The following is a 57,671-nucleotide window of genomic DNA, read 5'->3' as shown; positions in this document are numbered from 1 at the left end:
CTGGAAATCCAAACTCGGGCAAGACTACCATCTTCAACAATCTGACTGGCACTCGCCAGCACGTGGGCAACTGGCCCGGGGTGACGGTTGAAAAAAAGGAAGGCACCATACGCCATAAAGGCAGACAGCTGCGCATTGTGGACCTGCCAGGTACCTACAGCCTCACTGCCTACTCGGTGGAGGAAATTGTCGCCCGCAATTACCTGATAGATGCCAAGCCTGATGTGGTAGTTGATGTGGTGGATGCCTCCAATCTAGAGCGCAATCTCTATCTCGCCACTCAACTGATCGAGCTCGGCGTAAAACTGATACTGGTTCTTAATATGGCCGACGTGGCCAAGGCCCGCGGCTTTCACATCGACTCTGACAGACTGGGCACCCTGCTCGGTGTGCCTGTTGTCTTCACCGTGGGCAAAAGAAACCAGGGCACAACAGAGCTTCTCGACAAGATGGTGGAGGTGGCCGAAGATCTGGACACTGTAAGCCGCCACATTCACATCTCTTATGGTCAGGAACTGGAAAAAGAAATAAAGAACATCCAGGATGTAATCTGGCAGGATCCTTCCATAGGATCACGCTTCTCTACTCGTTGGTTGGCGGTGAAGCTGCTGGAAAACGACAGCGCCGTCCGGGAGGAGATAAAAACTCTTGGAGGCATAGGCAGTCAGATTCTCGCCCAGGCTGAAGCAAGCCGCAAGAGGTTGCTGGATTTCTACCATGACGACCCGGAAATGGTGCTGACCGACCAGCGCTACGGCTTCATAGGCGGTGCCCTCAAGGAGGTCCTGAAGGTCTCGGCCGTTAGCAGGTTCGATCTCTCCAGGCAGGTGGATCTCTTGCTCACCAATAGAGTCCTTGGCTTCCCCATATTTATCCTTCTCATCTGGGCCATGTTCCAGTTGACCTTTACTCTGGGCAGCTATCCTATGGAGTGGATTGAGGCGGCCATCGGTTGGCTCGGCGACTTTCTTGCCGCCCAGCTGCCAGCCGGCCTGCTTCGTGATCTGCTGGTAAATGGAGCCCTTGCTGGTGTGGGAAGTGTAATTATCTTTTTGCCCAACATCCTGCTGCTCTTTTTCTGCATCGCCCTTTTCGAAGACACCGGCTACCTGGCCAGAGCCGCCTTTATCATGGACAGAGTAATGCATCTCATAGGGCTCCACGGCAAGTCTTTCATCCCGCTGCTCATGGGCTTCGGCTGCAATGCTCCGGCAATCATGGCCACCAGAACCCTGGAAAGTGAGAGAGATCGAATCCTGACGATCCTTATCAACCCCCTTATGAGCTGTTCTGCCCGCCTGCCGGTTTATGTCCTGCTCGCAGGAACCTTCTTTGGCCTGCATGCAGGCAATGTCATCTTCAGCATCTATCTACTTGGCATCGTGCTGGCAATTATAATGGGCAAACTGTTCAGGGTAACTCTCTTTCGCGGAGAGGTGGCTCCTTTTGTCATGGAGCTGCCACCCTACCGGGTGCCCACCTTGAAAAGCCTGCTCATTCACATGTGGGACCGAGGCGTCATCTTTCTGCGCAAGATGGGTGGGGTAATACTGGTTGGCTCCGTACTCATCTGGTTCCTTGCTGCTTTCCCGAGAGGCGAGGCCACCTCTAACGCAGCTTCCCACGACTTTGCAGCCAGAAAATCCTCAGCAGCGGCAGTCACCCAGCAGCTTCCTGGTGGCATGGACAGTGCCCCGCAAGTCCTCTCAGAAGTGGAGCGTGAGAGAGCCAGGTTGGCAAATAGCTACCTTGGCAGACTGGGGCATGCTGTGGAGCCGATATTCGCTCCTCTCGGCTTCGACTGGCGCACGAGCGTGGCAGTTCTTACCGGCTTTGTGGCCAAAGAAATAGTTGTCAGCACCCTGGGAGTGCTCTATGCAGTAGGAGCTGACGCCGACCAGAAAAGTGAAGCCCTGCAGCGTTCTCTGCGTGCATCTGGCATGACTCCTTTAAAGGCGTATGCCCTTATGGCATTTGTGCTCATTTACGTGCCATGTCTGGCAACCGTAGCAGTAATACGCAGAGAAACCAATTCCTGGAAATGGACCGCTTTCAGCATAGGCTATTCTGTACTGCTCGCCTGGCTGGTGGCCTTGGCCATCTACCAGGGAGGGCGGCTTTTTGGTCTGCACTAGATCCCTGTGCACACGAGGCGATCTTCCTGTAGTGCGCTTCGGAACAAGACTGTTGAACAACGACGGTTCAGCTACTATGAAAGACTCCCAAGTGAAAAGAATGTTCGAGACGATAGCCTTCTCCTATGACTTCCAGAACAGTTTCCTCTCGCTGCGGCGCGACATCTACTGGCGGCGCGTCCTGGCAGAGTGCTTGCGAGTAGTTGACAGTGGTCTCATTCTTGATGTGGCCACTGGCACCGCAGAAGTTGCCATCGAGGTTTGCAAACGCCACAAGAATATTCGGGTCATTGGTGTCGATTTTTCGCCGCGCATGCTGGCCATCGGCAGAAAAAAAGTCCAAGCGCGCGGCATGGCTGCCCGCATTCATCTCAGCCTGGCAGATGCCCGCTGTCTGCCGCTGAAAAGCGGCAGCGTCGATGCAGTTACCATTGCCTTCGGCATTCGCAACATCCAGGAAAAAGGGCTGGTGCTCCAGGAATTCTGGCGGGTGCTGCGGCAGGGCGGCCAACTGTTGATCATGGAGTTCGATCTCCCTGACGATCCGTTCCTGGGAGGTATCTATCGCTTCTACTTCGACTATCTCATGCCTGTTGTGGGCAACTGGCTGTCTCGGACCAATTATGCCTACAGCTACCTGGCCGACTCTGTGCACAACTTTCCCACAGAAGAGCAGTTTATGAAAAATATAGCTGAGGCAGGTTTCACTCCTTCGGGTGTACGGAAACTCACTTATGGCATTGCCAAGATTTTCATGGCAAACAAAAAAGCATCATAGCAGGCACTTTCAGATACTATCCCTTGAGCAGTGGCCGGAAATTGGCTTAGAGGTGTGAAAAGTAAAGCAATATCTAACCTTACTCCTCTTTTGCTGCCTCAGTTGCCCAACAGGGCTAAGACAAGGTATCATACAATTGGAACTGAGGAAATCTAGACGAGCAGAGCAAACAACATGGTTGTCTCCACGATTGCAGCATGACGTGCTGCTTCAGGGGAAGTGCGATTCCGTGGGCGTGACATCGCAGCAACTGACTAGACAATAATACCTTGCGAGACGCTGATGAAAGTAAACTGGCCTGAGAGGCTCTGGGTCAACAGTCCCGTGCGTCTGCTAGTTCAGATGCGGGAGATTCGTTTCTTCAAAAGGCAGAGGGGTCTCCCTGCAGGGGCGGCGGTGTTGGAGATCGGCTGCGGCCGCGGTGCTGGCGCCAGATTGATTCTTGCCGCCTTCCAGCCGCGTCGACTGGACGCCCTCGACCTGGACCCCGCCATGATCAGTCTTGCCAGGCGCACCTGCGGAGATGGACGGAGTGCGGCGGTTTTTTTCTTTGTGGCGGACGCCCAGCACCTGCCCTACGCTTCTGGCTCTCTGGATGCGGTCTTCAATTTCGGCATCATCCATCACCTGGAAGACTGGCAGCAGGGCATAAGGGAGATTTCCAGGGTCCTCAAGCCAGGAGGGGCTTTTTATTTCGAAGAAATCTACCCTGCTCTCTACGCCAACCTGGTGCTGCGTCATCTCCTGGAGCATCCCACGGAGAATCGCTTCCACGGCCCACAGTACCGGGCCGCCCTAGCCCACTGCGGCCTCAACTTGCTGCCAGGATACCGGGAGAGCCGTTTTGGAATCCTGGGCATTGCCCAGAAGGAGAGCTGATATGCGTGCTGATCGTCTGAAAGACCTGATGCCAAAACGTCCTCGCTACCACCAGATGCTGCCGCTAGATCTCGAGGATCAGGTGGCCTCGTTGTACGAGAAACTCGAACAAGTGCCGTTCATCCGCAAGCGGGGTCTTGAATACCTGTTGGAACGCTTTTGTTATGCACCGGAGCCAGCGCGAGAACTAAAAATCTGGCACTGACTCGCCCGCGAGTAGGAAAGCCGTACTCAAGGGATGACTAATCAACGGCAAAAGAACATGATCTTCAAAGAACTCCTCACCAAGACTATTGATTACGAGCCGCTGGGAGTACGCAAGCTCCGCGAGTAACAGCTTGGACATTTTCTGAACGGGTGCGCTCCATGGCCGAGATTCGCATCGGCACCTCTGGCTGGTTTTACCGCCACTGGACAGGCCGCTTCTATCCCCCAGACCTCAAACCGTCGGCCTGGCTGTCATACTATGCCAGCCAATTTGATGTGGTTGAAAACAACAGTTCTTTCTATCATCTCCCCAAAGAGAGTACTGTGGCCGGCTGGTACCGGAAGGTGCCCGCCACATTCCGCTATGCAGTCAAGATGTCCAGATTCGTAAGCCACGTGCGCAAGCTGCGTGACGTTGCCGAGCCCTGCGCCACCTTTCTGCAAAGAACAGCTGGCCTTGCTGACAAACTGGCAGTTGTCCTGGTGCAACTTCCCCCTTCTTTTCATTGCGACGTGGAACTGCTCTCGAGCTTTCTCGAGCAGCTGCCAGAATCACCTCGTTTTGCCTTTGAATTCCGGCACGACTCCTGGTACTGTCAGGAAGCCCTCACCCTGCTCAGCCGTAGCAACTGCGCCCTCTGCCTGGGTCATTCGAGCAGATTCCCTGCTCAGCAGACGCAAACCGCCAACTTTGCTTACATTCGCTTCCACGGCCCGGGACGGCTTTATGCATCAAACTACCCTGACCAGGAGCTTTCTGCCTGGGCAAGAATCATCGAGGAGCTGGCCGCAGCAGGGCGAGATGTCTATGCTTTTTTTAACAATGATTTCAACGCCTATGCAGTGGAAAATGCCCGCACCCTGCGCACCATGATTTTCGGCACCGCTGATACAGACCGATAATTTTTCCACCTGGGGGGATTTTTTCTTGACAATGTGAAAATTTTACCATAAGTTGATCGCCAAACAAAAAGGGGATCTTTCCAAGACAGATTTTTGCTGCGCTTGTTGCTGAATTCTCAAAGCTGAAACCGTCTTGCTGCTCATATACATACGACTGGCTGACATTGCTGCTATTCGTCCACGTGCTGCCCTGCTGAACTGCGTCTCATCATCTGCTGCGAAATTCTACTTCTACTAATCTGCGAAAGATTCCCCTTTTTTTCTTTTCTCCCACCACCAAAGGGGTCAAGTCTGCGTTTGACGTTTCTTCCTCTTTCAACCCAATAATGGCAGCTGGTCAGAGCGTCAAGGATCGAATATCGAGGTGGTTGGCACAATGTGATGAACCGTGCTCGGCGTGGTGAGTACCTGGCTGAGAACTGTGGGGAATATGGATTAACGACAAAATGAAAGTTGCGGTGTCGCGGCAGGATGCCGCTCCTACAGGATTCGCACCGGTGAGCGAAACAGATTGGCTGGCAGCAAAATAACGCTGCCGCCGTTGGCGGGTACGGCCTGCGACGAGCTCAGTCTGCTGCAGCAACATTACCGCACATGCCTGCGGTAATTGCCGTTGCGGCGGGCTTTTTTTCTAGGAGGGAAATTCCTGGGATGATCATTGCCGTTTATCAGCACTGTGGACACCACTTTTTCACCGAAGTACTGGTTCACCTCGGCCACAAAGCTCTGATCCGGCTTCACTCTCAGGTTGTCGGCAAGGCGAATGACAGCTTCGCATTGAGGGCCGGTGCTCATGTGCAGGTAGGTGACGCAGTCGCCGCGGTGCCGCTCGAGGATGGCTTTGAGGTCCTGCAGATTCGCTTTATCCAGAGCCTCGGCATTCAATCTGAGACGAATCGCCCTTATCAGCTTCTCTCTCGCCTCAGACAGGCAAAAGAGACGCTGGCCGATCACCTTTGTTCCCTTTTCTTCTTGTTGCACTGTGCCCATGATGAGCAGGGGCTCATCTCGTTCGAGACATTCCCGGTTTTGCCGATAGACGTCTGAAAACAGCACTACCTCCACACTTCCCTGACGATCTTCCAGGGTGAGAAAGGCCATGCGGTCTCCTCTTTTGGTGGTGATCTCCTTGAGGACCCCTTTGATGCCGCAGAGGGTTACCTGTGAGCCATCCTTTTTCTCTGCAAGGATACTGGTGTCCGCCACATCGAAAGCCGCCAGCTCCTTCTGGTAGTCGTTCAGCGGATGGCCGCTGACATAGAAGCCTAGAGCCTCCTTCTCCATGGCAAGCTTTTCCCTGCTTGTCCAGGCCGGCACCTCGGGGAGAGGAGGCGTGCGTTCAGGCGACTGCCTGGCAAAGGTGCCAAACATGCTCATCTGTCCACTGAGCCGATCTTTCTGAATTGCCTGGGCCATGTCCATGGCCTCGTCCAGGGCGGCAAAAACCTGGCTTCTCCTGGGATGCAGGGAATCGAAACTGCCGCACTTGATGAGGCTCTCGAGCACACGTCGGTTTACCTTTTGCAGATCGACTCTTTCGCAGAAATCATAAAGGGAGAGAAAAGGGCCTTCCTGCCGAGCCTCCACTATGCTGTCTACCGCCCCAGCACCTACATTCTTGACGGCGCCCAGCCCGAAGCGAATCGAGTCGCCAACCACCGTAAATTCCCACTCACTCAGATTTACATCCGGGGGCAAAACCTGCAACCCTTTGTCCCGGCATTCGTTGAGCAGTTTTACCAGGTTGTCCGAATTGCCGAGGAAGCTGTTCAACAGGGCTGCCATAAACTCCAGTGGGTAGTGAGCTTTAAGATAAGCAGTCTGGTAGGCGATGAGTGCGTAGGCTGCACTGTGAGATTTGTTGAAGCCGTAGCCGGCGAATTTTTCCATGAGGTCGAAGATGTGAGCTGCCTTGTCCAGATCAATACCGTTTTCCCTGGCCCCGGAGAGAAAACGATCCCTCTGTGCTGCCATCACCTCGGGAATCTTTTTGCCCATGGCCCTCCTGAGAATGTCAGCTTCGCCCAGGGTGTAGTTGGCGAGCACACTGGCTATCTTCATGACCTGTTCCTGGTAGAGAATCACGCCGTAGGTGTCCTGCAGAATGTCGCGCAGGGCTTCAATTTCGTAGCTCACCTCCATCTCGCCGTGCTTTGCCCTGATAAAATCATTCACCATGCCGCTCTCAAGCGGTCCCGGCCGATAGAGAGCAATCAGGGCTATAATGTCATTAAAATTTTCTGGCCGCAGACGCGCTGCCAGGTCCCGCATACCAGAGCTTTCCAATTGAAATACCCCGGTTGTATCGCCCCGGCAGAGAAGCTCATAGGTGAGCCTGTCGTCCATCGGGATGTTGAGGATGTCGACAGAGATGCCATGATTCTTTTCGATGAGCTGGATGGCATTATCAATGACCGTGAGATTTCGCAGACCGAGAAAATCGAACTTTATCAGACCAGCCTTTTCCACGTATTTCATGGAATATTGCGTCACCACCTCACCCTTGGTCCCTTTGTAGAGGGGCATGTACTCCACTATTGGCTTGTCTGATATGACCACACCAGCGGCATGCGTAGATGCGTGTCTGGTCAGGCCCTCCAGGGAACGAGCAGCAGCGAAAAGTTCCTGCAGGCCAGCTTCCCTGGCTAACTCTTGCAAGCGGGGCTCCTCTTTGAACGCCCTCTCCAGCGTCATGTGCATACTTGCTGGAATGAGCTTTGCTATCCTGTCCACTTCGCCGTAGGACATGCCCAGAGCACGACCCACGTCGCGAATGACCGCCCTCGCCTGCATGGTGCCGAAGGTAATGATCTGGGCAACCCGCTCCTTGCCGTATCTCTCCGAAACATACTGCAGCACCCGATCTCTGCCTTTGATACAAAAATCAACGTCTATATCAGGCAGGCTCAGACGTTCTTCGTTGAGAAAACGTTCGAAAATGAGGCCGTGGGCAATGGGATCCAGATCGGTAATGCCCAGGCAGTAGGCCACCAGACTGCCGGCAGCGGACCCTCGGCCTGGACCCACGGGTATGCGGTTCTTTTTGGCAAAATTGACAAAATCGGCAACAATGAGGAAATAGGTGGAAAAACCCATTTTCTTGATCACAGCGATTTCATGGGCAAGCCGCTGGCGATACTCCTCCTCCTTTTCTCCGGTGAAACTCTCCTTGCCGCGCCTGAGCTTCTCGAGCCGCCTGGCAAAACCTTCATACACTGCCTGTTCAAAACAGGACTCTGGAGACTCTTCCTCTGCCAGGGGAAAGTGAGGAAAGTGATAGCGCCCCAGTTCCAGTTCCACTGTGCACCGCTCGGCAATGGCCACGGTGTTGGCCAGGGCCTCGGGCACCTCAACAAAATAGGCCGCCATTTCTGCAGGGGACTTGAAAAACAGCTCATTGGTGGAAAAGCGCATCCTTTTCTCATCCGAGACTGTCTTTCCTGTCTGAATGCAGAGAAGCACGTCATGCGCCCTGGCATCCTCCGGCTTGAGATAGTGGCAATCATTGGAGGCCACCAGTGGAATGCCTGTTCTTTTGTGCAAGTGTTGCAAGTCGCGGTTTACCAGCTCCTGCTCGCGAATGCCGTTTGCCTGCAGTTCCAGATAGAAGTTGTCCCGACCGAAAATATCGCGGTACTCTGCGGCAGCATTTTCTGCCCGGCTGTAACTCCCAGCCAGCAGGTGAGAGGCTATCTCCCCGTGCAGACAGGCGGAAAAGGCAATGAGGCCCTCGTGATGCCTGGCAAGCAGCTCCTTGTCGACCCGCGGCTTGTAGTAAAACCCCTCGAAGTTCGCCTTGGTGACCAGCTGCATGAGATTGCCATAGCCAGTGTTGTTTTCCGCCAGCAGAATGAGATGAAAGTTCCGTTCCTTGGCATTGCCGCTGCCCCGGTCCAACCTGCTCTTGGGAGCCACATACACCTCGCAGCCGAGAATTGGCTTCACTCCCTGCTTGTTGGCCTCCTCGTAAAACTCCAGGGCGCCGTACATGTTGCCGTGGTCTGTGAGGGCCACCGCAGTCATGCCGAATTGGCGGGCGGCCTTCATCATATCCTTGATGCGGATAGCCCCGTCCAGGAGGCTATACTCGCTGTGCACGTGCAGATGATTGAACTCAGTGGTTTTCATCTTTGAACCGATTGTCTTGAAGTTGGTCTGAGGGAGGGTCAACGAGATGGTATCGCCACCGGCGCCTGATGCTCTAACACAACCTCAATGCTGCTGTCAATATGATTGCCAACGGCAATTATCGGCAGAAACAACCTCTTGTTCTTGTTAGGCTGAACTGCCTTGCGGCCTGGAGCTGATCGGCAAGGTGGGCAATCTACAGGTCGAATTTTTTCTCGCACCAGGTCTCACCCCCTTGCCCCATACAAAGTGTTCTCCTATGGATAGAGACCACGCAGCAACATGGCCTCGCTGACCCGCTTCACAGCCAGGATGTATGCGGCCATCCTCATAGTCACCTTTTCCTGTTGAGCAATATCCCAGACATTGTCGAAGGCCAGGTTCATAATGCGCTTCAGCTTGGAGTTCACTTCTTCTTCGCTCCAGAAATAGCGTTCCAGCCCCTGCACCCACTCGAAATAGGACACGGTCACCCCACCGGCATTGGCAAGAATGTCGGGCAGGTGATACTTGCCCCGCTCATGAAGAATCTGATCTGCGGCTGGCGTAGTCGGCCCATTCGCGCCTTCAGCGATGATCTCGGCTTTGATGCGGTCTGCATTCTCTTCGGTAATCTGATTTTCCATTGCCGCGGGTATGAGAATCGAGCAGTCCAGTTCGAGTAGCTCTTCATTGGTTATGGCATCTCCGTCCGGGTAGCCATGCACCGAGCCGCTCTGCCGTTTGAACTCCCACAGCGCCTTGGGATCGAGACCTCTGGGGTTGTAGACGCCTCCTTTGCTGTCGCTGGCCGCCACAATTTTCGCGCCATCATCGTGGATGATGTCGGCGGCATTGTAGCCCACGTTGCCATATCCCTGCACTGCCACCGTCTCTTCTTCAATGTTCCGACTCAGCTTCTTGAGCAGGGAATGGATGGTGTACACGCAGCCACGACTGGTGGCCTCGTTTCTCCCCAGCGACCCTCCCACGGCCAGGGGCTTGCCTGTCACTACACCAGGTTCGGCGTAGCCCACAGAGACACTGTAGGTGTCCATGATCCAGGACATGATCTGGGGATTGGTGTAAACATCAGGCGCCGGGATGTCTGTTTGCGGACCGAAGACATTGATCAACTCGGAGGTGTATCTTCTGGTCAACCGCTGCAGTTCACCCCGAGACATCTCTTTGGGATTGCAAACAACCCCGCCTTTGCCGCCGCCGAACGGAATGTCAACCACGGCGCATTTCCAGGTCATCCACATCGCCAGGGCAATAACCTCATCCAGGTTGACATCCGGATGGTAGCGGATGCCTCCCTTGGCAGGACCCCTGGAGGTGTTGTGGTGCACCCTGTAGCCGGTAAACACTTCCACCGAGCCATCATCCAATCTGATGGGTATGGAGACGATGAAACACCTCACTGGTTTGCGGAAGCGCTTGTGAATGGCGGAGTCCAGATTCACGTGCCTTGCTACCAGATCAAGCTGACTGAGAGCAATCTCTCGCGGGTTTTGCTGACCACTCATGGCTTCTCTCCTTTCTGGGAGGAGGTAGCTGACAAAATTCTAACACTTCAATCTGCTCACACTATGAGCCGCTTACCCTGGCAGCGCCATTCCTCCGGAGCCAAACAGGCTCACTAGTTAGCGTTCCCCGCTCAACAGCGCTGCCCTTTTGTTGATCCAGGCCGTAACCTTCTGGTGGTGTGGATAACGGGCTTCCAGTTGTCTGAACAACCTGGAGTGGCTGTAGCGCCGGCCATTCTTTACCTCGACGCCCAGATGGTGATGCAGCATCTCGTGGTAGACCACGCCTTCGATCACGTAGGCAGGTACAAAACTCCTGTCGAGAGCCGCATTGACGCGGATGATCCCTGTTTTCTCCGAATAACTTCCAAGGCGAATGGTCTTTTTTTGCTTCAAACGGCGGCGCGCCCCCCAGGTGATTCTACAGCAAAGCTTGCCCTGAAAGTAATCTTGGTTGAGCCTGTTGAAAATCTCCTGCAGGTCAAAATATTGCCCAGTCGGCCGCAGGTGGACACGATGCCGCCTAGGCGGCTGGCGCCTGATCTTGTCTGAATTGGCTTCTACAAATTCTGCAAGAATGTCCGGCGCCTTCCTGGTGGAGCTCTTGATAAATTCTGCCAGCGCCTGCCAAATCCTTCTCTCCGCCGCCACAAACATGTGGTGCACTCTCACCCGGTAGCCAGAGGCGCCCTTGCGTATCGACACCATAGAGTGCCTGTTGTCCGTCACTGTTATCTGGACTGGCGCACCTACAAGTCTGGCAAGCGTTTCCTGCAGTTCATCTATTGACATGGCCGCTCTTTGTCACTTCAGCTCTCAGAGGCCTGGTACTTGATCTCGCCTCCCACAATGGTATAGAGCACCCTGCCGGGAATGGTCCAGCCGTCAAAGGGAGTATTCTTGCTCTTCGAGCGCAGACGGCTGGCTGTTACCGTCCATTCACTCTCGAGGTCAAAGACGGTGACGTCTGCATCTGAGCCCACTGCCAGCGTACCCTTGGCAAGATTCAGGATGCGGGCAGGATTGCAGCTCATCTTCTGCACCAGCTGGTCGAGAGTCAACACTTTGTCCAGCACCAGTCTGAGGCTCAGGGAGAAGGCGGTTTCCAGCCCCACCATGCCAAAGGCAGCATAGTCAAACTCCACCTCCTTTTCCAGTGGTGAATGAGGTGCATGGTCGCTGGCAATGACCTCGATTGTGCCGTCTTTGAGCCCCTGCTGGATCGCCTCCACGTCCTCCATGGCACGCAGAGGAGGATTCACCTTGGCATTGGTGTCGAACTCGGCCAGGGCCTCGTCAGTAAGGGTGAAGTGGTGCGGGGTGGCTTCGGCCGTTACCTGAACGCCTCTGTCCTTTGCATCTCTGATCAACTGCACCGCACCTCTAGTGCTGACGTGGGCTATGTGTACTGCAGTGTTGGTATACTCCGCGATGGCAATATCCCTGGCCACCATGACGTCTTCGGCAATGCTCGGCATGCCCCGCAAACCCAGCCTGGTGGCCACCAGTCCCTCGTGCATGACGCCATCTGCTGCCAGGCCTCTGTCTTCACAGTGGGAGATTACAGGCATACCCAGTGAATAGGCATATTCCAGGGCCCTTCTCATCACTGCCGACCGTATAACCGGATTGCCATCATCAGAAAAGGCCACCGCCCCAGCGTCCCGCAAATCCGCGAATTCCGTAAGGGTGCGCCCTTCAGATGCTTTGCTGAGAGCAGCTACAGGATAGACATTAGCCAGACCGCATTGCCTGGCCTGCTGCAGAATAAACTCCGTCACCGAACGATTGTCATTTACAGGATCCGTATTCGGCATACAGGCGACGGAGGTGAATCCCCCTGCTACAGCTGCTTCACTGCCAGTGCGGATTGTTTCCTTGTACTCGAATCCGGGCTCGCGCAGGTGAGTGTGCATATCAATCAGTCCAGGCACCACTGCTTTGCCCGTGACCTCTATTGTCTGCAGATCAGCAACACCCTCCGCTGCTCTTGCTGCCGCAGCTCCCAGCGCAGCTATCTTGCCGTCCAGCAGCAGCAGATCTCCCTGCTGGTGCATGTTCTGAGAGGGATCAATGATGGTGCCGTTCTTCAGAAGGAGTTTCATGCTTACCTCCTGCAAGCAGGTAAAGAAGAGCCATTCTCACCGCCACCCCATTGGTGACCTGATCAAGAATTATCGACCACGGTCCATCAGCAATATCACTGGCGATTTCTACGCCTCTGTTCATTGGCCCGGGGTGCATCACCAGCACATCATCCTTGGCCAGGCCAATATTGTCTCTGTTCAGACTGAAGTAGCTGGCGTATTCCCTTATGGACGGAAATATCTGCTCCTTTTCTCTCTCGAACTGCACTCGCAGCATCATGATGATATCGGCGCCGCTGATCGCCTCTTCAATGGTGGAATACACCTGCACACCCAGTCTGTGGATGTCACGCGGCAGCATCATTGCCGGACCTGCCACTGCTACCCGGGCCCCCATTTTGGTCAGGCCGTAGATATTGGAACGAGCAACCCTGCTGTGAGCAATGTCACCAACTATGGCAACCTCGAGGTCGGCAATTCTGCCCTTTTTCTCCCTTATGGTCATCATATCCAGCAAGGCCTGGGTGGGATGCTCATGGGCGCCATCGCCTGCATTGATTATGGAAGGTCTCAGCAGCTTCGCCAGCATATGGGGGGCCCCGGCAGCACTGTGCCTGATGATCACGATGTCAGGATTCATTGCCTCCAGATTCCTGGCCGTATCTATCAGGGTCTCCCCCTTCACCACGCTGCTCGTTGAGGCTGATATATTGAGAGAGTCCGCACTGAGCCTCTTGGCAGCAATTTCAAAAGAGGCTCTCGTTCGGGTACTCGGCTCGTAAAAAAGAGTGATAATAGTTTTGCCTCGCAGTGTGGGGGCCTTCTTGATCTCCCTGGTTGACAGTTCCTTGAAGGCCTCGGCTGTGTCCAGAATTAGCTCGATTTCTTCCACGCTGAGCTGCTCTATGCCCAGAAGGTCTTTAGTCGCTAACCCCATAGTCTACCTCGCATCTCCGGGTGGATCACCGGGCTCAGTGGTCTGCCGCCTTTCACCTGGCCTCTCTATGAGAGCATGCTTCATAGAAAAACTCTGCAAAGGACCAGCTGAATCCCTCTCATGAGCAGGCCAAAAAAAAACCTTCCCGAATATGGGAAGGTCTCTGGCACACTTTGGAATTCAACATCGCGGGGCTCTGTCATCCTTTTGCAATCTCACAGGATTTTCAACACTTGAAGTGTCAGATTTCACTGCAAGTCATTCTAAACAAAAGCTCCATCGCTGTCAATTGTATTGCCCCAGCCACAGCTAAAAAATCAGCTGCTGTTGACAAGATGAAATTCTTTACCCTCTCATCAGCCGCCACGGCTAGGCCACGGCTACAGCCTCGATCTCCACAGCCGCATCCCTGGGAAGCCGAGACACTTCTACACACGCCCGCGCTGGCGGTTGTTGTGGAAAAAATTCCTCGTATGTCCTGTTCATCAGAGGGAAATCTTTCATATCGCCAAGAAACACCGTGGTCTTCACCACCTTTTCCAGGGAACTGCCCGCGGCAACCAGCACCGCTTCCAGGTTGCGCAAAACCCTCCTGGTCTGCTGCTGAATGTCACCCTCGATCAATTCTCCTGTGGAAGGATCCAGAGGAATCTGTCCCGCCACGAAAACCATGCCGCCTGCACGTATCCCCTGCGAATAGGGGCCAATGGCTGCCGGCGCCCCTCCAGTCTTTATCACTTCCTTTTCCACTATTTCACCTCCATCCAGAGAAAATTGTCCCAGATGCCCTGCGAGTAAATCCTCTTTGTCCATAGTTATGCTACACTATGGCCCGTCGTCAAATAAAAAAACATCTATCCAGGCTGCCACAAGATCTATTATTGCCCAGGAGAAAAGGAGTGACCCATGGAACAGACGGCTCTCTCCCGCTTGCGCCGCCACATTCAACAGGAACCCTACGCGGCAAGCCTCGGCATCAAGCTGCGCCAGCTGGAACAAGGCCGCGCCGTGGTTGAAATGACCTGCACTGCTGCCATGGAAAATATCTTCCAGATGACACACGGCGGAGCCATCTTCAGCTTGATAGACGAGGCATTCCAGGCGGCGTGCAACTCTCACGGAACCGTTGCCGTAGCCCTGAACATCAATGTCACCTATCATCGGGCTGCTGTACAGGGCTGCACCTTGCTGGCAGAAGCGCGCGAGGTTCACCGGACGCGCAGGACAGCCAGCTACCACATCACAGTCCTTGACCATCAGCAACGGCTGGTGGCGAGCTGCCAGGCCCTGGCCTACAGAAAAGCAGAGCCGCACCCATTCATTGACAAAGACCGTCACATTTGATTGACTGCGCCATCTTCTGCCGACGCCGCAATTGGCAGCGTCTTCCTGTGAATTACAGGCACATTGCCATGCCCGCTCAAGACCTCGAGAAAATGCTAGAAGAGATCGCCGCCTCTGCCTGGCGTCCAGCTGGGCTGAGTGAGGTGGCAGCCCGGCGCCTCGGCCGTTCTCCCGTGTTTCGCGCCGAGGATGAGCAAGTCATCTTGCGGCTGATACTGCCTGGCCTGCAGGCCAGTCCCTGGCATGTTCAGCTCTGCCGTTCTATGAAGAAGAGGCTCTGGGACGAAGTCTACAAGGTTGTTACCATGAGGAAAATGCTCAACTGGCTTGCCAGGGCCGGCTGCTGCCTGCCTCGCGACCTGCACTTTCTTGATATTGGCTGCGGCCGAGGCGGCCTGCCAGTAGCTTTCCTGGCAAATGGCTTCAAGGCTGTGGGCCTTGATCTCCGCTACAGAAACTGCCGGATCGCCCAGGTTCGCGGCCAGAGGTACAACCTCTCAGTACCATTGACTGTTGCCGCTGCAGAAACACTGCCTTTCAAAACTCACAGTTTCGATGTCATATCTCTTTTTGGAGTGCTGGAGCATGTCGACAATCCTGTGAAGGTGCTGCAAGAACTGCACAGAGTTTGCAAGCCTTCAGGGGGGTGTGTACTCACGGTGGTAAATCGGCTGGCGCATCTGGATCCCCACTACCAGCTGTGGGGCCTCAACTTTTTGCCTCAAAGACTGGCGCACCTCTACATCAGCAGGCGAGGCCGTGAAATGCGCTCGGTGCGCGACAGGCAAACCATTGAAGACATGCACTATTTCACCTATTCAGGCTTCCAGAAGCTGGCAGAGTCAGTGGGCTTTCGGGTGCGTGATGCCGAAGAGCCAGCTCAGGCGGGCCGTTGTTGCCTGCACCGGCTGGCAAGAAAAACCTCTCTGGGCTTCAACCAGTTCGCCGTGGTGCTGCTGCCCGGCTGAGAGTCCTGGCGCACGCTTCTGCCATAAGGAACGAAAACCTGGAGCTCCTCAGGTATCCTCCTTTTCCGGGCATTGAGACATTAAGATAGTGGCTGCCGCACTGCTACTTTCTTGTTCTCTTGGCTGCTCGATCTCGAGAAATAATGGTGCGCGGCTCAACATTGAGCTGCGCCTGCCTCTTGTCAAAGGAGCCATTTATGCTTACCATCAAAGAATACAGTGTTCTCGGGAATATGGTGTGACCCTATCAATCATATTGACCTGGCAAATGTTGCGAGGGGGCTGTTGTAAAAGTCTGTAAATGGTGGGAACTACTTATAACCTTGCCAAATTTGTGGCGCTATACGGGAATCGGTCGCAAGTGAAAACACGGCATGCACTGCTGGTTTGTTTGCTGCTCGCTGCCCTTGTCAGTTCTGCCTGGGCATTGCCAGTACCTCCAAGACCACAGGGCAGGGTGTCCGATTACACCAACACCCTGACAGCCAGCCAGATAGCTGAACTGGAGCGCCAGCTCGCCCGGTTTGAGCAACAGACTTCAAACCAGATCGCGGTTGTCCTCATCCCCACCCTTGAAGGGGACAGCCTGGAAGATTTTTCCATCCGCCTGGCAGAAGCCTGGAAGATCGGCCAGAAAGGGCGGGACAATGGCGTCATTCTGCTCATTGTCATGAAGGATCGCAAGATCCGCATCGAAGTGGGTTACGGCCTGGAAGGCGTGCTTCCGGACAGCCTGGCCGGCGACATAATCAGACGGGTAATAGGCCCACGTTTTCGCCAAGGCCTCTATTACGAGGGCATCCGCGATGGCATTTCCGCTATTATGGCCGCAACCCGGGGAGAATATCAACCACTTGGGCGCAGTTCGCGAAAACCAGCAAGAGGCTCGTCTCTTCTCTGGCTGTTATTCCCCTTGTTTTTCTTTATTTCTGCCATATTCAGTGGCTTTCGCCGCAGGCGTTATTATTCTGGCCGCAGGACCGGAGGCTTCTTTTTCGGCGGTCCCTTCTGGTGGGGTGGCGGCTTCGGCGGCGGTTTTGGCGGCGGCGGCTTCGGCGGTGGATTCAGCGGCGGCGGTGGCGGCTTCGGCGGCGGCGGGGCAAGCGGTGGCTGGTAGCAGCGAGCACGAGGTCCTGCCCTCAACAGGAGATTGACAACAAGTCGGCGCAGCGGCAAGAGAACTGCGGGAGAGTAACCCATGGCATTACAAGATGAGGTGTTGCAGAAAGCGACTCGCCTGGCAGAAGATTATCAGCAGGTGTTTGGCCCTGATTTGATCTCCGTGATCCTTTATGGCAGCGCCCTTACCAGTGAATATCTGCCGCGCAAATCAGATCTCAACTTTCTCATTGTCCTCACTGAAAAGGGCATAGAAGAACTGCACCTGGCGCATGGGCTGGTGGTCAGGTGGCGCAAGCAGCGGGTAGGCACGCCGCTGTTTCTCACCAGGGCCTATATCAGTTCTTCACTGGAGACCTTTCCCATAGAGTTTCTCAACATCAGGAGAAATTACCGGGTAATCAATGGCGAGGACGTGCTGGCGGATCTTGTTTTTCACAAGGAACACATCCGTATGCAGTGCGAACATGAACTCAAAGGCAAGCTTCTCCTCCTCAGGCAAAGATACGTGGAGGCCGGCGGCAAGAGCCGAATCCTGCGAACCTTGCTTGTAGAATCCCTGCCCACCTTTCTTTTTGTCTTCAGAGCGCTGCTCTATCTCCTTGACAAGGAAATTCCAGCCACCAAAAAAGATACCATCCATCTGCTTGCCACTGAACTGCAGCTCGATGAGGAGCTTTTCCTCACATTGCTCAAAATGAGAGAGCAGAAGCTGAAACTGGCTGGTTCAGCCGTGGTAGAGCTGTTCAGACAATACCTCAAAGAGATACGTAGACTGGCGCTGCTCATGGATGAATATGACTTTGCCGCTCGCAACTTTTCATCCCAGGAGAATTAGCCGGACACACCTTCAGAACCCACAGCAGGAGGACTGCGATGAAAAAATGGCTCCCTTTGCTCGTGCTGGCAGCACTTATTGTAATTCCCATCTTGATGGGTATGGGCACTTACAATTCTCTCGTTGCCAAGCAGGAGGCAGCCAAGACGGCCTGGTCCCAGGTAGAAAACCAGTATCAGCGAAGATTCGATCTCATCCCCAACCTGGTGGAGACGGTTAAAGGATTTGCCAAACAGGAGCGCGATGTTCTCACCGAGGTTACCCGTCTTCGCAGCCAGTGGGGCGAAGCACGAGCGACTGGCAACATTGCCGGGGCCCAGAAGGCAGCCCGGGGCATAGATGCACTGCTTTCACGCCTGATGGTAGTGGTGGAGCGTTATCCCGAGTTGAAGTCTAACCAGAACTTCCTGCGTTTGCAGGATCAACTGGAAGGCACCGAAAATCGAATCAGTGTGGAACGCAGACGCTACAATCTGGCAGTGCAGGAATACAATACAGCCATCAGGAGATTTCCCACGAACTTGTTTGCTTCAATGTTCGGCTTCTCCCGCATGCCTCTTTTCGAAGCGGAGGCCGGAGCTGCAAAGGCACCCAAGGTTACTTTCTAGGCTGAGCGTCATTTCCTGGGGAAGCAGAGCCCTCAAGCCCAGAGCCGGGTTGCGCCAGTTTGTTGCCATTTGGCCCTGTAGTGTTTAAGGTGTGTAGCATAAGACTCTCTTGGTTCATCTGACAGAAGGTATGTCAACATCCAACAAGGAGGTTCCTATGAGCATCAAGGTTACCTGGTATAGCCACGCCTGTCTCCTGATTGAAACCAATGGTACCAGTCTCCTGGTTGACCCTTTCATCAGCGGCAATCCCCTGGCGCCTGTGGATCCCGAGCAAATCCCTGCGGATTACATCTTTGTCTCCCACGGTCACGGCGACCATCTGGGTGACACTATTCAAATTGCCAAGCGCACTGGCGCCAAGGTAGTTGCCAATTTCGAGATTCACGATTGGCTGCTCAAGCAGGGTGTCGATAATGTCCATCCGCAACACATTGGTGGCGCTTTTGACTACCCATGGGGCCGTCTGAAACTGACTATTGCTCAGCATGGCTCCGCTCTTCCAGACGGCTCCTATGGAGGAAATCCTTGCGGTTTTCTCTTTTATGTGGAAGGCAAGAAAATCTATCACGCCTGTGACACCGGTCTGTTCTACGACATGAAACTTATAGGTGAAGAGGGTATTGACCTGGCTGTCTTGCCTATTGGGGACAACTTTACCATGGGTCCCGAGGACGCCCTGCGTGCCGTCAAGCTGATTCAGCCCAAACAGGTGCTGCCCATCCATTACGACACCTTTGAAATGATCAGACAGGACCCCGTAGCCTGGAAAGAGCGAGTCGAACAGGAGACTTCCATAAAGACCACCGTCCTGAAACCTGGAGAGTCTCTGGAACTTTGAGCGCCGCTGTTTCAAGGCAGTGGTTCTAAGAAAATCAGGATCTTCACCTGGTACAGTACAAGCGCTGAAGTCTGCCTGGACGTCAACAGCGACTATCAGGCATGTGCGCCGCAGGCAGGAAGAATTCTGCAAGTGACAACAGACGCTCAGAAGCACATGGTGGCAGCCATTCTCCAGAATAACAGCCTGTGGTTGACTTTGCTGATTGGTGATACCGCCGAGAAGATTGCCGGGAAGAAAATCCTTGTCACTTATGGCAGAGACACTATAATAGAAACCGCCAAGGCTCTCCAGGAATTGTGGGTGGGACTATGATGCTGACGGGAGCTATGGCACCCGCCGGATCGAGTATCCCAGACGCCATCTTCAACATAGATTGTGCGATTGCTCTGGTACAGACGGTTGCCGAAGCGAAGGCGGCTGTCGAGTCATTACTGACAAGATCTTTCAACCTGTTGGGCTGAGAAGACATATGAAAGCAAGAATGGTTTGAGGGTTGCTGAGGGTGGCTCCCAAGATGGTGATCATTTCTCTAGAAAATGGAGGATTTGCACCAATCACTGTTACTTTTATAAAATGATTTTTTTGTGACCATGTTAGAGGCGAGCGTACATTCCAGTTCAACTTGATGCAGAGGAGGTTTTTTATGAAAAAGGTGTTAATTGCTTATGACAGCAGAACAGGCCACACAAAGAAAATGGCAGAACACATTGCAGAAGGCGTGCGCATGAGCGGCCATGAAGCAGAACTCAAGAAGATATCCGAAATCAAGAGCGACAAGGAACTGCAAGGCTATGACGCTTACATCTTCGGCTGTCCTACCTACCACCGTGACATGACCAACGGTATGAAAACTTTTCTTTTCCTGGCCCAGAAAGCAGGTCTACAGGGAAAGGCGGGGGGAGCTTTCGGATCGTACACTCATAGTGGTGACGCCCCGAGCCTCATCTTCGACACCATGGAATATGTCTTCAAGATGAACATGTCCAGTCTCGGCTCCTTCAATCTCAAGGAGCATCTTGTGGAGGACATGGAAGGCATCCGTGCCTGTCAAGACTACGGCAAGGGTGTCTGCGCCAAGTTTGCCTGACAGGGTGCTTTTCTCGCAGCTGGCCGGCAGTAAGCAATGCTGGCAACTTTCTTTCTGACCAGACTGATTTTCAAGGGGTAAAATCTCCTGTTTTGCCCCTCGCCCTAGCCATTGTTCTTCCAACGTCTGGAGGCAAGCAGCGCTCTTGGCATCAAGCGCCGTTCCATTGTTAGACGCCACAAGGCCAACAAAGTATCGCGGCACGCATGAGGAGAACAGGCACCGCATGAACCGTACATCTGTTTTTCTCGTTGACGACCATGGCATTTTTACCGAGGCCCTGCAGGTGCTCCTGGAAACCCGGCCTCAATACGTGGTTGTGGGTCGGTCGGACAGCTGCCTGGAGGCTCTCGAGCAAATCAGGGAGTGTTGCCCCGACATCGTAATACTGGACCTGTCAATGCCGGATATGAACGGCATAGAAGCCACTCGCCGACTTCGAAGTGAATTCGAAGACATACGCATCATCGCCCTTACTATGCATAAGGAGGAGGCGTTTGCCGCCCATTTCTTCGCCGCCGGTGGAGCAGGCTACCTGGTAAAAGATACAGACGCGCAATGCCTCTTTACTGCTCTTGAAGCAGTACAGAAGGGCGAACAATTCATAAGCCCCACCTTGAGTGAACAGCAGATAAGGCGCTACCTCAATTCGCGCAGGCGATCCCTGCCAGGACTTTCCAAACGCGAAAAGAAAGTGCTCAAATTAATCGCCGAGGGCAGGAGCAGGAAGGAAATCAGCGAAATTCTCAACATAAGTCTGAGGACGGTTGATACTCATAGAACTAACATTCGCACTAAACTCGGCTGCAAGAACACCGCCGAACTGGTCCGCTATGCGGTTCGCAAAGAGCTCGTCGACTACATCTAGCATCAGCCCTCCCTGGCGCGGCCTTTTCAAGCTCAGTCATTTGCATAGAATTCGCCCATCTGCTGCACAGCAAAATAGGGCAGGCTCCTGAAAATCTCTTGACAGTTTGCAGGGAAGCAGTAGTATGTCGCAGCCACAGTTGACAAAAAGATGCACCATATAGAAGGAGTGAACAATGACAGTGAAAGAGCTGCGTGTCATGGCGCAACGCCTTGGCCTCAAACCCCGCAAACTGCGCAAAGCGGAACTGATCAAGTCGATTCAAAAGGCTGAGGGAAATTTTGACTGTTTCGGCACAGCAGTTGATTTCTGTGACCAGGATAATTGCCTTTTCCGGGAGGATTGTATTCCGAAAAAATAGGCACATTTTCAATTGCCTACCAGACGGCACTGCAATAGTCTACATTGCCTGCAGAGGGATTGGCGCCGGCAGATAGTCTCCGTGCACGCAGAGCGTCCATGACAGTGAGCTGCCCCAATGGGTCTTTGCATCTTGCATGTTTGGCTCGGGAAGTGACCGGCGTCTGACAGTAATCTATCTTGCTCAAATTCGACTGTCGAGTACCTGGCGCCAATCTGCACAGCGGCTGTCATACGCCGACACTCCTCAGCGAGTGCTTCATGCTCGTTTACATAAAACTGGTTCTGACTGCTATTTTCTGGGGGGGCACATTTGTAGCCGGCAGGGTGCTTGCTCAGGAAATGGGACCCTTTTCAGCAGCCTTTCTTCGCTTCCTGTTGGCCTCAATATTTCTGTGCCTTCTGGTAAGCAGGCACGAAGGCAGACTCCCCTTATTAAAAAGAAGGGAGCTGCTCCTCGCCGTGCTCCTGGGCCTCACCGGGGTTTTCAGCTACAATGCTCTGTTCTTCTCTGGACTCAAGACTGTTACTGCCAGCAGGGCATCCCTGATAATCGCCAGCAACCCCGTACTCATTGCTCTTTGCTCTGCATTTTTTTTCAAAGAAAAACTCTATGTGTCGACGCTCTTCGGCATCCTCTTTTGTGTGTTGGGTGCTGTGGTGGTGATCTCTCGGGGGAACCCGCTGGAAATCTTCAGGGGCTCTATGGGTTGGGGAGAGGTCTATATCATAGGCTGTGTCTTCAGCTGGACGGCATACTCACTTGTTGGCAAGGTCATTATGAAGAACCTGGCGCCAATGATTGCTGTTACCTATTCCTGTCTGATTGGCGCTGTCGCCCTTAGTTATCCAGCCTTGTTGGAAAACCTTTCCTACACTGTTACTCACTGCTCCTTGCAGGCCTGGATGAGCATCTTCTATCTGGGCTTTTTTGGCTCAGCACTTGGATTCTGGTGGTACTATGAAGGCATTCAGATGATCGGCGCCTCGCGGGCCGCCGTCTTTATAAATATTGTCCCTGTAAGCGCAGTTCTTCTCGCCTGGCTGCTGCTCAAAGAGACAATCGATCTTTCTCTGCTGCTCGGTCTGGTGCTGGTGAGCAGCGGCCTCTTTTTGACCAACAGGAAAACCGCCTGCAGTGCGCACCACATCGTGGAATAGTGAGCCGAGCCTTGCAACCGTGCCCACATTGACAGTGGCAGGCAAATATAGTAGATTTCTGCCCAGGTTGGTCGGCAACCATGCGGCTGAACCAGAGAAACATCACCAGGCAGCTGTTGACACCTTTACGGAGTTAGTCTTCTTCCATGTCAGGCATCTGACTGGGAAAGAAATCAGGACAACCCGCCAGCACCAATGAAAGCCAAGGAACCTTGCCTTGCTTTAGAAAAGACAGGATCTACGAGGGCAACTAATGCCAGAGGCTTTCTGCCTCGACATTGTGGCGGATTGCTTGCGAGTAATCCCTGACAATTAACCTGGAGAAGAGAGGAGGAACCTATGAAACTAGCAAAATTGGCTGTATTGTTGGTGGCTGTCGCCCTTGTCTTCACTGCAACCATGGCTCAGGCAGGTGAGACTCTGGATGCGGTAAAGGCGAGAGGATACCTCATTGCCGGGGTCAACGGTGGAGTATTCGGCTTCAGTATGCCCGATGAGAAGGGTGTGTGGCGAGGTCTCGACGTGGATACTGCCCGGGCGATTGCCGTGGCAGTTTTTGGCGATGCAAACAAGATCAAGTACGTACCCCTGACTGCAGTGCAGCGTTTGCCTGCCCTGCAATCCAAAGAAATCGATGTGCTTTGCCGTAATACCACCCAGACTTTGACACGCGAAACAGTAAACGGCCTCAATTTCGCTCATGTGAACTTTTACGATGGCCAGGGATTCCTGGTGCCTAAGAAACTCGGCTTGAAGAGCGCCAAAGAGCTCGGCGGCGCCACTGTATGCGTCCTGCCCGGAACCACCACCGAACTCAATGCTGCAGACTTTTTCAGGGCCAACGGCCTGAAGTGGAAGCCCGTGGTGATCGAACAGACGGCAGAGCTGTCCAAGGCCTTTTTCGCTGGACGCTGCGATTGTCTGACCTCGGACTCTTCACAGCTGGCTGCCCACAGGGCCACTGCCCCGAACCCTGCTGATTACGTCTTGCTTCCGGAGATCATCTCCAAAGAGCCTCTGGCCCCGGTGGTGCGGCACGGCGACGATCAATGGTACGACATTGTCAACTTTACTGTGATGGCTCTCATTCAGGCAGAGGAGCTCGGCATCACTTCCAAGAATGTGGACCAGATGTTGAAGAGCAAGAATCCCAAAGTCCAGCGTTTCCTCGGTGTCATTCCAGGTCTGGGAAAAGATCTCGGCCTCAGTGACAAATGGGCCTATAACATTGTCAAACAGGTGGGAAATTATGGCGAGATCTTCGAGCGCAACGTGGGTGTAAACACTCCGCTGGGCCTCAAACGAGGCCTCAATGACCTGTGGACCAGAGGTGGTCTCATGTATGCCGCTCCATTCAGGTAATAGCTGCGCCGCGTCCTCGAGGGACTCGGCATGCGAATCAAGAGATGGTCGGTCATCGGCTCCCCTAGAGAGTAGCCCGAGTGTTTCATGAATCACGGCCCGGGCGTGATTCATGAAATAGAAAGGTCTGGGGAGCTGAGAGCCGACCTCTGCTATTCTATTGGCACAGAGGCATGGCACAAAACACTGCATCCTCGCCACCAGCTGCCGCAGGAGAGCGTATTCCTTTCCTGCGCGACCCCAGCAAGCGGGCAATCCTCTATCAGTGTGCTGTCCTGGGCATGGTGGGCTTGCTGGGCTACTACCTCTTTTCCAATACTGTGGCCAACCTGCAGAGACAGGCCATTGCCACAGGCTTTGGCTTCTTGAAGAAACAAGCTTCCTTCGAGATCGGCGAGTCCATGATTTCCTACTCAGCAGCTGACACCTATGCCCGGGCTCTGCTTGTAGGTGTGATAAATACTGTCAAGGTCTCCTTCATCGGCATCATTTTAACAATACTGCTTGGCAGCATCATAGGTATTGCCCGCCTCTCCAGCAACTGGCTCATTGCCAAACTGGCAGGCGTTTACATCGAAACCATGCAGGACATCCCCGTATTGCTCCACCTCTTTTTCTGGTACGCTGTTTTTTACGAAAATCTTCCCTCGCCCCGCAACGCCTTGAGCCCATTTAAAGGTGTGTATCTCACCAATCGCGGTCTGGTGTTCCCAACTCTAGAGCCAGATCCAGCATACAGTTACATGATTCTAGCTTTTTTGCTGGCATATGTCCTGGCCTGGCTGCTCCGCCGCTGGGCAAGAAAGCGTCAGGAAAAAACCGGGCAGCAGTTTCCCCACCTCACCGTGTCGATTGCCATGCTAATACTATTTCCTCTCGCAGTCTGGCTGCTGCAGGGAGCTCCTCTGAAAATGGATATTCCCGCCCTGGTGGGCTTCAATTTTCAGGGGGGCATAACGCTCAGCCCCGAGTTTGCTGCTCTGCTCCTGGGTTTGGTTCTTTACACTGCCGCTTTTGTAGCAGAGATTGTTCGCGCTGGGATTCAGGCAATAAGCAAGGGACAGGTGGAGGCTGCCATGTCTCTAGGCTTGAAGCCAGCCCAGGTGCTCAGGCTGGTGGTTTTGCCGCAGGCGCTCAGGGTGATCATTCCACCCCTTACCAGCCAGATGCTTAATCTGACCAAAAACAGTACGCTTGCAGTAGCTATTGGCTTTCCCGACTTTGTCTCGGTGGCTAATACCACCATCAATCAGACGGGGCAGGCCATTGAAGGTGTCGCCCTGATCATGATCGTCTATCTCTTTTTCAGTCTCTCCACCTCAGCATTCATGAACTGGTACAACAGGAAGGCTGCTTTAGTTGAAAGATAATAAAATCATGCCTACTTCTCATGCTGTCGAAGACATAAAGCCACCAGTTACCAAGATTGGTGTGATCGGCTGGCTGCGAGCCAATCTTTTCAGCTCGCCGTTCAATTCTCTGCTCACCATTGTCACTATCTACTCCTTTTGGAAGATCGTGCCGCCTTTCATACGCTGGGCCTTTGTCGACAGCTGCTGGAATACCACTGGAGCCCAATGTCATGCAGCCAGCGGCGCCTGCTGGTCAGTGATAACCAAGAATATACGGTTCATTCTTTTCGGCTTCTATCCTCACGACTTGCAATGGCGGCCGCTGCTGGCCATGTTGATCTTGATTCTTCTCCTGGTGGTCAGCAGAAACCGGCGCTACTGGAAAAAGCCTCTGACCTATAGCTGGCTCATTGGCCTGGTCCTCATGGGTGTATTGATGAGTGGCGGCGTCTTTGGCCTCGCCAAGGTCGAAAGCACCAAATGGAGCGGCCTGCCTCTTACCCTGCTGCTTTCGGTGTTTGGGCTCTCCCTGGCCTATCCACTTGGCGTGCTCCTCGCTCTTGGCCGCCAGTCAAAGATGCCGGCGATCAAATGTCTCTGCATTGTCTACATTGAGACAATTCGAGGTGTGCCGCTCATCAGCCTCCTCTTTATGGCATCCATAATATTTCCCTTGTTTCTGCCCGAGGGCATCACCATCAACAAGATTCTCCGGGCGCAGGTTGCCATAATTCTCTTTACCGCAGCCTATATTGCCGAGGTCGTCAGAGGTGGGCTCCAGGCGATACCACGGGGTCAGTACGAGGCAGCTGAATCTATTGGGCTCAATTACTACCAGACAATGAGGCTGGTTGTCTTGCCGCAGGCTTTGAAGATCGTCATCCCTCCCACTGTGGGAATCCTCATCTCTGCCTTCAAGGACACTTCCCTGGTGGTCATTATTGCCCTCTACGACCTGCTCAAGACAACCCAGGCAACTCTATCTGATCCTCGCTGGATGGGCTTTAGCGTGGAAGCTTATATATTTGTGGCCATCATTTACTTTGCGGGCTGCTTCTCGATGTCCAACTACAGCAGGCAGTTGGAAAGAGAGCTCTCAGCCGGGAGGTAGTCGGGCTATAATAGCACTGAGATTCCTGTACACTCAGAACCATGCTCTGAGTAACCAATAGGCAAGAAAAGAGACTTGGATGAACGAAGAGGTGAAGGAAAAGCAGGCTGCTCCAGTACCAATGGTGCAGATCATTCGCATGCACAAGTGGTTCGGTGATTTTCACGTACTGAAGGACATCAATCTCACTGTGCACAGGGGTGAGCGGGTAATTATTTGCGGTCCTTCCGGCTCCGGCAAGTCTACCCTGATTCGCTGCATCAACCGGCTGGAGGAACACCAGCGCGGCCGTATCATTGTCGACGGCACTGAACTGACCAACGATTTGAAAAATATTGAAAAGATACGAGAAGAAGTGGGCATGGTCTTCCAACATTTCAACCTCTTTCCCCACCTCACCATCCTGGAGAACCTGACCCTCGGGCCCATATGGGTGCGCAAGGTGCCCAAGGCCGAGGCTGAAGAAACAGCCATGTACTTTCTTGAAAAGGTACACATTGCGGACCAGGCCCACAAATATCCCGGACAGCTCTCCGGAGGACAGCAGCAGCGCGTGGCCATTGCTCGCAGCCTGTGCATGAAACCCAAGATCATGCTCTTTGATGAGCCCACATCTGCCCTTGATCCAGAAATGATAAAAGAGGTCCTGGACGTAATGATCGATCTGGCCAGAGAGGGCATGACCATGATAGTGGTCTCCCACGAGATGGGTTTTGCCAAGAGCGCTGCCCACAGAGTGCTGTTTATGGATTTTGGCCAGATTCTGGAAGAAAACACTCCCGAAGAATTCTTTCACCACCCGCAGCATGAAAGAACCAAGCTCTTTCTCAGCCAGATTCTGCACTGACTCCAGCTGACCTTTTGGCCAAATTCATTAGGTCAAAAGGCCAATCCTGCCCTTGTCTCTAGCGAGCTTCCTGTTGCTTCTATGACAATAAACTCAATAATCACATATGGTTGCACATTTTACCCAATGTGGCACTGCTCCTGCACTGCTCTCTGTAAAACTGGGAGCATCCCCTATGAGAACGAGACTGCAACACTTCCTGCACCCCCTTAATCTGTGGTGCAAGTTTGACGGCTGCTGCCCATCGCTGTTTCGGTTATATGAAACCGTTCTCTGGCAGCCCTTTCTCAGGAAAGTTCTGACCCATAACGGCAATAATAGGGCTTCCTCGGCAAGCAAATGACCTTCAGCGTTGCTGCCTACTGTACTCGCAAGTCGACCCCGAGCACCTGCAGCTCCAGCAGGCCTGACTGCCCTGTTGCCAATTCATGGTTACTTCCTGTGCAGCTGCAGGCTGGCGCAGATGAGCAGAGCCACCTCAAGAGGTAATCTGCTTGTCTTCTTTTTTTATTCTTTTGATGATCTTTGGGATGAAAAAGGAAAAAATGAACAGCGCCACTGAAAAGAAGATCTTTACCGAAAACAGCGCGCTCCAGTCACCCCGGGCCCAGATCTCCCTCAAGTTGCCAATGAAAAAGGTGAAAATAAAGGTGCCCACCACGATTCCCAGGCCAGTACCGAAGAAGTAGTCCCAGAATCGCACCCTTGTCAGCCCCATGCCAAAATTCATCGGGGTAAAGGGGAAATAGACCAGCCGCAGGTAGAGCACCGTGGCAAAGCCGTTGCGTTCAATGGCCTCATCGTATTTCCTCAGCCTGTTGCCGGCCAGGGAAGAGGCAAACTCCCTGCCGAGGCTCCAGCTTATGAAAAAGGCCATTGTAGCCCCGGCCATTGCACCGAGCCACACATAAAGGAAGCCCCAGTATGGCCCAAAAATTGCCGCTCCCAGTCCAGTGAGCACTGTACCAGGAACAAAGAGGCAGACGCCCACCGCATAGACAATAATGAAGGCGACCGGGGCCCAGAAACCCGTCCTGTCAAGGAAATACTGCAGAGAGTCAGCCGTGAGATAATCCCTTATGGACGTGAACCGCACGATAATGAGAGCAGTAACTATGAAGAGAGCCAGAAAGGACACCTTCAGGATTGCCCGCCTGCGGCTTGACTGAGGTTTTGCTATGGCTTCCTGTATCAAAGCTGCTCCTTGTGAAAACCCCACCTAGGTTTCAATGGCACCGCCTCAGGTAAATCCTGAACCAGCCGTGCAGGTATAGCAATGATCAGAGACAGCAATAGGACTGCCAGCCGGAGGTGGCTGCTGCAGCTCTGACACGTGGACTCTCTTGCCCCCAAGGTATATACCCCTGGCAAGATTGAAATCACAATCGTAAAGATATCCCTGCCAGGACACGGAGACCAGGGTCCGGCACATCAGTCCATCTACAGCACAAGGATTGAAGCTGTTTACCAGCTTTGCCAGATAGCTCTCCAGGTTCCCGGATCGCTCAAGCCACTGGCGGTAGCGTCCCAGGGGAACATTGGCAAAGGAAAACAGCTTGTTGAAAACGATTCCCCATTTGCGAGCCAGGAGCTGGCGAAACCTTGCTTCCACTTCTTTCTGAGATCCTGGCAGAAAAGCACCGACCGGATTGGAGACCAGATCGAGCTCCAGACCTGAATCAGGTTGTCCGTATCCCATGGCGTTCAATCTTTGCAGGACTTCGATGGACTTCTTGAACACACCTTTGCCGCGTTGTGCTTCTGTCTGGGCCTGGTGAACTGCAGGAAACGAGGCGACAATCGCCACCCGGTGCTCCTGGCAAACCTGCATGAGATGCTCTCTGCTGCCATCGGCAAGTGCAGTGAGATTGGAGCGCAGCATGATCCTGGGGACGACTCTGGCAAGTTCTCCTATAAAGGGCACTATGTGCGGGTTGAGCTCCACTGCTCCTCCTGTAATGTCAACGACCCGGAATCCAGCACGCCCGGCATAGGCCACTATCTCGTTTGCCGTTGCCCGGTCCATCACCTCAGTGCGATCAGGTCCCGCTTCCAGATGACAGTGGCGACACGCCTGGTTGCAGAGCAGTCCCACATTCACCTGCAGAATGCTCGTTTCTGCCCGCAGCAGTTGCAGCCCATGACGGGCCAGAGTCTGCAGGAAAGGCGCCGGGTATGATCGCCCTCTTCCCCACACATCGGTCATTGTCCGCAGCATGCCTTCGCCAGCCATAACAGCAATCCCCTCTTGCACACTACATGGTGATTTTTCCGGCGATATTGCGCATCTGCACCCCATGGACCAGGGAGGCTCCACCGCGGATCGCCACTGCCACGTGCACCGCTTCCGTCATCTCGCTCAAATTGGAGCCCTTCTCTAGACAGGCCTGAGTGTATGCGTCGATACAATATGGACATTGAATAGTGTGGGCAACCGCCAGGGCAATGAGAGCCTTCTCCCTTTCACTGAGCTCGCCCTCAGCAAATACCGCTGCATAGTAGTCAAAAAACTTCTTTGCCAGCTCCGGCGCTTCCTCGCCAACTTCTTCAAACTTGGACAGGTCTCCTGGATGATAGTAAGTCTGCATGATTCTCACCTCTCTTGCTGCCAGTCTTCAGATCACTTTTCACAAGCCACCGTGTCGCCGCATGCTCTCCCCTTGAGGCTGAAAAAGAATTGCAAACCCTTTTTCACCCGGTCGGAGAATATCTTGGTACTGAAAAAAGCTGCCGCAACCTTCTTGTTGATCTCAGCCAGGGTGGGATACGGATGCATTGCTGCAGCGAGCGTAGCAAGCTTTACCTTGCCGTGCAGAGCGGCCACCCACTCGCTGAGCAGTTCACCTGCCTGCGGCCCCAGGATCTGCACCCCTATTGGCTTTTCCTTTTCGTCGAGAACGAGTTTGATCTTCCCCCTGGTCTCTCCCTCTGCCAGGCTGCGGTCATTGTTCCTGAATTCCTCCACCCACAGGGAGTACTTGACCCCTGCCGCAGCAGCCGCCTTCTCATTCATACCCATGCTGGCAAGTTCTGGGTCCGTATAGGTGCACCAGGGAAGAAGAGTATAGTTTACCTTCCGGGGCAATCTGAAAATGGCGTTGCTCACCACTATGCCGCCCTCGTAGCCGGCAGCGTGGGTGAACTGGTAGCGGCCTGTGACATCGCCTGCCGCATAGATATGCTTGTGCGTCGTGCGCAGTCGCCTGTCCACCGTGATCCCCTGGTGTGTGAATTCTATGCCGAGTCCCTTCAGGTCTAGGCCAGCAACATTGGCCTGCCTGCCGGTGGCAACCAGAATGGTGTCCCCGTAGAGCTCGACTTCCTCGTTGCGATTGTCTCTTATGGTCAGCTGCCGTCTGTTGCCAGCATTTCTGACGCCAAGTACAGTGGAATCCAGATAAAACCTCACTCCCTCCTGGCCAAGAATCTGCATCACCTCATCAGCCAGATCTCTGTCTTCTCTGGTCAGGATCTGGCCGCTTCTCTGCACAACCGTTACCGTGCTGCCCAGACGGCTGAAAGCCTGGGCCATCTCAATGGCAATGGGCCCGCCACCCACGATCAGCAGCGACTCTGGCAGTTGCTCGAGCGAGAAAATTTCTCGGTTAGTGATAAATGGCGTGCTTTGCAGACCATCAATTGGCGGCCTGGCTGGAGATGAACCTGTGGCAATCACCCAGGTCTTCGCCGTGTACTTTTTGCCATCTACCTGCACGGTGTGTTCGTCAGTAAACCTGGCCCTGCCAATTTCAACTCTTGCCCCGAGCTGGCAGAATCTCTCGCGAGAGTCATGCTGCTGCACGGCGGCAATCACCTGTTGAATTCTGGCGGCCACATCCCTGAAGTTTACCCGAGGGACCTCTACCTTGGGCAAACCAAATTCCGGGGCTCTTCTTATGGCATGATAGATTTGCGCAGTCCGGATCAGGGTCTTGCTTGGAACACAGCCATAGTGCAGGCAGTCGCCGCCCAGGTGCTCCTCCCGCTCCAGCAGAAGTGTCCTGGCGCCCAGCTGTGCCGCCCCAGCAGTTACAGTCAGACCAGCTGCCCCGCCGCCGATTATGCCTATATCGAAATCGAATTTTGCCATTCTAGCCTCCCCATTTGGCAGGTTCTTCAGCAAGCAGAGATCGCCTGGGTCTCCTGGCCGCCATTCTATGGAAGCCGTATCTGCCAATTTTCAGTTAGTCGCCCTGGTGAGATGAATGTTACCTTTTTTCTTGCTGACAACCGCAACAGGGTGGCATCGCCCATAAAGCTAACTCGGTAGAACAAGGCGGAACAAGGGTGGTTTAGAAGCATCTGGGAATTGAAAAAAAACTGCTGTGAATGGCGGCCACTGTCTTGTGCAGGTCCCTGGCGCGCACCAGAAAGTAGAGGGCAACCCTTGATGGACCAAAAGAGATCATCTCCACATTTACGCCACAGTTGGCCACCGCCTCGAAGCACCTGGCCGCAATGCCCTTGCGTCTGGCCAGTCCCTCGCCCACAATGCCCACCAGGGCCACATCATCGTTTTTTTCCAGGCGTCGATAAGGCCTGGGGCGCAGCGTCTGCAAAGCGCGGTAGCCAGCTTCCAGATCGTCGCTCGCCAACAGCAGGGTAATGCTTGTCTGGGAGGTCACCACTGATTTGATGTTGATGCCTCTCTCCGTCATCCTGGCGGCAACCCTGGCCAGGATTCCAGGTCTAGCGCCCACTCCGGAGGCGTGAACCTTGATAATACCCACCTGCGCATTATAGGCCACGCTCTTGATCACATGTTTAGGGCGAGGGCTTCTCGCCTTGATGACGCTGCCCGGGCCATCAGGGTCCATGGTGCTCTTGATGACGATCTCCAGGCCAGATCTTCTCAGAGGCTCCACAGTGCGAGGATGGAGAATCCTGGCGCCGAAATAGGACAGCTCCGCAGCTTCCTCGTAGGACAGCGCCGGAATGAGCTGCGCTTCCGGCACAATTTTGGGATCAGAACTCATGAACCCTGGAACATCTTTCCAGATCTCCAGAATGTCCGCTCCCAGGGCCACTGCGATGGCAGCCGCCGCGTAATCACTGCCACCTCGTCCAAAAGTGGTAATGTCACCGTCTTCACTTATGCCGTAGAATCCAGGAAGCAGGACAATTCTTCCCTTAGCCACCAGGGGCAGCAAATGGTCCTGCAGATTTGCCGCCGTCTGTTTGAGCTTCACCGTGGAATCACCGAATTTGCCGTCAGTAATCAGACCAATATGCTGCGACAGACGGTAGCTCACTTCCACGCCTCTGCTGCCGAGAAGGCCGAAGAGCAGCTGCACAGCCAGTTGTTCTCCATAGCTGCTGATCACGTCTCGCAGTCTCGGCGTAATCTCCCGGGTGAAATTCAGTCCGTAGTAGAAGCGCTCCAGTTCCTCAAAGCAGGGCCTCATGAGGCGCTGGATCTTTCTTATTCTCTCCTTTCCCGGGGCCAGTTGTTGAGCCAACCTCCAGTGCTTTTCTTGCAGTCTGCCGAGAATGCCTGGAATATTCCCTTCATTCTGCAAAGCGTCGCTCATGGAGGCAAGGAGCATGTCAGTCACACCATTCAGGGCGGATAGCACAAAAATGTGGCCCCGACCCCGCTTGCCAATGAGATCGAGGATATGGGCAATATTGCCGCTGTCCTTCAGGCTCGAGCCGCCGATCTTGACTACCTTCATTAGAGAATCCTCTCTTCCCTGATCTTGCACTAGCTCACCTACCCCAACCATGGTAAAACTTCAAGCAAAAGCCTTCTATGCGGCGAGCGTTCAGCCGGGAAGACCTGAAAAACCAAAGACGGCTCCAAGAGAACAAAGAGCCGCCTTCAGGAAAGAGAAAAGAGGGACGCCTCTTCAATAATATGGCAAGCAATCGTGCCGTTCTTGGAATATTACTTCTGTAATATCAACCAGTTAAACTGTACATAAATTATCGGAGAGCGTCCCTGTGGTCATTCAGCACTTTAATCCGCAAGAAGCATATTGACTGCTGGAAGAAAACCCGTTGTTTGCCCCTTATGATAACAGACCTCACTGGCTGCCACCTCGGTATCCGCCGGAGTTATACTGGTATCCCGCCACTCAGTTGCCACTGACTGTACATTTATCTCTGTCGGGGTGCCAGGGGTTATTGACGTATCACTTGCGGTTACACCGGGCGTACCCATGGCAGAACAGTCTGGAATCTCACCATTGTGGTCAATCTTCAGGACCCAGAAATTCGGAGAGGATGTTCCCCCACCCTCACCGAAGGACTCAGTATAGCCGGCCGCTATGTAACCCCCATCACCTGTCTGCTGGATTGCATGCGCCTCTTCATGAGAGCTGCCCCCATAGGTCTTCTGCCACTCGATTGTGCCATCAGAGTAGAGCTTCATAATCAATGCGTCCATATCAGTGGAGGTTCCCGCCACGATGTATCCGCCATCAGAGGTCTGATCTATTGAATAGGCCCTATACGCCCCCGTATAGACCTTCTGCCATTGGATAGCGCCCTGGGCGTCAAGTTTTATGATCCAACCATTAAAACTGGTCGTAAATGAAGAACTATAACCCGCTACTATGTAACCTCCATCAGCCGTCTGCTGTATGGAACTGACATACTCTGTTTTGTCGCCACCGTAAGTTTTGTGCCATTGCACATTTCCGTCCTGATTGAGTTTTATTATCCAGTAATCCCAATCCAGGCTGCTCGAGCCAAAAGAGTTGCTCTGCGCGGCAATTATATAACCTTTGTCAGAAGTTTCTCTCACCGACACTGCCTTATCTTCCTGTGCTCCGCCAATTGTTTCCTGCCAGCTGGTACCAGAGTCAGGATCAAGTCTGTATACCCAGATATCAATTTCGTCAACATCAAATGACTTGGTATTCCCCACAATTATATATTTTCTATCAGAGGTCTGTTGAATGAACCTCCCCTGGTCCACTCCCTCGTCACCAGTGTAGCCCTGGGACTTTATATCCCCAGTCAGGCCGAGTCTGACGAGCCACAAGTCGGTCCAGCCAAAATCTCCAAAGAAATCAGAGACTCCCGCAAAAATGTAACCGTCGTCCTTCTTGCCATCTCCATCTCTGTCAATCAGTTCAATATTGAAAGGCACATTGGCCCCCTTAATGTAGTCTTTTTCCCACTCTATGACGCCTTCTGCTGTCAGTTTTACGATCCAGTAACGGTAAGAACTTGATCCGGAAGTCTTCTTGAGCCCTGCTACAATAAAACCGCCATCAATGGTCTGCTGTACTGAATAGGCTGTCTCATCAGTATAATTTCCATAACCGTATGCCTTTGCCCATTGCGCGGCACAGGCGACACCAGCAAGAGAATAGGACAAAACAAACAATATGAAAATCCCGCCAATCAATGATTTTTTTCGCATGCCCTCCTCCTAAAATGGCTAGTAGGGGGACGCTCTTTAATAATTTAATAACTTAATCTAGCAGTTCATAGTTGCCATCTCTGGCTATTGCCTCCCCCCTTTGCACCGAAAAACCAATACCGGCAAGACTCATGGTCAACTTCCTGGCCAACTCTGTATGCGAGATTCCCAGCTCTCGTGCGGCCCAAAAACAGAGCAGACTCCTTGCCTTTACTTTTTGCACCTGCCGTCCTCTCGAAAAAACTTCATGCGGTTCCATATCCAGGACTTCTGCAACCCTTTCGGCAAGACGATTCAGGTCGTATCCTCGCCTTCTGAGTTCATACCTCCGCTCATATTGTTCTTCAGATTGTGAGATAACTGCATCGACAAAATCCGGATCGCCCAGAATTCGCTCATCGCTCATCACATGATCACGATCTTTCAACATCTTCCGCTCTTCAGTCCAACCACCAAGACTCCTTATCAATCCGCCACCTGTCAGTTCTTTTCTGCGGCCCTGTCTGAAGCCTTGTTCAACGTAGGATTCATATTCTATTCTTGCTTGCGTCTTCTTTCTTGCAAAATAGCCGAGAACATAATCGTTGTCCTGCCACTGCCTTTCGATCTCGCCCATGAGAGAACTATGGCCGCTATATCTGTAGTTTTTTAATTCATCAAGGGTTTTTACAATGCCTGCCCTAACAGGATTCAAGTGGAGATACCGTACTAGTTCGAGAAGATAAGCGTCTTCCTGGCAGACAATGGACTTGTAGCGGTTCTGAAACAACTGGCCATGACGTCCATGACGACGGTTAAAGCCAATCACATAGCCAGTGAGAAGCCTCCTCATGAGTGTGGCCAGTGGAACCGTTCCAGTGCGAAAAAGAAAGTGGGCATGATTAGACAGAAAAGCCCACGCATAACAGCTCGTCTTGGTCTCAGGGCAGAGCACCTCGAGCCTTTGGATAAAATCTTCCCGGTCTCTGTCTTTGCGGAATATTTCCCGGCGCTCTATACCACGAATAATTACATGATGTAGAAGCCCTGGAACATCAATTCGTGCTGTTCTAGGCATATTGCAATTTAATATCAATTAGTTATGTTGTCAACTAAATTATTAAAGAGCGTCCCCTTCATACTTTACTTTGGATGAGAATTGTTAGAATGTATTGTTAAAATCAGTCTTGACTACACTGCAACCACCTCTAGCTCGGACTCATCATTCGGCAGGAAAATGAAAACCAACTCGACACATGAACCATTGGATGCCTTGCCCAGACCGCTCTTTGTCGTCCAGAAGCATCAGGCCAGGACACTGCATTATGACTTTCGGTTGGAAGTGGAAGGGGTTCTGAAATCATGGGCGCTGCCCAAAGGTCCATCTACCGATCCCAAGCAAAAGCGCCTTGCGGTACCCACTGAAGATCATGCGCTCGAATACGCTACTTTCGAGGGAGTCATCCCTGAAGATCAATACGGCGCCGGGACAGTCATGGTCTGGGACCTGGGGACCTATCGCAACCTTACCCACAAACACGGCAGACTGGTACCCCTGGCCGAGGCTATTGCCGCCGGCCACCTGACCTTCTGGCTGCAAGGCAAGAAGCTGCGGGGAGGATATGCTCTTACCCGCTTCAGAAGAGGCAAACAGGAAAGCTGGCTTCTGGTAAAAATGGCTGACGAGGAGGCTGCAGCCCACAGCGACATCCTGCAAACTGCTCCCCGCTCAGCACTCACCGGCAGAACCCTTGAAGAGATTGCTGCCAATGAGTTGCCTTGCCGCGACTAGATAATCTTCTTCATTCGCTCCGCAGCCAAGTTAGCCAAACGTCATACGGGAACCAACGCAACTGACCGCATAGGTCGAGCCCAGCTCCCGGCTCAACTGGCAGTTAGGTCGAAATCCAGTACAGTGCCCGGTCACCACCAACTCTGCGCCGCTATCTTTGAGAGCTGCAATGGTCTGCTGCAGCACCTCGTCACTTACCTGCGCCAGGTGCAGCCCGCCTACCACTGCATATATTTTCTTGTTGCCGGTGATTTCTATGGCATATTGTATGGTATTGGCAATGCCCGGATGTGAACATCCTGAGATCACTACCAGGCCTTTTGCTCCCAAATCAACCACCAAGGCTTGCTCATCCATGAGCAGGTCATCTTCTTCCTGACCATTGCGGACAATCTTCGCCCCTGGTAAGGGTTTTTCGAATTCAGAGCGTCTGGGAATCTCTCCTGTGAGATATACTCCAGGCCAGATCTTTTCGACTTCGGCGGAACACTTTGTCTGGCCGCCGCTGGCTTCCACCTGCTGTCGGTCCAGTTGCCAGGGGCCGATTTTCCCCCGGGGTGTAACGAGCAGTTTGGCAAAGAACACATCCGGGTGGCAGTAAATGGGCAGTGGTTCTTGTCGCCACTGCAACAAGCCCAGAAGTCCTCCGTAATGGTCAGGATGACCGTGACTCAGAAAGAGCGCATCGATTTCCGCGGCAGAGCGCCCCAGTGCCAGCAAATTGTTCTTGAAAGGCTCGAAAGCATTGCCAGTATCCATCAATAGTCGAGATGTCTGGTTCCCCTGCTTCACTTCAACCAAGAATGACAGGCCATGACCGGCAAGCAAGTAGCCCTGCAATTTACCGGGCACCGCGCGCTCTATCAATGGCGTGGAAGGTTCAAATACGTCTAAATAATTATCGACGACAGTTGTAATCACTACCTGCTCAGGATGATTTCCGCTCATCTCCAGCCTCCTTTTAATAGATGTCGCCTGGAAAAAGTTACCACGTTATATAAATAATGTAGCCTAAAAGGACTGTTCTGCGCAAAGATTTTTTAATTTACAGGCAATATTGCACTCGAGGACAACTCTCTCTTGCCTCGTCCAGATTTCGTCTTGACATATTACATACTATGTGTTACGGACCTAGTGTATGCTGGCGAAGCCTCGAAACAAAAAGGAAGTGCAGGCCCGCACCACGCACAAGAAAATTCTTGCTGCTGCGGCCGAACTGTTCACCAGACAGGGCTATCACAAGACTACCATTGCGGACATAGCCCAGGCAGTCAACCTCACCTCTGGAGCTGTGTTCCATCACTTCCGCTCCAAGGAGGCTTTGCTGGACGAGGTGGTCAGCTGGCTGGCGCGCGGAATAAGCATCTATTCGGACCAGTTGAACAAGGCTCGCCGCGGCTCCTTGAAAGTCACCGAGGAAGTAGTGGTAATCATGTGCGAGCACTTTCGCCGACAGCCTGAGGCAACCATCTGTCTGGCGGCTCTGGCCACGGAATTCGCTGGCAGCGGTCATCCTATGGAGCAACGCCTCAAGGAAGTCTACGAGGATTTCGTCCAGGCCTTCTCGCGGGTACTCAGCCATAATCCACAAGTGAAAAACGCTCGGGCAGCTGCCATGGCTCTCATTGGTGCTGTGCAGGGTATAGCAATCCAGGGGCTGCTCCGAGCTCCCGAGGTCAGTATAGAGGAGCTGGCGCAGGCTTTTCTGAGTATGCTGGCAGACTGGTAGTCCAGAGATGACACAGCTGAGGCAACAGCATGGAAAGGCTGACAATTTGCAACCATCAGCAGGCCTTTTCTTATGGCTGCAGCTGGCAGCACCCGTCTGTTTCGTGAGACAGACGGAACCGAAAAAGGAGAAGCAGACAATTTGACAGGAGGTGAACATATCATCTACAGGCGGACAGATATGCTGGGATAATTTCGCTCGAGGCGACAACAGGAAAGGAGATCGAAGGTGGATATTGTAGTCCTATTGAAACAGGTGCCTGACACCGAAACTATCATTAAAGTAGCAGAAGACGGCAAGTCTATTGATTCCACAGACATCAAATGGATCATCAACCCTTATGACGAGTATGCTGTGGAAGCTGCCCTCAGAGTCAAGGACAGCCAGGGAGCCACCGTTACCATTCTCAGCATGGGACCGCAGCGGGCAGTGGAATCAATTCGCACTGCCCTGGCAATGGGGGCGGACAAGGGCGTGCTGGTGGACGATCCGGCCACAGAGGGAAGTGATGCCTATGGCAAGGCTGTGGTTCTTGCCGCCGCTTTGCGAACGATTCCTTTTGATTTGATCTTCTGCGGCCACCGGGCCGTTGACGACGATGAAAACCAGGTGGGCATCATGGTGGCTGAATTGTTGGCCATCCCCCACCTGGCCCTGGCAGTGGCCACAGAGCTCACAGACGGCAAGATTAGAATTGTGCGGCCCATTGAAGGGGCCAGAGTAACCATGGAATCGCAACTGCCGGCACTGGTAACCTTTGGCGGGGCCCATGCCATCTGGAATCCTCGCTACGCCTCCCTGCCCGGCATAATGAAAGCAAAGAAAAAACCTCTGGACATCAAGACGCTGGCAGACATTGAGGTCTCTGCTGAGCAGGTTGGCGCTGCTGCTGCCAGGGTAATGCTGACTGCCATGGAATTGCCGCCGCCTCGGCAGGCCGGCCGCATAATCGAGGGTGATACTGCACAGAAAGCCCAGGAACTCGTGCGTGCCCTTCACGAGGAAGCAAAAGTTATTTGAGGCAAACAATCTTATGAAATACCGAGTTTGGTACAGCAGTCTCGAGCCGAGCTCCACGCAGCAAACGGTGGAGGCTTCGCTCCAGCTGATGGGTACCATCCTACCTTGTTCGCTTGAAAGGAGAATCATATCATGGCACAGGGAGTATGCATAATTGGCGAATGTCGCCACGGCACCTTTCGCCGGGTATCATTCGAAGTTGCCAGTGAGGGCAGAAGATTGGCTGACGCTCTAGGAGAACCATTGTGGGCAATCGTTCTGGGAGAAGGTGTGGCACAGGCTGCTCCTGATCTGGGAAATTATGGCGTGGAAAAAGTTTACCTGGTAGATGACCCCCTTTTGCAGGAATACCGGGCCGAGACTTACGTTCCGGTGGTGGCGGAGATAGTGCAGAGCCTGTCACCGAAGATTGTCCTGTTTTCTGCAGACGTTGATGGTAAAGACCTGAGTGCCAGAGTGGCTGCCCGCCTCGGTGCCGGCCTGGCCACCGACTGCACAGAACTCAAGATAGAGGGTGGAGCTCTCAGGGCAAAGAGGCCCATGTACGCGGGCAAGGTCTTCGGCTGGTATGGTTGGGCTGCTGATGTCTGGCCCCAGCTGGCCTCGTGCAGACCGAACACTATGGATTGCCTGCAGCCCGACACCTCACAAAAGGCCGCAGTGGAAAAGCCGAACGTGGCCATCCCCAAGGGAAATCTGACTTCAGTGGTCTCAGTGGAGGAAGACACTTCAGGCAGGGTGGATCTCACGGAAGCCCAGATTATCGTCTCGGGCGGCCGCGGCATGAAAGGACCTGAGAATTTCGCCATGCTCGAAGAACTGGCGCAACTGCTGGGAGCCGCAGTGGGAGCGTCTCGTTCTGCTGTGGACGCTGGCTGGCGCCCTCACTCGGACCAGGTGGGCCAGACCGGCAAGGTGGTGACCCCGGCACTCTATATTGCAGTGGGCATCTCCGGAGCAATCCAACATCTTGCTGGCATGGGCTCCAGCAAGTTCATTGTGGCAGTAAACAAGGATCCTGAAGCCCCTATTTTCAAGAAAGCGGACTATGGCATCGTGGAGGATCTCTTCAAGTTCATTCCGGTGTTCACCGAAGAGGTAAAAAAGCTGAAGGCCAGCTGCTAGTCGCTTGCCTCAGACGTTATTGCTCTAGCTGTTTAATGGTTGCCCTGAATATTCAGTCTCTAGACGACAAGCGCACCATTGCCACTGGGCATTCTAATCTGAACGCTCTTTCAGCAGGAGACACCCATGTTGCTACCTGGCCATTTCCCTGCCAATATCCTTTTCATTGTTGTTTTCCTTGCAGCCAATGGCTTCTTCCTTTTTACAGTGTATAAACTCTATCTCCTGATAAAAAGGGGAAAGCCGGAAAATCGTTTCGACCACCTGTGGCTTCGACTGCAGGGGGTCCTTACCTTTGTCTTCGGGCAACGACGGGTGGTGCGCGAGCCCTCGGGCTGGGGTCATTTTGCCATATTCTGGGGATTTGTGGTCATCACCATTGGCAGCATCGAGACCTTTGCAGTTGGCGTCTACCACGGCTTTGCCTACTGGAAGGTGATTGGCACGGCTCTGACTGCTCTGCTCTACCTCCTGCAGGATCTTTTCTGTGTGGCCGTACTGGTGGCCCTGACCGTTGCTCTTTACCGCCGCTTTGTTCTGAAGCCGTCGCGGCTGCAGTACGAGGAGCAGAGGGCTACCAATCTCGATGCCGTCACTATAATCGGCCTCATCATTGTCCTCATTGTTTTGCTTTTCGGCGCTCGCGCCGTAGAATACCAACTGGTCCAGCTGCAGCCCGACCGATACTTTCCCAGGGCGGCCTTCATTTCAGTCGCCCTGTCAACGTTCTTTTCAGGGCTTCCTCTCAGCAGCCTCCAGAACTGGTACAGCCTTTTCTGGTGGGGTCATACCCTGATTATTCTCGCCTTTCTGGTATACATCCCTTTTTCCAAACATCTTCATCTCCTTGGTGCTGTTCCCAATATCTTCTTCCGCCGCTTGCGCCCGGCGGGGGAGCTCGCCACCATGGATCTCGAGGATGAAGGCGTCGAAACCTATGGCGTTTCCAGAATCGAGGAGTTCACCTGGAAGCAGCTTCTCGATCTCTATGCCTGCACCGAATGCGGCCGCTGTTCCGACAACTGCCCGGCCACCCTCACTGGCAAGCCACTCAGCCCCAAGGAAACCATCCATCGCCTGAAAGAACACCTGCTGCGCACCGGCAAACTGGCGCTGCAAGCCGTGAGCGCCACCAGCCCCGAGCCAGAAGCAGCCAGCAAAGGCCAGGCAGGCGAAACTCTGCTGGGAACTACCTGCAGCGAGGAGGAGATCTGGTCATGCACTACCTGCGGCAACTGTGTTGAGCATTGCCCCGTATTTATCGAACATGTCGACAAGTTCGTGGATATGCGTCGCTATCTGGTCTTGATGGAAAGCAATTTTCCTCCTGAAGTACAGAATGTCTTGCGCAACTGGGAAACCAATTCTAATCCCTGGGGTCTCGGCTTTGCCAGCCGGGGCGATTGGGCCAAGGAGCTCGGCATACCTACTCTTGCCGAAAACAGCCAGGTAGAGTACCTTTTCTATGTGGGCTGTGCCGGCAGTTTCGACGAGCGTGCCAAGAAAATCAGCAAAGCGCTGGTGACATTGCTGACAAGGGCAGGAGTGAGCTTCGGCATTCTCGGGGTGGAGGAAAAATGTTGCGGCGAGACTGCTAGAAGAATCGGCAACGAGTACCTTTTCCAGACTATGGCTGCCGAGCTGGTGGAGCTGCTCAACAGCTATAACGTCAAGAAAATCATCACCACCTGTCCGCACGGTTACAACTGCCTCAAGAACGAATATCCCAGATTCGGCGGCAGTTGGGAAGTGTATCATCACACGGAGATTCTCCTGCAGCTGCTCAGGGAAAACAAGCTGGAACCCTTGCAGCCGCTGGACATGAGGCTGGTATTCCATGATTCCTGTTATCTTGGCCGCTACAATGATATTTACCAGCAGCCACGAGATCTGTTGAGAGCCATTCCAGGGCTCAAGATTTATGAAATGGACCGCAGCCGAAACAAGTCATTTTGCTGCGGCGCGGGCGGAGGCAGAATGTGGATGGAAGAAACCCTAGGCCACAGCAAAATAAATGAGGCCCGCACCGAGCAAGCACTCACACTGGACCCTGAACTCATAGCCGTATGCTGCCCATATTGTACTACCATGTTTGAAGACGGGCTAAAGGCCCACCATCTGGAAGAAAGGGTCAGGGTATGCGACCTGGCGGAGCTGCTGCTCGAAGCTGTTGCTGATCAGAAATAGGCATCTGCACTATAGCTTTTAATGGTTACCTTGCCCACGCCTGGGGCAGGGGTGGATTATTTGCTGGCTGACCACTGGGACTCCAGCAATTGGCAGCCCTAGCCAACACAAGGGGGGTATCATGGCAAACAAACAAACCTGGTTGCAAATGTATGATAAAGGCGTCCCCCACACCATTGAACTTCCTGAGCGAACTCTCTTCGACTACCTGCAAGAGTCAGCAGAAGAATTCCCAGAGATAACTGCCACTGACTTCTTCCGGGCCCGCCTCACCTACAGGGAGCTCGCCGCGCAGGTGGACAGCTTCGCTGCCTCTCTGCATCAATTGGGAGTTGGCCAGGGCGACCGGGTGGCCATCATGTTGCCCAACTGCCCCCAGACCATCATAGCCTATTATGCTACCCTCAGCATTGGCGCGGTGGCAGTGATGACCAACCCCATGTACGTGGAGCGGGAAATGGAGCATCAGTTCAGCGATGCTGGGGCCAAAATACTGGTAAGTCTCGACCATCTTTATCCGCGAATCGAACATGTCCTGGACAACACTCCCATCGAACACCTAGTAATAACCAGCATACGCGACTACCTGCCCTTCCCCCTCAACCTGCTCTATCCATTGAAAGCCAAAAAGCAGGGGCTGCACATGAAGGTCCCCTTCACAGACAAGATCCGCCCCTTCAAATCTCTTTTGCAGCCGCCGAGCCAACGGCCACCTCGACCGCAGATTTCCATGGAAGATCTGGCGGCGCTGCAGTACACCGGAGGCACCACCGGTGTGGCCAAAGGTGTGATGTTGACGCACCGAAACCTGAGCGCCAATGTCTTGCAGGTTGCTGCCTGGCTGCCCTCCTTGCAGCGAGGCCAGGAACGCTTCCTCTGCGTCCTGCCCTTTTTCCACGTCTTCGGCATGACAGTGGCCATGAACTTTGCCATATACAGTGCCGCCTCCATGACTCTGGTGCCTCGCTTTGAAATAAATGATTTCTTGAAGACCCTTGTCAGAGCCAAGCCAACTATTGCACCACTGGTTCCCACTATCTTCACTTCTCTGGTTAATCATAGCGACATCAGCAAGTACAACCTGTCGTCAATCAAGTACTGCATCAGCGGTTCGGCTCCGTTGCCAGTGGAGATTATGAACCGCTTCGAAGAGCTCACCGGCAGCGTCATCCTGGAGGGCTACGGCCTCACTGAAGCCTCGCCAGTAACCCATGTCAATCCAATCGAGGGAAAGCGCAAATCCGGCAGCATTGGCATTGCCCTTCCTTCTACCGATGCTCGCATTGTGGACCTGGAAATGGGCAGCAAAGAAATGCCCCCCAACGAGCCCGGCGAACTCCTGGTTAAGGGGCCCCAGGTAATGAAGGGCTACTGGAACATGCCCGAAGAGACCGCTGCCACCTTGAAGGATGGCTGGCTTTATACCGGCGACATAGCCTACATGGACGAGGAGGGCTATGTTTTCATCATCGATCGCAAGAAGGACATGATCATTGCCGGCGGCTTCAACATCTATCCTCGCGACATTGATGAGGTTCTCTACGAGCATCCCAAGATTGCCGATGCAGTCGCCATTGGTGTGCCGGATCCCTATCGCGGCGAGACAGTGAAGGTCTTTGTGGTGGTAAAAGAAGGAGAGACCCTCACAGCTGAAGAGGTAATCTCTCATTGCCGGGAGAGGTTGGCAGCATACAAGGTTCCCCGCCTGGTGGAATTCCGGGACGAACTGCCCAAAACCATAGTGGGCAAAGTGCTTCGCAAAGAATTGCGGGCTGAAGAACTGCGCCGTCACGAAGAAGAAAAGGCCAGGGCATGACCTCCGCCAATAATCTCAGGCTCCCCTCGGTGTCTAGAGCGGCAACCGTCGAGGAGTCCTTCATAATGACACCCTGTACTTCGCCAGCCTCGCCGCTGTGACAAGGGCTGTTTCATGCCAACCATCGATATCTCTGGCAGCGTCATTCACTATGTTACAGGACCCAGCGGTCTCGCCCCGGGACGGCGTAATTTCATTTTCGTCCACGGGGCAGGAGGCAACAGCCTCGTCTGGCAAAAGCAGCGCTATGGATTGGACCGCGGGGTCAACACCATCTGTCCGGATTTGCCAGGCCACGGCCGCAGCAGCGGCAACGGCCTTACAAGCATTGCGGAGTATAGCGCCTGGTTGAGCCATTTTGCCGGCAGCTTGGCCCAGGACAAGGTCGTCCTCGTGGGCCATTCCATGGGTGGCGCAGTGGTGCTGGAGACCGCTCTCAGCAGACCACAGTGGCTGGAAGCAATTGTCCTTATCGGCACTGGCGCCAGATTAAAGGTGCGCTCGGACCTGCTTCGAGATCTCGAGCAGGACTTCAGCAGGGCTGCCAGCAAGATTGTCCGGAGCTGCTACAGCGAGCATGCTCCTCGAGAATTGCGCCAGTGGGCTCTGGAGCAGTTGCTGGCGGAACGAGCCGAGGTGGTGGCGGACGACTTTCGGGCCTGCAACGCCTTTGACCTGATGGATGACCTGCCGCGCATCCCTCACCCGGCTCTTGTCATCTGCGGCAGCAATGACGTCATGACTCCGGTAAAATATTCACACTACCTGGCGGACAAACTACCCAGGGCTGCCATTGCCATCATTCAAGATACTGGACACATGGCCATGCTCGAAAAGGGAGCTCAGGTAAATTCAGCCATTGTCCGGTTTCTCTCTCATCTGTAAAAATGTGTCCAATAAAGGAAACACGTCCTCGCAAGAGAACGCTCTTGCCAAGACAGGACTTGCCTGCTATGTTTCAGTTGCTTTATAGCTCGAGCGCCAGGAACATGGATGCCGCAGCACAGTACAACCAACGCTGACTAGAAAGTGACCATGGCCGGGAAAAACTATTACAAGATACTTGGCGTTTCCAAGAACGCCAGCGACGAGGAGATCAAAAAGGCTTACCGCAAGCTGGCCCTGAAATATCACCCCGACAGAAACAAGGGCAACAAGTCCGCAGAAGAGAAGTTCAAAGACGTGAACGAGGCCTACGCTGTCTTGAGCGACAAGGAAAAGCGGCGTCAATATGACATGTTTGGCTCTGAGGGCTTCCAGCAGCGTTTCAGCCAGGAGGACATCTTTCGCAACTTCGATTTTGGCCATATTTTCCGGGAATTCGGCCTCGGTTCAGAAGACATCTTTGGCCGGGTCTTCGGCGGCATGGGCGCCGGCCGGCGGCAGACCTTCCACAGGGCTGGAGGGGCACATCACTTTGGCGGACCATTTGCCAGGGCGGCCCAACAGCCCCACAAGGGAGCCGACCTCACGGTGGACCTGCAGATCAGTCTGCAGGAAGCTGTTTTTGGGGCCGCAAGAACCATTGCCCTCAATCGCCACAACAGCCGAGAGCTGGTCAAGGTAAAGATTCCCCCAGGCATTTCCAGCGGTCAAAAACTACGCATCACCGGCAAGGGGCAACAGGGCTCCTGGGGTGGACCTCCAGGAGATCTGCTGGTAACTGTCCAGGTTGCCCCTCATCCAGTGTTCAGTCGCTCTGGAGACGACCTCATCATCACCAGGGAGATAAAGCTTAGCCAGGCAGTTCTGGGTACCACCATTGAAGTGCCCACGCTAGACGGCAAAAGGCTGAGTCTGAAGATACCGCCCGGCACTCAAAGCCATACCCAGATGCGTCTCAGAGGATACGGGGTGCCCAGGTTCAAGAAGGAAGGCCGAGGAGACCTCTTCGTCAAGATTATTGTGCAGATTCCCAGGATTTTGACTCCAGAACAGAAAGCCCTCTTCGAGCAGTTAGCCGCCTCCCGGGAACTCTAGGGAGAAAGTTGAACCTTTCTCCTGCTGTCACATTTCCTGCATCTTTTTCCCACATTCAGTGCCAGGCACTACTGCTGGGGGACCTCCTGTAGCGAGGGTGAGATGTCCGGATTCGATGAAGAAAAGCTGAGAGCTGCTGCCCTCGACTTTCTCTATCTCATGGATCATGGCTATCCGAGAAAACGTTCTCTGGAGCTGGTGGGAAACCGCTACAATATGCCCAGTTCAGAGCGCCACCTTCTGCAGCGGGGCATATTCAGCCGGCAGGAATCGCAGCGCCGAAAATCACACCTGCTGCAGCTGAGACAATTGCGCCGGGCGCGGCTTCTGGTAGACGGTCATAACGTACTTATCACAGTAGAGAGTGCTCTGGCAGGGCGAACCCTGGTGGCCGCCACAGACGGAGTTATTCGCGATGTTGCCGGCCTTTCCCATCGCTACAAGCCCTCAGCGCTCACTGCCGAGGCAATCAGCTGTATTATCGACATCCTGCTGCAGCAGCCTCCCCTGGAGACACTCTTCTTCCTGGACCGCCCCCTCAGCCGCAGCGGCGAACTCGCCGCCCAGCTCCGCAATAGTCTGCACCGGGCAGGACTGCCTGGCGACAGTCAGGCGGTGGCAGTGCCTGAACACCACCTGTTCGGCGCCCAGGCAGTGGTGGCCAGCAGTGATTCCGCTGTACTCGATCGGGCCCAGCAGGGTATTGACCTTGCTGGCCTGGTGGTGCACAAACTAGCTCGACCTGTGCAGCTCGTCGACTTCAGCGGTCTGCTTCATCTGGAGTGACTGGCAGGGCAGCTCTCGCAGCCTGCCCCGGGAAGGCCATCTATGCTTGAGTTGACCAATCTCAGCAAAACCTACACCCTGGGCCAGCAGCGCATCGTGGCTGTGAACCGCATCCACCTTGTTGTCGAACAGGGTGAGTTCCTGGCAATTCTCGGCAAGAGCGGCTGCGGCAAGACCACCCTGTTGAGCCTTATCGGCGGCCTGGACCGTGCAGATCATGGCCGGATCGTGGTAAATGGCCGCGATATCAGCCAGTTGCCAGAGAAAGATCTCACCGCCTACCGTCGGCATGAGGTGGGCATCGTCTTTCAGTTCTTCAATCTTTTGCCTATCCTCACTGTGGCCGAAAACGTGGCTCTGCCCTGTGTACTCCAGGGACTGCCACCAGACAACACCGAACAGCGAGTAGAAAAACTCCTGACTGAGGTCGGACTCTGGCAGCGGCGCCGCCACTACCCACATGAAATATCCGGCGGAGAAATGCAGCGAGTGGCTATTGCCAGGGCCTTGATCCACAAGCCTTCTCTGGTACTGGCAGATGAACCCACAGGCAATCTCGACTCCAGCACCGGTCAACAGATCCTGGAGCTCATGGCAGAACTGCGCCAACGTCATAACATCACTATTATTCTGGCCACACATAGCAAGGATGCCATAGAACATGCCAGCCGCGTCCTCTATATGCGCGACGGCGTCCTGCTACAACAGGAGGACGGATGCTAAGGCTCTACCGCTGGTTCTGCTTCAGGCACCTCTGGAAATACAAAGGCCGCGCTTTTCTTTGCCTCCTGGGAGTAGCTCTAGGAGTTGCGGTGTTCGTTGCTATAAAGACAGCCTCTTCCAGCGCTTCTGCCTCGTTTGCAGAAACCGTCACCTCGCTGACTGGCAAGACTCAACTCCAGGTAGTAGGTCAGGGAAATGGCTTCCCTGAAGAGCTGTATGTCAAGGTGTCCCGCCTGAGGGGAGTCAAAGCTGCTGCGCCAGTGTTGGAATTCAACGTGATGACCGGGCCCCCGCTTTCTGAACCCCTGTTTGTGCTGGGAGTAGATATCTTCACTGAACAACAATTTCGCAGCTATCGCCTGGCAAGATTTCCAGGACAGAGGGCACCACTTGTCTCCTTTCTGACGCAAGCCAACTCCATAGCCCTCACCAAAAGGTTTGCCCGACGTCATGGCTTGCAACTGGGAGACAGAGTGGAAATTCTCTCGGGCTCCCAGCGCTACAATTTTGTCTTGCGGCTCATGCTGGAACTCCAAGGAGCAGCCCGAGCTCTCGAGGGAAATCTCGCTCTGGTGGACATTGCCACGGCCCAGGAGACCTTTGCTCGTCTGGGCAGACTTGACCGTATCGACCTCCTCTTGCAGCAGGGAACCTCTGAGGCGGAATTAGCTCAACGGCTCAGTGAAATACTTCCTGCAAACGTCCGCGTCCAAAAACCTGCAGAGCGCCTGGGAATGATCCGCAAAATGGTCAGGGCTTACCAGTTGAATCTCACGGCCCTCAGTATGATCTCTCTGTTTGTCGGCCTGTTTCTAATTTATAACGCGGTAGCCTTTGCCGTCAGTCAGAGACGCTACGAAATCGCCATGCTCCGGGTGCTCGGCGCCAGCAGGTACCAGGTGCTCTCCATGTTCCTTGTGGAGGCCTTGATCGTGGGCGCCCTCGGAGCTCTGCTTGGAGCAGTCCTCGGTCTGTTCATGGCCAAGGCCGCCCTCAACGCCATGACCCAGACCATCAGTGAACTCTATCTTCTGGTCAGGGCCAGGACACTGACAATCTCTGCAGCCGTGCTCCTGCTGGGAGCAACAGCAGGCATGGCCGTGGCCCTGCTCGGCTCATTGCTGCCGTCCCTGGAAGCCAGTCGAACCCAACCCCGAGAGGCATTGTCTCGGGGCACTCTGGAAAAACGACTTCACCTGAATCTCACCAGGATCAGCTCCTTTGGTGCTGCCCTCCTGGGCGTCGCCTACCTTTGCAGCCGCCAGCCGGCTGTCAGCGGAGTACCTCTATTCGGTTTTGCCTCTGCTTTCTTTCTCCTGGCGGGCTTTTCATTTCTGACGCCAGCAGCAGTCCTCCTGCTGAACCGGCTGCTGGCACCAGTCTGCTGCCGCCTTTTCAACGTGGAAGGCCGCCTGGCCAGCCGTTACCTGGGCCGCTCTGTCAATCGCTCGGCCGTAGCCATCGCTTCCCTCATGGCTGCCCTGGCAATGCTGATTAGCATCTCTATTATGATCCTCAGCTTTCGCCAGACAGTGGTTCATTGGACCGAACAAATTATCAGCGCCGATCTCTACCTCGCACCAGGAGCAAGAATTAGAGGGCAGAGAGCAGTGCTTCCTCCAGAAATTGTTTCTCTGCTGCCGCAGCTGCCCGGCTTCCTGGCCATGGACCGTTTGCGAGAGCTCACCATACACCTGCAGGGTCTACCTGCCCTGCTCTGCGCTTCGGATCTGCACGTCAAGGAGCGCTACAGTAGGGTGCTCTTTCGGCGAGGAAGTGCGTCAGAGCTCCTGCGCCGCTGCCGTCAGTTCGGTCAGATAGCCATTTCAGAAGTATTAGCCACCAGGATGGGACTGTCCGAGGGCAACACCCTGGAATTGCCGACGCCCACAGGCAGCCAGTCTCTGCTGATAGCAGGCATCTTCTACGACTACCGAACCGAAGGCGGCATGATTCTCATGGACCACTCAACCTTTCAGCGCTACTGGCCGGATGAACATGATTTTACCTCACTGGGTATTTACCTGCAGCCCGGCGTGGATGTCAGAGGCTTCCGCACTATGATCCGCCAACACCTGCAGCAGAACCAGGCAGTGCAAATAACCAGCAACAGAGAACTGCGCCGCGAGATACTGCGCATCTTCGACCAGACTTTTGCCATTACCTACGCCCTGCAAGTCATCGCCATCGTGGTGGCAATTTTTGGTATTGTGAACACTCTGGTTCTGCTCATCAATGAACGAGCCCGAGACCTCGGCGTTTTGAAGGCTGTGGGCAGCTCCTCCGGGCAGCTACAACGCATGACCCTGCTGGAGGCTGTTCTCATGGGGCTCAGCAGTTTTGTTTTGGGCGCCATCAGCGGCGTTTTTCTTTCTATGGTGCTCATATTTGTAATCAACAAGCAATCCTTCGGCTGGACCATTCAGTTCACCCTGCCGCCAGCACTTTTCGGCAAGACCCTGGCCCTGGTCCTTGGCTGCGCTGTCATCGCCGGCATTGCCCCGGCGAGAATTGCCGCAACCAGGAGCGTCAGTGAACTCATGAGATTCGACTAGCAAGGATGTTCTCCATGAACCTAGCTGATATGCAAGAAAGTCTGCTGCAGATTTACCAGGAATTTGAAGACAAAATTGCCCCGTATCGAGCCCAGGCGGTATGCCGCTTGGGCTGTGCCTACTGCTGCATCAACGTGGGAACTGTGGACGCCACTACCCTGGAAGGCATGCTCATCAGAAGTCATCTAAGGGGTTGGCAGCCAAAGGCTAGAGCGGAAATAGACCGCAAACTGAAAAGGAACCGTCAGGAAAAATTACAGCGGGTTTTTGCCCGCTGCGCCTTTCTGGACGATGAATTATCATGCACCATCTACCCTGTGCGTCCTTTCAGCTGCCGCCGGCTCTATTCAGTGAAAAGGTGCGGCGAACACGGTCCTGTCATCCACCGAGCCGCACTCGATTTTGTCAAAGACACGGTAAAGGCTTTGCAGGAACTGGACTGCCACGGCTGTTCTGGCCATTTGAGCTTTATTCTACATCTCCTGCAAATGAAAGACTTCCGTCGCGCCTACTGCAAGGGCGCCTTGCAGTTTGAAAGATTCAAGAACTACCTGGTGCGCTACCAGGTAGTCCCACACAGGAGCGAGCTGCGAACAAAATACGGCCGGAACCGCACCTTCGGCATTATGTCAGATTGAACAGGGACAAGGAGTGCCAATGAGAAAATGTCGCTTTGCTGTCGCCCTCTTGCTGGGCTGGTTTTTTCCTGTCATCACGGCCTGCAGCTTCGCCCTGGCAGCTCCAGCAGCAAAGGATCTAAGCGGCCGCAGCCACTTCAAAAGAGCGCTGCCGGGCTATCGCTTCAGCTTTCCTGCCGATCATGCGGCCCACCCGGAATTTCGCACCGAGTGGTGGTACTACACTGGACATCTCACCAGCCACAAGCAGCGCACCTTTGGCTTTCAGCTTACCTTTTTTCGTCACGCCCTCCGCCCATCCGAGAGCAAGGCTCGCTCTCGCTGGAGCTTGCACACTATATATTTTGCCCATTTTGCCATCACAGACGAGCAGCAGGCCTCTTTTCGCTTTCTGGAGAAAGTGAGCAGAGGATCTCTAGGCCTGGCTGGGACAGACCCGCAGCGCTACCGGGTCTGGATTGCCGACTGGAGCAGTGAGCTCCGAGACGGTGTACACCAGCTGCAAGCGGGAGATGATGATATGAGCATTGATCTCCGACTGCAGCCGCTCAAGCCGCCGATACTCCATGGCGAGCAGGGCTTGAGCCAGAAAGCTGCCGGAGAAGGCTATGCTTCGTATTATTATTCTATTCCCCGGCTGCAGGCTGCCGGCACACTCAGCTGGCAAGGCAAGAGGTATGCGGTCAATGGAATCGCCTGGATGGACCACGAGTTTGGCTCCAATCAACTCCGTGAATATCAGGTGGGCTGGGACTGGTTCAGCGTGCAGCTCGACAACAACGTCGAACTCATGCTCTATATCATTCGCCACCGCAATGGCACGCCTGACCCAAATTCTAGCGGCACTATCATCTATCAGAACTCTCAGTTTGAGCACCTCCCCCTGGCATCACTCCAGGTGAAAAAGCTCGGCACCTGGCACAGCAAGGAGAGCGGCGCTGTTTATCCCTCCGGCTGGCTACTGCAGCTGCCCCACCAGAGGCTGCAGCTGACCCTGCTGCCCACCGTCAAGAATCAGGAGCTCACCACCGCGACAAGTACTCTGGTCACCTACTGGGAGGGAAGCGTCAAGGTCACGGGCACCTTGGCCGGCAAGCCTGTCACAGGTGCAGGATATGTGGAACTTACAGGCTATATAGCTGCATTTCGTCCTGACATCTGAGCGCCACAGCAGCGGAGCATCGGCTGGATGGCAAACAATTGCTTCTCTTGCTCGAGAGGCTTCCATCCAAGCAGAGCAAAATATGCCAGGACAGCGCTTTCACAGGCGCAGGAGCGGAAAGGAGGACCCATGGCCAATCACATTGTCGTCTTCGTAACCACACCCGCCCAACAGGCTCCCGGGATCGCCAGAACACTGGTGGAGGAACGTTTAGTGGCCTGTGTAAACATTACCCCGGAGATCAGATCAATTTACTGGTGGCAGGGAGAAATAGAGGATGATTCCGAAGTCCTTTGCATGATGAAGACGCGCCAGGAGCTCTTTGCAGCATTGCAGCGCCGAATAAAGGCAATCCACCCGTACGAGGTGCCGGAGATCATTGCTCTACCAATAGTTGCAGGAAGCCAGCCTTATCTGGACTGGATAGATCAAAACACTGCCGGCATTAGAGGCAGGCAGCAACCTGGCCATACTTCCTAATAAGCCGAGTTCCGGCAGTAAAATGTGCCGCCAACCACCAGGTTACTGTATCCGAGCCGCGCTCCGGCTTGCAAGGCCCTCATCACCTTCACCCCAGGCGTCGGCCTCTTCTGCTTCTATTCCCTTGATGAAAAGTTCCGTAAGTCGGCAGGCCTCATCATCCGAATACTGTCTGGGGGGATGTTTCATGAAGTAGGCGGCAGGGCCGTACAGTACGCCGCCCTGGCCTCTGTCCAGGGCGAGTTTGCAGCACCTGATGGCATCAATTCCCACGCCTGCCGAGTTTGGCGAGTCTTCCACGGAAAGCCGCAGCTCCAGATGCATGGCTACGTCGCCGAAGAGCCTGCCCTCCATGCGAATGAAGCATACCTTGTTGTCTTTCTGCCAGGCAACATAATCACTCGGGCCGATATGGATGTTGGCCGGGTCCAGGCGCTGGCCTGCAACAGCCTGGACTGCTTCTGTTTTGGACTCCTTCTTGGACATGAGCCGACTTCGATTGAGCATGTTCAAGAAATCAGTATTGCCCCCGGTGTTCAGTTGATAGGTGCGCTCGAGCTTCACACCTCGCTTCCTGAACAGATCCGTCAGAATGCGATGTGTAATGGTAGCCCCTAACTGCGACTTGATGTCATCGCCAATGATGGGCAGCTGCCTCTCGGCAAACCGTCTGGCCCACTCCGGGTTGCTGGCGATGAACACCGGCATGTTGTTCACCATGGCAGCTCCCGCCTGCAGGGCACACTCTGCATAAAACTTGCTGGCATTCTCGGATCCCACCGGCAGATAGTTGAGAAGTATCTCTGTGCCGGAATCCTTGAGAACTTGGACCACTTCCTGCTGATCCGGCTGCGGTTCAGAGGCAGGGACAAAGGTGTATCTTGGCTCATAGTCCCGCATATGAGCCGAAAGTCCATCAAGAATTAGGCCCATATTCACCTTGACACCACTGCGAGGAATGTCTGCGCAAAAGAGTGTGGTGCAGTTTGGTGGGGCAAAAATTGCCTCTGCCACGTCCTGGCCCACTTTTCTCTTGTCAATATCAAAAGCAGCCACAACCTCGATGTCAAAAGGCCGGTAGCCGCCGATTTCCCAGTGCATCAGGCCAATGGCTTCACTGCTTCCTTTATTCCTGTAATAGTGGGTCCCCTGAATCAAGGCACTGGCACAATTCCCGACTCCCACAATTGCTATTCTCACCGCTCCCATCCGCAGATCCCCTCTCTCCTGTGCACAGCATTACAACTCAAGGCAGTGATTTGACCCAAAAGCGAGCACTGGTGAACAACTATGACTTCGCCGTTGCCTCGCCTTGCCTGGATATTTCATGAATCTGCCCAGGCACGCCTAAGACACCAGTCAAAAGCGTCCTTGTCACCAGGTAGCAGTCTCTGTCTGCTGACCTGCAGGCTGGAAGCGGCGCTGGCAGCTGGCCGTCCACGGGTGGATTTTTGCCGGGGCTCCTCGCCACAGCCACCGCACTCACGCTTTGCCCATGCTCTGAGATTCATTCCTGCTGTGGCACTGCACGGAGTCCCTGGACCCCACCCATGTCCACGTCACACCATGCTGGTTCATGAAACAAGCAGGTTCGAAAAGGCAGCAGTTCCTCCCTTGGCAAAAAGCAGGAAGTGCAGCAGATCACTTTGCTGACCGGTCTTTTGGACAGACAGCCGGTCACCCCACGGTGGAGGTAGTGGCATTTGCTGGAAAAACGTAAACTATTATTATATAAATTAGCCGAATTTCCTTCAGGACTCAAGCATTTTGCAAACAACTGTTCTCAGGAAAATTTCCATAAGCGCTCAGGCACAACAACCAGCGAGCAGGCAACCCAGGCAAGACAGCTGGCTCCACCATGCTTGTCGGGAGATCAGTTATGAAGTTTCTCTTCCTCGAACCTTTTTATGGCGGCTCCCATCGGGATTTTGCTGACGGTTTGCTGAGCCACTCCAGTCACCACCTCCAGCTCTTGACCCTGCCAGCTCGCTTCTGGAAGTGGCGAATGCGCGGCGCTGCACTCCACTTTGCCCGCAAAGTCGACAATCCTGCTGCCTACGCAGGCCTGCTCCTCACAGACCTCATGAGTCTTGCTGATCTCAGGGCAATCTGGGGGGATGCCTGCCCCAAGGCCCTGGTTTACTTTCACGAAAATCAGCTCTCCTATCCCCTGCCTCCCGGAGAACGGTTGGACTACCAATTCGGCTTCACTAACATCACTACTGCTCTTGCTGCTCAACGAATCCTCTTCAATTCGCAGAGCCATATGGAGGCATTTTTCGAACTCCTCTCCCATTTTATCAAGATGATGCCCGAATACCGCACACCGTGGGTTGTGACGGAAATCCGCTCCAAGGCGGCTCTTCTCTATCCTGGCTGCCGTTATCCTGCTGGGCCGCCTGATCTTCAACCCTGGGACTACAGCAGGCCGCCTCTCATCATCTGGAACCACAGGTGGGAGTTTGACAAGGACCCGCAAATGTTTTTTTGCACACTGTCTGCCCTGCAAGACAGCGGCATAGAATTCCGCCTGGCACTGCTGGGAGAAAATTTCCAGACTGTGCCCAGAGAATTCCTCGAAGCCAGAGAGAAATTTGACGGCCGCATTGTGCAGTACGGCTATGTCTCCTCCAAAAGCGAATATATAAATTGGCTCAAGAAAGGAACAGTCGTGGTGAGTACCGCCTTGCAGGAAAACTTCGGTATTTCAGTGGTGGAGGCGATTCGCTATGGCTGCTATCCGGTGCTGCCAAACAGGCTCTCTTATCCAGAGCTCATTCCGCGGCGGTTCCACCGGCAGTGTCTCTACAGTAGCGAACAAGACTTGCTGAACTTGCTTGCTGCTGTTCTGCAACAGCCAACTAGCTTTGAGCAGGCCAGGAAGTCTCTTGCCTCTCACATGGAAAGGTTTTCCTGGCAAAGCATGATAGAGCATTACGATGCAGAACTGGAAAAACTCGCCGCTGCCTAGTACGAAGTGTTCAACAACTGATATAGAGCCTGCAATTCTTTGGTAAGTTTGTGGCGTGGGTCTAGAAATATCATGGGCGTGGATTTTTCCCGAGATTCACGGATTTTGATCGACGCAGACAAGTAGGTTGACAGAATTGGCAGACCTTGCTGCTGCAGTTCACCAACAATTCTTTGCGGCAGTTTTGCTCTCACCTGGAACTGGTTGACCACAATGCCCTCCAACTGCAGATCTTGATTATGATCATTCTGGACCTGCTCGATGTAGCCAAGCAGTTTCGCAAGAGTATGCCGAGCCAGGTAGTCGCAATCGAATGGGATCAGACATCTGTGGGCGGCTGTCAGCGCTGCCCGCGTATAAAAATTCAGAGCCGGTGGCGTATCAATGTAAACGCAGTCATAATCGGTCAATGACTGCAGCGCTTGCTTCAGGACATATACCTTGCGGCGCGTCTCCAGTTTTTCGGCCAGATGTTCCAGATCTGCATGTGAAGCTACGATATCCAGTCGGGGGAAAGGCGTCTGTCGAATACAGGCCTCCAGACCCTTTGGGTTGACCGTCAGGTAAAGGTGTTCCTCAAAGTACTGCACCAGCGTGCTTTCCGCGGCCTGCATCTGGACTCCCAGCAGGTACTGGGTGGAATTGCCCTGAGGATCAAGATCCACCACCAGAGTTCGTTTGTTGTCACAGGCGCTCATGGCAGCCAGGTTACACGCAATGGTTGATTTACCCACGCCACCTTTTTGATTGAATATTGCTCGACATATCACCTTGCCTATCCTTCGGGTGTTCCTGCACCAGCAGTTCTCGAATGTAGCCGCCTGTGGGGACTCTTATTCCGAGAGACTCTCAATAACAGCCAGCACCACCTGGATCTTGACCGGCAGTTCTAACCACCACTTCTCGAAGGCTCTCTTGTCTTTTTCATACCATAGGGGCGCTGTTATACCAATTCTATATATTCCCATATTGCCCCGTTCCGCACCACACCTGATATCCTCGAAGGCGTTCATTCCCTGGACAAAATCGGCAATCTTCTGCAAATCCTCCTCACTTCTAAAACGGACAATGAGAAAAGTTGGTCGTTCTGGCCCAGAACCCTCACAAGAGGATCGCAGTTCAATCTCTTCGATCTTGTCCAGGCCATCCAGGGCCTCTGTGGGGATATGTTGATCAACGGCTATGTTTTTCCACATCTTTTGCCTGTGGTGTTCAGTTCGCCCGGAGAGCTGTTTTGCTTCTCCGTGCAATATCTCATAAATGAAAGAAGGCGCGTTCTTTCTGGCCGTGCCCAAACCCGGACTCGTACCCCGAGTACACATGTCATGACTCCCCACAGACTGCTTGTCAGGCAATAACAACTAGACCACTTCCAGGTCCGCTAGAGGACGATCCTCGCGCTACTCGTCAATTTTCTGGCCAACAAGGCTCAACTTATTTGTTTGTACCACAATGAATAGAACAGGAGGTCTCTCCTCTAGGCTGCCTGTAATACCGCTATCTCGGCAAGGTTCATATCTTGCAGAACTAACTCTCAATGTCTGCAAGAGTCTTCTGCAAGGTCTTGGCGGAGCGTTTCAATGCCTGAATCTCGCGAGGCCAGAGTTCCACTTCGAGGTGGCTCACCACACCACATCGCCCCACCACAGTGGGCACACTGAGGCAGACACCCTGCAGGCCGTATGTGCCTGTCTGCAGAGAACTCACAGGAAGGGCCTTCCTCTGGTCCAGAGCAATGGAGTGGACCAGAGTGGCTATGGCAGTGCCCACAGCCCAGCCTGCTCCACCTTTCAAGCGGATCATTTCGGCCCCACTCTGGCGGGTGCGCTGGAAAATTTCATTTTTCCTGGCTGCGCTGAGCTCAGGGTAATTGTCCAGGGAAATGCCGTTCCAGGTTGCCGAGGACCAGATCGGCACCATGGAAT

Annotated in this window: 52 protein-coding genes and 1 pseudogene (2 of these 53 cut by a window edge); 35 read left to right on the top strand and 18 right to left on the bottom strand. The window is 53.9% G+C overall.

The features are described from left to right. The 5 genes and pseudogenes from feoB to JRI89_01145 form a co-directional block, all read left to right on the top strand. Positions 1-2,135: pseudogene (gene feoB, locus JRI89_01165) on the top strand (ferrous iron transport protein B); it begins 270 nt to the left of the window's first position. 76 nt (positions 2,136-2,211) lie between these two features. After that, positions 2,212-2,913, top strand: coding sequence for a bifunctional demethylmenaquinone methyltransferase/2-methoxy-6-polyprenyl-1,4-benzoquinol methylase UbiE (gene ubiE, locus JRI89_01160; GenBank protein ID MBW2069842.1), 702 nt, complete (start codon positions 2,212-2,214; stop codon positions 2,911-2,913). Positions 2,914-3,195: 282 nt separating this feature from the next. Further along, positions 3,196-3,792, top strand: a complete 597-nt coding sequence (locus JRI89_01155) for a class I SAM-dependent methyltransferase (GenBank protein ID MBW2069841.1) — start codon at positions 3,196-3,198, stop codon at positions 3,790-3,792. A gap of 1 nt (position 3,793) precedes the next feature. After that, entirely contained in the window at positions 3,794-3,997 is a 204-nt protein-coding gene (locus JRI89_01150) for a hypothetical protein (protein MBW2069840.1), read from the top strand. 161 nt (positions 3,998-4,158) lie between these two features. Next, on the top strand, positions 4,159-4,902 hold the full coding sequence (locus tag JRI89_01145) for a DUF72 domain-containing protein (protein MBW2069839.1): 744 nt from the start codon (positions 4,159-4,161) through the stop codon (positions 4,900-4,902). 585 nt (positions 4,903-5,487) lie between these two features. On the opposite strand, the gene dnaE is transcribed toward JRI89_01145, so the two are convergent. From dnaE to JRI89_01115, 6 genes are all read right to left on the bottom strand, one after another. Beyond that, the gene (gene dnaE / locus JRI89_01140; protein MBW2069838.1) at positions 5,488-9,030 is read right to left on the bottom strand and encodes a DNA polymerase III subunit alpha; all 3,543 of its coding nucleotides are present in this window, start codon (positions 9,028-9,030) and stop codon (positions 5,488-5,490) included. 257 nt (positions 9,031-9,287) lie between these two features. Further along, entirely contained in the window at positions 9,288-10,538 is a 1,251-nt protein-coding gene (locus JRI89_01135) for a Glu/Leu/Phe/Val dehydrogenase (protein ID MBW2069837.1), read from the bottom strand. Positions 10,539-10,655: 117 nt separating this feature from the next. Beyond that, on the bottom strand, positions 10,656-11,330 hold the full coding sequence (locus tag JRI89_01130) for a hypothetical protein (protein MBW2069836.1): 675 nt from the start codon (positions 11,328-11,330) through the stop codon (positions 10,656-10,658). Between the two features lie 17 nt (positions 11,331-11,347). Further along, a complete protein-coding gene (locus JRI89_01125; GenBank protein ID MBW2069835.1) occupies positions 11,348-12,643 on the bottom strand; it encodes a dihydroorotase in 1,296 nt (431 codons plus the stop codon). Further along, the gene (locus JRI89_01120; GenBank protein MBW2069834.1) at positions 12,609-13,562 is read right to left on the bottom strand and encodes an aspartate carbamoyltransferase catalytic subunit; all 954 of its coding nucleotides are present in this window, start codon (positions 13,560-13,562) and stop codon (positions 12,609-12,611) included. The genes JRI89_01125 and JRI89_01120 overlap by 35 nt, the downstream gene beginning before the upstream one ends. Positions 13,563-13,931: 369 nt before the next feature. Next, positions 13,932-14,375 (bottom strand): RidA family protein, encoded by a 444-nt coding sequence (locus JRI89_01115; GenBank protein MBW2069833.1) that lies wholly within the window; start codon positions 14,373-14,375, stop codon positions 13,932-13,934. 93 nt (positions 14,376-14,468) lie between these two features. Here JRI89_01115 and JRI89_01110 point away from each other — a divergent pair, with 93 nt between their 5' ends. From JRI89_01110 to JRI89_01040, 15 genes are all read left to right on the top strand, one after another. Beyond that, complete coding sequence (locus JRI89_01110; protein MBW2069832.1) at positions 14,469-14,906, top strand: PaaI family thioesterase; 438 nt, start codon at positions 14,469-14,471, stop codon at positions 14,904-14,906. Between the two features lie 47 nt (positions 14,907-14,953). Further along, positions 14,954-15,874, top strand: coding sequence for a methyltransferase domain-containing protein (locus JRI89_01105; protein ID MBW2069831.1), 921 nt, complete (start codon positions 14,954-14,956; stop codon positions 15,872-15,874). 301 nt (positions 15,875-16,175) lie between these two features. Then, the gene (locus JRI89_01100; GenBank protein ID MBW2069830.1) at positions 16,176-16,991 is read left to right on the top strand and encodes a TPM domain-containing protein; all 816 of its coding nucleotides are present in this window, start codon (positions 16,176-16,178) and stop codon (positions 16,989-16,991) included. A gap of 81 nt (positions 16,992-17,072) precedes the next feature. Further along, positions 17,073-17,831 (top strand): hypothetical protein, encoded by a 759-nt coding sequence (locus JRI89_01095; GenBank protein ID MBW2069829.1) that lies wholly within the window; start codon positions 17,073-17,075, stop codon positions 17,829-17,831. 38 nt (positions 17,832-17,869) lie between these two features. After that, on the top strand, positions 17,870-18,439 hold the full coding sequence (locus JRI89_01090; GenBank protein ID MBW2069828.1) for a LemA family protein: 570 nt from the start codon (positions 17,870-17,872) through the stop codon (positions 18,437-18,439). 157 nt (positions 18,440-18,596) lie between these two features. Next, positions 18,597-19,280, top strand: coding sequence for a metal-dependent hydrolase (locus tag JRI89_01085; protein ID MBW2069827.1), 684 nt, complete (start codon positions 18,597-18,599; stop codon positions 19,278-19,280). 132 nt (positions 19,281-19,412) lie between these two features. Further along, positions 19,413-19,595, top strand: a complete 183-nt coding sequence (locus JRI89_01080; GenBank protein MBW2069826.1) for a hypothetical protein — start codon at positions 19,413-19,415, stop codon at positions 19,593-19,595. A gap of 331 nt (positions 19,596-19,926) precedes the next feature. Then, complete coding sequence (locus tag JRI89_01075; protein MBW2069825.1) at positions 19,927-20,370, top strand: flavodoxin domain-containing protein; 444 nt, start codon at positions 19,927-19,929, stop codon at positions 20,368-20,370. A gap of 226 nt (positions 20,371-20,596) precedes the next feature. After that, on the top strand, positions 20,597-21,238 hold the full coding sequence (locus JRI89_01070; protein MBW2069824.1) for a response regulator transcription factor: 642 nt from the start codon (positions 20,597-20,599) through the stop codon (positions 21,236-21,238). A gap of 175 nt (positions 21,239-21,413) precedes the next feature. Beyond that, a complete protein-coding gene (locus tag JRI89_01065; GenBank protein MBW2069823.1) occupies positions 21,414-21,599 on the top strand; it encodes a Rho termination factor N-terminal domain-containing protein in 186 nt (61 codons plus the stop codon). Positions 21,600-21,859: 260 nt separating this feature from the next. After that, entirely contained in the window at positions 21,860-22,759 is a 900-nt protein-coding gene (locus JRI89_01060; GenBank protein ID MBW2069822.1) for a DMT family transporter, read from the top strand. 339 nt (positions 22,760-23,098) lie between these two features. Beyond that, positions 23,099-24,121 carry an amino acid ABC transporter substrate-binding protein gene (locus JRI89_01055; GenBank protein MBW2069821.1) on the top strand — a complete coding sequence of 341 codons (1,023 nt, stop codon included), beginning with the start codon at positions 23,099-23,101 and terminating at the stop codon, positions 24,119-24,121. Between the two features lie 173 nt (positions 24,122-24,294). Further along, positions 24,295-25,491 (top strand): amino acid ABC transporter permease, encoded by a 1,197-nt coding sequence (locus tag JRI89_01050; protein MBW2069820.1) that lies wholly within the window; start codon positions 24,295-24,297, stop codon positions 25,489-25,491. Positions 25,492-25,498: 7 nt separating this feature from the next. Then, positions 25,499-26,584: an amino acid ABC transporter permease gene (locus JRI89_01045; protein ID MBW2069819.1), complete on the top strand. Its 1,086-nt coding sequence runs from the start codon at positions 25,499-25,501 to the stop codon at positions 26,582-26,584. A 121-nt stretch (positions 26,585-26,705) separates the two neighbouring features. Next, positions 26,706-27,431: an amino acid ABC transporter ATP-binding protein gene (locus JRI89_01040; protein ID MBW2069818.1), complete on the top strand. Its 726-nt coding sequence runs from the start codon at positions 26,706-26,708 to the stop codon at positions 27,429-27,431. Positions 27,432-27,909: 478 nt separating this feature from the next. Here JRI89_01040 and JRI89_01035 read toward each other — a convergent pair whose 3' ends face one another. From JRI89_01035 to JRI89_01005, 7 genes are all read right to left on the bottom strand, one after another. Beyond that, positions 27,910-28,626, bottom strand: coding sequence for a TVP38/TMEM64 family protein (locus tag JRI89_01035; GenBank protein MBW2069817.1), 717 nt, complete (start codon positions 28,624-28,626; stop codon positions 27,910-27,912). A 45-nt stretch (positions 28,627-28,671) separates the two neighbouring features. Continuing rightward, positions 28,672-29,637, bottom strand: a complete 966-nt coding sequence (gene arsS, locus JRI89_01030; protein ID MBW2069816.1) for an arsenosugar biosynthesis radical SAM protein ArsS — start codon at positions 29,635-29,637, stop codon at positions 28,672-28,674. Between the two features lie 49 nt (positions 29,638-29,686). Beyond that, the gene (locus tag JRI89_01025) at positions 29,687-30,019 is read right to left on the bottom strand and encodes a carboxymuconolactone decarboxylase family protein (GenBank protein ID MBW2069815.1); all 333 of its coding nucleotides are present in this window, start codon (positions 30,017-30,019) and stop codon (positions 29,687-29,689) included. Positions 30,020-30,051: 32 nt separating this feature from the next. Continuing rightward, the gene (locus tag JRI89_01020) at positions 30,052-31,521 is read right to left on the bottom strand and encodes an FAD-dependent oxidoreductase (protein ID MBW2069814.1); all 1,470 of its coding nucleotides are present in this window, start codon (positions 31,519-31,521) and stop codon (positions 30,052-30,054) included. 202 nt (positions 31,522-31,723) lie between these two features. Then, a complete protein-coding gene (locus JRI89_01015) occupies positions 31,724-33,106 on the bottom strand; it encodes an aspartate kinase (GenBank protein ID MBW2069813.1) in 1,383 nt (460 codons plus the stop codon). 284 nt (positions 33,107-33,390) lie between these two features. Continuing rightward, positions 33,391-34,803: a hypothetical protein gene (locus tag JRI89_01010; protein ID MBW2069812.1), complete on the bottom strand. Its 1,413-nt coding sequence runs from the start codon at positions 34,801-34,803 to the stop codon at positions 33,391-33,393. 52 nt (positions 34,804-34,855) lie between these two features. Next, the gene (locus JRI89_01005; GenBank protein ID MBW2069811.1) at positions 34,856-35,860 is read right to left on the bottom strand and encodes a transposase; all 1,005 of its coding nucleotides are present in this window, start codon (positions 35,858-35,860) and stop codon (positions 34,856-34,858) included. A gap of 159 nt (positions 35,861-36,019) precedes the next feature. Here JRI89_01005 and JRI89_01000 point away from each other — a divergent pair, with 159 nt between their 5' ends. Next, positions 36,020-36,574, top strand: a complete 555-nt coding sequence (locus JRI89_01000) for a DNA ligase (GenBank protein MBW2069810.1) — start codon at positions 36,020-36,022, stop codon at positions 36,572-36,574. 30 nt (positions 36,575-36,604) lie between these two features. Here the strand turns inward: JRI89_01000 and JRI89_00995 are convergent, their stop codons facing one another. Continuing rightward, a complete protein-coding gene (locus JRI89_00995) occupies positions 36,605-37,522 on the bottom strand; it encodes an MBL fold metallo-hydrolase (GenBank protein MBW2069809.1) in 918 nt (305 codons plus the stop codon). 190 nt (positions 37,523-37,712) lie between these two features. Here JRI89_00995 and JRI89_00990 point away from each other — a divergent pair, with 190 nt between their 5' ends. From JRI89_00990 to JRI89_00930, 13 genes are all read left to right on the top strand, one after another. Further along, positions 37,713-38,303, top strand: a complete 591-nt coding sequence (locus tag JRI89_00990; protein ID MBW2069808.1) for a TetR/AcrR family transcriptional regulator — start codon at positions 37,713-37,715, stop codon at positions 38,301-38,303. Between the two features lie 228 nt (positions 38,304-38,531). Continuing rightward, complete coding sequence (locus JRI89_00985; GenBank protein MBW2069807.1) at positions 38,532-39,323, top strand: electron transfer flavoprotein subunit beta/FixA family protein; 792 nt, start codon at positions 38,532-38,534, stop codon at positions 39,321-39,323. 132 nt (positions 39,324-39,455) lie between these two features. After that, complete coding sequence (locus JRI89_00980) at positions 39,456-40,448, top strand: electron transfer flavoprotein subunit alpha/FixB family protein (GenBank protein ID MBW2069806.1); 993 nt, start codon at positions 39,456-39,458, stop codon at positions 40,446-40,448. Positions 40,449-40,574: 126 nt separating this feature from the next. Continuing rightward, positions 40,575-42,635 carry a (Fe-S)-binding protein gene (locus JRI89_00975; GenBank protein ID MBW2069805.1) on the top strand — a complete coding sequence of 687 codons (2,061 nt, stop codon included), beginning with the start codon at positions 40,575-40,577 and terminating at the stop codon, positions 42,633-42,635. Between the two features lie 121 nt (positions 42,636-42,756). Then, entirely contained in the window at positions 42,757-44,451 is a 1,695-nt protein-coding gene (locus tag JRI89_00970; GenBank protein MBW2069804.1) for a long-chain fatty acid--CoA ligase, read from the top strand. A 114-nt stretch (positions 44,452-44,565) separates the two neighbouring features. Then, positions 44,566-45,336 carry an alpha/beta hydrolase gene (locus tag JRI89_00965; GenBank protein ID MBW2069803.1) on the top strand — a complete coding sequence of 257 codons (771 nt, stop codon included), beginning with the start codon at positions 44,566-44,568 and terminating at the stop codon, positions 45,334-45,336. A gap of 150 nt (positions 45,337-45,486) precedes the next feature. Next, positions 45,487-46,431: a DnaJ domain-containing protein gene (locus JRI89_00960; GenBank protein ID MBW2069802.1), complete on the top strand. Its 945-nt coding sequence runs from the start codon at positions 45,487-45,489 to the stop codon at positions 46,429-46,431. Positions 46,432-46,533: 102 nt separating this feature from the next. After that, on the top strand, positions 46,534-47,217 hold the full coding sequence (locus JRI89_00955) for a DUF434 domain-containing protein (protein MBW2069801.1): 684 nt from the start codon (positions 46,534-46,536) through the stop codon (positions 47,215-47,217). Positions 47,218-47,259: 42 nt separating this feature from the next. After that, a complete protein-coding gene (locus JRI89_00950; GenBank protein MBW2069800.1) occupies positions 47,260-47,940 on the top strand; it encodes an ABC transporter ATP-binding protein in 681 nt (226 codons plus the stop codon). After that, positions 47,934-50,495 carry an ABC transporter permease gene (locus JRI89_00945; GenBank protein ID MBW2069799.1) on the top strand — a complete coding sequence of 854 codons (2,562 nt, stop codon included), beginning with the start codon at positions 47,934-47,936 and terminating at the stop codon, positions 50,493-50,495. Before JRI89_00950 ends, JRI89_00945 begins: the two co-directional genes overlap by 7 nt. Positions 50,496-50,509: 14 nt before the next feature. Further along, entirely contained in the window at positions 50,510-51,133 is a 624-nt protein-coding gene (locus JRI89_00940; GenBank protein ID MBW2069798.1) for a YkgJ family cysteine cluster protein, read from the top strand. 19 nt (positions 51,134-51,152) lie between these two features. Then, positions 51,153-52,295, top strand: coding sequence for a carotenoid 1,2-hydratase (locus tag JRI89_00935; protein ID MBW2069797.1), 1,143 nt, complete (start codon positions 51,153-51,155; stop codon positions 52,293-52,295). A gap of 129 nt (positions 52,296-52,424) precedes the next feature. Next, a complete protein-coding gene (locus JRI89_00930; protein ID MBW2069796.1) occupies positions 52,425-52,775 on the top strand; it encodes a divalent-cation tolerance protein CutA in 351 nt (116 codons plus the stop codon). A gap of 42 nt (positions 52,776-52,817) precedes the next feature. Here JRI89_00930 and JRI89_00925 read toward each other — a convergent pair whose 3' ends face one another. After that, entirely contained in the window at positions 52,818-53,984 is a 1,167-nt protein-coding gene (locus JRI89_00925) for an inositol-3-phosphate synthase (protein ID MBW2069795.1), read from the bottom strand. Between the two features lie 670 nt (positions 53,985-54,654). On the opposite strand from JRI89_00925, the gene JRI89_00920 reads away from it, so the two are divergent. Next, entirely contained in the window at positions 54,655-55,746 is a 1,092-nt protein-coding gene (locus JRI89_00920; protein ID MBW2069794.1) for a DUF3524 domain-containing protein, read from the top strand. Here JRI89_00920 and JRI89_00915 read toward each other — a convergent pair. The 3 genes from JRI89_00915 to JRI89_00905 all read right to left on the bottom strand — a co-directional run. Next, on the bottom strand, positions 55,743-56,513 hold the full coding sequence (locus JRI89_00915) for a ParA family protein (GenBank protein MBW2069793.1): 771 nt from the start codon (positions 56,511-56,513) through the stop codon (positions 55,743-55,745). The genes JRI89_00920 and JRI89_00915 overlap by 4 nt on opposite strands. A gap of 66 nt (positions 56,514-56,579) precedes the next feature. Then, the gene (locus tag JRI89_00910) at positions 56,580-57,068 is read right to left on the bottom strand and encodes a hypothetical protein (GenBank protein MBW2069792.1); all 489 of its coding nucleotides are present in this window, start codon (positions 57,066-57,068) and stop codon (positions 56,580-56,582) included. A 205-nt stretch (positions 57,069-57,273) separates the two neighbouring features. After that, on the bottom strand, positions 57,274-57,671 hold the final stretch of the coding sequence (locus tag JRI89_00905; GenBank protein ID MBW2069791.1) for a lactate/malate dehydrogenase family protein. 529 nt of this gene lie beyond the right edge of the window; the window shows 398 of its 927 coding nt (coding positions 530-927); the start codon falls outside the window, past its right edge; its stop codon occupies positions 57,274-57,276.

It is taken from the genome of Deltaproteobacteria bacterium (assembly GCA_019309045.1).
Taxonomy (GTDB): Bacteria; Desulfobacterota; Syntrophobacteria; order BM002; family BM002; genus JAFDGZ01.
This window is presented reverse-complemented; position numbering and strand designations above follow the sequence as displayed.

What these genes read in the sequence shown, in the direction of transcription:
- ubiE (MBW2069842.1), top strand. Translation starts at nt 2,212, where the DNA reads ATGAAAGACTCCCAAGTGAAAAGAATGTTCGAGACGATAGCCTTCTCC.
- JRI89_01155 (MBW2069841.1), top strand. Translation starts at nt 3,196, where the DNA reads ATGAAAGTAAACTGGCCTGAGAGGCTCTGGGTCAACAGTCCCGTGCGT.
- JRI89_01150 (MBW2069840.1), top strand. Translation starts at nt 3,794, where the DNA reads ATGCGTGCTGATCGTCTGAAAGACCTGATGCCAAAACGTCCTCGCTAC.
- JRI89_01145 (MBW2069839.1), top strand. Translation starts at nt 4,159, where the DNA reads ATGGCCGAGATTCGCATCGGCACCTCTGGCTGGTTTTACCGCCACTGG.
- dnaE (MBW2069838.1), bottom strand. Translation starts at nt 9,030, where the DNA reads ATGAAAACCACTGAGTTCAATCATCTGCACGTGCACAGCGAGTATAGC.
- JRI89_01135 (MBW2069837.1), bottom strand. Translation starts at nt 10,538, where the DNA reads ATGAGTGGTCAGCAAAACCCGCGAGAGATTGCTCTCAGTCAGCTTGAT.
- JRI89_01130 (MBW2069836.1), bottom strand. Translation starts at nt 11,330, where the DNA reads ATGTCAATAGATGAACTGCAGGAAACGCTTGCCAGACTTGTAGGTGCG.
- JRI89_01125 (MBW2069835.1), bottom strand. Translation starts at nt 12,643, where the DNA reads ATGAAACTCCTTCTGAAGAACGGCACCATCATTGATCCCTCTCAGAAC.
- JRI89_01120 (MBW2069834.1), bottom strand. Translation starts at nt 13,562, where the DNA reads ATGGGGTTAGCGACTAAAGACCTTCTGGGCATAGAGCAGCTCAGCGTG.
- JRI89_01115 (MBW2069833.1), bottom strand. Translation starts at nt 14,375, where the DNA reads ATGGACAAAGAGGATTTACTCGCAGGGCATCTGGGACAATTTTCTCTG.
- JRI89_01110 (MBW2069832.1), top strand. Translation starts at nt 14,469, where the DNA reads ATGGAACAGACGGCTCTCTCCCGCTTGCGCCGCCACATTCAACAGGAA.
- JRI89_01100 (MBW2069830.1), top strand. Translation starts at nt 16,176, where the DNA reads ATGGTGGGAACTACTTATAACCTTGCCAAATTTGTGGCGCTATACGGG.
- JRI89_01095 (MBW2069829.1), top strand. Translation starts at nt 17,073, where the DNA reads ATGGCATTACAAGATGAGGTGTTGCAGAAAGCGACTCGCCTGGCAGAA.
- JRI89_01090 (MBW2069828.1), top strand. Translation starts at nt 17,870, where the DNA reads ATGAAAAAATGGCTCCCTTTGCTCGTGCTGGCAGCACTTATTGTAATT.
- JRI89_01085 (MBW2069827.1), top strand. Translation starts at nt 18,597, where the DNA reads ATGAGCATCAAGGTTACCTGGTATAGCCACGCCTGTCTCCTGATTGAA.
- JRI89_01075 (MBW2069825.1), top strand. Translation starts at nt 19,927, where the DNA reads ATGAAAAAGGTGTTAATTGCTTATGACAGCAGAACAGGCCACACAAAG.
- JRI89_01070 (MBW2069824.1), top strand. Translation starts at nt 20,597, where the DNA reads ATGAACCGTACATCTGTTTTTCTCGTTGACGACCATGGCATTTTTACC.
- JRI89_01065 (MBW2069823.1), top strand. Translation starts at nt 21,414, where the DNA reads ATGACAGTGAAAGAGCTGCGTGTCATGGCGCAACGCCTTGGCCTCAAA.
- JRI89_01060 (MBW2069822.1), top strand. Translation starts at nt 21,860, where the DNA reads ATGCTCGTTTACATAAAACTGGTTCTGACTGCTATTTTCTGGGGGGGC.
- JRI89_01055 (MBW2069821.1), top strand. Translation starts at nt 23,099, where the DNA reads ATGAAACTAGCAAAATTGGCTGTATTGTTGGTGGCTGTCGCCCTTGTC.
- JRI89_01050 (MBW2069820.1), top strand. Translation starts at nt 24,295, where the DNA reads ATGGCACAAAACACTGCATCCTCGCCACCAGCTGCCGCAGGAGAGCGT.
- JRI89_01045 (MBW2069819.1), top strand. Translation starts at nt 25,499, where the DNA reads ATGCCTACTTCTCATGCTGTCGAAGACATAAAGCCACCAGTTACCAAG.
- JRI89_01040 (MBW2069818.1), top strand. Translation starts at nt 26,706, where the DNA reads ATGGTGCAGATCATTCGCATGCACAAGTGGTTCGGTGATTTTCACGTA.
- arsS (MBW2069816.1), bottom strand. Translation starts at nt 29,637, where the DNA reads ATGACCGATGTGTGGGGAAGAGGGCGATCATACCCGGCGCCTTTCCTG.
- JRI89_01025 (MBW2069815.1), bottom strand. Translation starts at nt 30,019, where the DNA reads ATGCAGACTTACTATCATCCAGGAGACCTGTCCAAGTTTGAAGAAGTT.
- JRI89_01020 (MBW2069814.1), bottom strand. Translation starts at nt 31,521, where the DNA reads ATGGCAAAATTCGATTTCGATATAGGCATAATCGGCGGCGGGGCAGCT.
- JRI89_01015 (MBW2069813.1), bottom strand. Translation starts at nt 33,106, where the DNA reads ATGAAGGTAGTCAAGATCGGCGGCTCGAGCCTGAAGGACAGCGGCAAT.
- JRI89_01010 (MBW2069812.1), bottom strand. Translation starts at nt 34,803, where the DNA reads ATGCGAAAAAAATCATTGATTGGCGGGATTTTCATATTGTTTGTTTTG.
- JRI89_01005 (MBW2069811.1), bottom strand. Translation starts at nt 35,860, where the DNA reads ATGCCTAGAACAGCACGAATTGATGTTCCAGGGCTTCTACATCATGTA.
- JRI89_01000 (MBW2069810.1), top strand. Translation starts at nt 36,020, where the DNA reads ATGAAAACCAACTCGACACATGAACCATTGGATGCCTTGCCCAGACCG.
- JRI89_00995 (MBW2069809.1), bottom strand. Translation starts at nt 37,522, where the DNA reads ATGAGCGGAAATCATCCTGAGCAGGTAGTGATTACAACTGTCGTCGAT.
- JRI89_00990 (MBW2069808.1), top strand. Translation starts at nt 37,713, where the DNA reads ATGCTGGCGAAGCCTCGAAACAAAAAGGAAGTGCAGGCCCGCACCACG.
- JRI89_00980 (MBW2069806.1), top strand. Translation starts at nt 39,456, where the DNA reads ATGGCACAGGGAGTATGCATAATTGGCGAATGTCGCCACGGCACCTTT.
- JRI89_00975 (MBW2069805.1), top strand. Translation starts at nt 40,575, where the DNA reads ATGTTGCTACCTGGCCATTTCCCTGCCAATATCCTTTTCATTGTTGTT.
- JRI89_00970 (MBW2069804.1), top strand. Translation starts at nt 42,757, where the DNA reads ATGGCAAACAAACAAACCTGGTTGCAAATGTATGATAAAGGCGTCCCC.
- JRI89_00965 (MBW2069803.1), top strand. Translation starts at nt 44,566, where the DNA reads ATGCCAACCATCGATATCTCTGGCAGCGTCATTCACTATGTTACAGGA.
- JRI89_00960 (MBW2069802.1), top strand. Translation starts at nt 45,487, where the DNA reads ATGGCCGGGAAAAACTATTACAAGATACTTGGCGTTTCCAAGAACGCC.
- JRI89_00955 (MBW2069801.1), top strand. Translation starts at nt 46,534, where the DNA reads ATGTCCGGATTCGATGAAGAAAAGCTGAGAGCTGCTGCCCTCGACTTT.
- JRI89_00950 (MBW2069800.1), top strand. Translation starts at nt 47,260, where the DNA reads ATGCTTGAGTTGACCAATCTCAGCAAAACCTACACCCTGGGCCAGCAG.
- JRI89_00945 (MBW2069799.1), top strand. Translation starts at nt 47,934, where the DNA reads ATGCTAAGGCTCTACCGCTGGTTCTGCTTCAGGCACCTCTGGAAATAC.
- JRI89_00940 (MBW2069798.1), top strand. Translation starts at nt 50,510, where the DNA reads ATGAACCTAGCTGATATGCAAGAAAGTCTGCTGCAGATTTACCAGGAA.
- JRI89_00935 (MBW2069797.1), top strand. Translation starts at nt 51,153, where the DNA reads ATGAGAAAATGTCGCTTTGCTGTCGCCCTCTTGCTGGGCTGGTTTTTT.
- JRI89_00930 (MBW2069796.1), top strand. Translation starts at nt 52,425, where the DNA reads ATGGCCAATCACATTGTCGTCTTCGTAACCACACCCGCCCAACAGGCT.
- JRI89_00925 (MBW2069795.1), bottom strand. Translation starts at nt 53,984, where the DNA reads ATGGGAGCGGTGAGAATAGCAATTGTGGGAGTCGGGAATTGTGCCAGT.
- JRI89_00920 (MBW2069794.1), top strand. Translation starts at nt 54,655, where the DNA reads ATGAAGTTTCTCTTCCTCGAACCTTTTTATGGCGGCTCCCATCGGGAT.
- JRI89_00910 (MBW2069792.1), bottom strand. Translation starts at nt 57,068, where the DNA reads ATGTGTACTCGGGGTACGAGTCCGGGTTTGGGCACGGCCAGAAAGAAC.